Genomic DNA, 40,620 nt, shown 5'->3' on the forward strand with positions numbered 1-40,620 from the left:
GCGCGTCATGATCGCCATGGCGCTGTTAACACGGCCGGAATTACTTATCGCCGATGAGCCGACCACCGCCCTCGACGTCTCCGTACAGGCGCAGATTTTACACCTGCTGCGGGAACTCCAGCGCGAGCTCAATATGGGATTGCTGTTTATCACCCATAATCTCAGCATTGTAAAAAAACTGGCGGATTCGGTGGCGGTAATGCAATACGGCAATTGCGTAGAGTACCAACGCGCCGACACGCTGTTATCCGCGCCGACTCATCCGTACACGCAAAAACTACTCAACAGCGAACCCGCAGGCGATCCGGTCCCTCTCCCCGCCGGGCAGGCGCCATTGCTGGAAGTGGACAGGCTGCGTGTCGCCTTCCCGATCCGCAAAGGCATTCTGAAGCGCGTCGTGGATCATAATGTGGTGGTTAACAATATCAGTTTCACCCTGCATCCAGGCGAAACGCTGGGTCTGGTCGGCGAGTCAGGGTCGGGGAAAAGTACCACCGGTCTGGCGCTGTTACGGCTTATCCACTCCGAAGGCCGCATCGTATTTGACGGTCAATCGCTGGATACGTTAAACCGCCGCCAGCTTTTACCTGTTCGCCACCGTATCCAGGTCGTATTTCAGGACCCGAATTCATCGCTAAACCCGCGTTTAAACGTCTTGCAAATTATCGAAGAAGGCTTGCGCGTCCACCAGCCCACGCTTTCAGGCGCGCAGCGCGAACAGCAGGTGGAAGCGGTCATGATGGAAGTCGGCCTGGACCCGGAAACGCGGCATCGTTATCCCGCTGAGTTTTCCGGCGGCCAGCGTCAACGTATCGCCGTCGCCAGGGCGCTGATTTTAAAACCGTCGCTTATCATTCTGGATGAACCGACCTCATCGCTGGATAAAACCGTTCAGGCGCAGATTCTTGCTCTCCTGAAATCGCTACAGCAAAAGCATCGTCTGGCCTATATCTTCATTAGCCACGATCTGCAGGTAGTCCGCGCGCTGTGTCATCAGGTTATCGTGCTGCGGCAGGGGGAAGTCGTTGAACAGGGGCAATGCGAGCGCGTGTTTACCGCACCGCAACAGGCGTATACGCGTCAGCTACTCGCGTTAAGCTGACGCTTAAAAAGGATTATGGTTAGAAAAAGGTTCCGCTATCGCCACGCCGAAATTTTTCAACCGGCAGGTGGCGGCGAACTCATCCTGACGATTAACGAACAGGCATGGTTCCCCTTCGCACTCCAGCACGGAGCAAGGGACTTCAATATCGCTTAGCGCCTGGCTGAGCTTATGCATCACCGACCACGCGCTATCGCCTGCCGGACTCAACAGTTTAAGCGCCACCAGACTATTCTCGGTGCTCTGCCCGTTTTGCGGAATCGGTTCAACCTTTGACCCCGCGAAACCCGCCGACCAGCGATAGTTTTGCGGCAGGCGATGAACAATTGAGAGCTGTAATGTATTCACTTTCTTTCCCCGGAAGCACAATTACTTCACAATTTATTTACATCAATATTAACACATCATTGACAATCCGTCCTTAAACAGATTGCTAACGCCCGTATCTCCGTCAGTGGCTCTACAGCAAGCGGGTGTTAAAATATTTTTACCGGCGCGGAGATAACGGCGGGCTATATGTACCCGTTTCTGCGATCTAACTCAACCTTTTTAACTACAATGATGTGACTTTTTACATAAATGGATTTTACATAAAATAAACATAAAGAAGGGAAATGATGAATTGGTAATTGATATACATCAACTACGGAAGCCGTTTGGCTTTGCCATCGTGTAGCTGATAGCGTCCCTCAACGCTTCCTGCGCGTTCTTCGCCAGTCATTTGAGGGACACACCACGCCGGTCACCGTTTTTTGGGACGGCTGGCGTAGAGATAAAACAGAATGGAACAGGCGGCGCAAAGCGCAATCGACCAGATCATCGGCCACGCGCTGGTAAAGGTAGCCAGTGACAGCAACGCGCCGACGATGGCGCCAATACCAAAACGGAAGGTGCCCGCCAACGAAGATGCCGTTCCGGCCATATGCGGAAACTCATCCAAAATGACCGCCATCGCATTGGACGAAACCATCGACACACAGCCGACAAACGCCGCAACGCCGACCACCAGCGCCCAGAATCCAATGCCCATCAGCGCGCTGAAAACCATCCACGCCGCCATCGCAAACTGAATCCATAGCCCGGCCCGAAACATGTTTAACGCCCCTACTCGTCTGACAAAACGGCTGTTGATAATCGTCATCACAAACAGGAATACGATGTTCAATGCGAAGTAGTAGCCGAAATCCTGCGGCGGAACATGATTAATTTCGATATAGACAAATGGCCCTGCGCTCAAAAAAGAGAACATACCGGCAAAACTAAACCCGCTCGCCAGCATATAACTCAGTACGCGTTTGTGGCGAAACAATGCAGCAAAGTTACCTATTGTGGTACGAATATGAAAAGGCTGACGCCGCTCAACGGGAAGCGTCTCTTTAATCAGAGCAAAGATCATGACTGACGCCAGAATCGCCGCGATGGCCAGTATCCAGAAGATATAGTGCCAGCTTAACCATACCAACACCCAGCCGCCGACAATGGGCGCCATTAACGGCGCTATCGTAGTGACCAGCATGACAAACGACATCATGCGCGAAAACTCTTCCTTTGGATAAATGTCCCGCATCAGCGCATTGATGACGACGCTTGCCGCCGCTGCCGCCAAACCGTGAAAGAAACGCATCACGATCAGCTGATCGATAGTCTGCGCCAACGCACAGGCGACCGCCGCAGCGGCAAATACCAGCGTCCCGCCCAGGATAACCGGCTTACGCCCGAGGCTATCCGCCATCGGACCATAGATAAGCTGACCCAGCGCAAACCCCAAAATATAGGTGCTGAGCGTCATCTGCGCGCTACCGGCAGGCACGCCGAATTGTGCAGAAATCACCGGCAGCGCTGGAAGATACATATCGATCGACAGCGGCATTAACATGGCCAAAAGGCCAAGGATAAAGACAATGGCAAAGGAAGAGTGCTGCCGGGTAGTCACATCGAACTCCTGAATTTAACGAGATAGTTAGCCGACGCTGGCGATTTCTTCTTCAGTCAACGGGCGATACTCGCCGGGAGCCAGATTCTCATCCAGCGTAATGGCGCCAATCCGTTCGCGGTGCAGTTCCACAACGTGATTGCCTACCGCGGCAAACATCCGCTTCACCTGATGATAACGGCCTTCGCTGATGGTCAGACGGACCTGCACAGGCGTTACCACCTCCAGCGTAGCGGGTTTAGTAAGATCTTTTTCATTATGCAACTGCACGCCTTTCGCAAATTGCGCCGCCGTATCGTCTGCCACCGGAGTCTCCAGGGTCACCAGATAGGTTTTTTCACAATGATGGCGCGGCGACGTAATGCGGTGCGACCACTGACCGTCATCTGTCATTAACACCAGACCGGTAGTATCGATATCCAGACGTCCTGCGGCATGCAGCTTATACGCCACCGGCTCATCCAGGAAATACAGCACCGTTGGATGATCGGGATCGTCGGTTGAACAAACGTATCCCTGCGGCTTGTTAAGCATAAAATAGCGTGGCCCGTGTTGCTGCGCTAAGGGATTACCGTCATACGCAACCGCATGTTCCGGGAGCAGTTTGAAGGCCGCATTTTTAATGATGTCGCCATCGACGGTAACGCGGTTACCACGAATTTCACGCCCGGCAATAGCGCGGCTGACGCCAAGCTGCTGAGCGATAAATTTATCAAGTCGCATGTATGTGATTTAGCCTGTAAGAATACGGAAATCGGGCATTCTACCCGAAAAAAGGAAATTGCTATCCGCTCAGTATAGCGGGCTAACTATATCCCTCAAGGGAAATGATTCATGGCATACTATTCCCGGAACCGTTTAATGTAGTGAGACCATGATTTTTACACTCCGCCCCTACCAGCAAGAAGCCGTAGACGCCACGCTCAGCCACTTTCGCCGCCACCGTACCCCTGCCGTGATTGTTCTGCCGACCGGCGCAGGTAAAAGCCTGGTGATCGCCGAACTGGCTCGCGTCGCCCGCGGACGGGTACTGGTGTTGGCGCATGTGAAGGAGCTGGTCGCGCAGAACCACGCCAAATATTGCGCTCTGGGGCTGGAAGCGGATATTTTCGCCGCCGGCCTCAAACGTAAAGAAAGTCAAGGTAAGGTCGTGTTCGGCAGCGTACAGTCGGTGGCGCGTAATCTTGACGCCTTCCAGGAGGAGTTTTCGCTGTTGATTGTCGATGAATGCCACCGCATCGGCGACGCTGAAGATAGTCAGTATCAGCAAATCCTCACTCACCTGAGTAAAGTTAATCCTCACTTACGTCTGCTTGGGCTAACCGCCACGCCTTTCCGCCTCGGAAAAGGCTGGATTTATCAATTTCATTATCACGGTATGGTGCGCGGCAACGAGAACGCTCTGTTTCGCGACTGTATTTATGAACTGCCGCTGCGCTATATGATTAAACACGGCTATCTGACGCCGCCGGAGCGTCTTGATATGCCGGTCGTACAATATGATTTCAGCCGCCTGCAGGCCCAAAGCAATGGGCTGTTCAGCGAAGCCGACCTGAACCGCGAGCTGAAAAAGCAGCAACGGATTACGCCGCACATCATCAGCCAGATTATGGAATTTGCGCAGACGCGCAAAGGCGTGATGATTTTCGCCGCCACGGTCGAACATGCGAAAGAGATTGTCGGCCTGCTTGCGGCGGACGACGCGGCGTTGATTACCGGCGATACGCCAGGGCCCGAGCGCGACGCGCTGATTGATGATTTCAAGGCGCAGCGTTTTCGCTATCTGGTTAACGTCTCGGTGCTGACCACCGGCTTTGACGCCCCGCACGTTGATCTCATCGCGATTCTGCGCCCCACCGAGTCAGTTAGTCTTTACCAACAAATTGTCGGGCGTGGTCTGCGCCTTGCGCCGGGAAAGACCGATTGCCTGATTCTTGATTACGCTGGTAACCCGCACGACCTGTATGCTCCGGAGGTCGGCAGCCCGAAAGGAAAAAGCGATAACGTCCCTGTCCAGGTATTTTGCCCGGCCTGCGGCTTTGCCAACACCTTCTGGGGGAAAACCACTACCGACGGTACGCTGATTGAACACTTTGGCCGTCGCTGCCAGGGCTGGTTTGACGATGACGACGGCCATCGCGAGCAGTGCGATTTTCGCTTCCGCTTTAAAAACTGCCCACAGTGTAATGCCGAAAACGATATTGCCGCCCGACGCTGCCGGGAATGTGACGCCATTCTGGTCGATCCGGACGATATGTTAAAAGCGGCGCTCAGGCTCAAGGATGCGTTAGTCCTGCGCTGTAGCGGAATGACAATGCAGCATGGGCAGGATGAGAAAGGCGAATGGCTGAAAATCACTTACTATGACGAGGACGGCGCGGATGTCAGTGAGCGCTTCCGCTTACACACGCCCGCCCAGCGTACCGCTTTCGAACAGCTATTTATTCGCCCGCATACCCGCACGCCCGGCGTTCCTTTACGCTGGATCACGGCGGCGGATATTGTCGCACAGCAGGCGCTGTTGCGGCATCCCGATTTTGTGGTCGCGCGGATGAAAGGCCAGTACTGGCAGGTGCGTGAAAAAGTGTTCGACTATGAAGGCCGCTTCCGCCGGGCGCACGAATTACGTGGTTAATCGCACTTTTCATTGATGTAACGGCGATTTGAGTATAGAATCTCGCCCGCTTTTGCATACGCAAAGCAGATCACTTACCTGTTGCTGGGTCGCCTGTAGCAGGAATTATTAAAGAGAGATTTAAATGTTTACTATCAACGCAGAAGTACGTAAAGAGCAGGGTAAGGGTGCGAGCCGCCGCCTGCGCGCCGCTAACAAGTTCCCGGCAATCATCTACGGCGGTTCTGAAGCCCCGATTGCTATCGAACTGGACCACGACCAGGTGATGAACATGCAAGCTAAAGCTGAATTCTACAGCGAAGTTCTGACCCTCGTTGTTGACGGTAAAGAAGTAAAAGTTAAAGCTCAGGCTGTACAGCGTCACGCTTACAAACCAAAGCTGCAGCACATCGACTTCGTTCGCGCGTAATTGTCGACACGTTGCAAGAACCCCGCTCCGGCGGGGTTTTTTTATGGCGTTTTTGGTTTTTGTAGGCCGGATAGACGCCGCCATCCGGCATTGCCTGATGGCGCTACACTTAGGTTACTTTCCGCCCGACGTGCGCCGCTGCAACTGATCGCGCAAATTCGGCGGCGTCCCTTTGATAGTCAGCGTATCGGTTGCCGGGTCCCAGAAAATCCGCTCGCCCAGTAGCATCGCATCAAAGTTAATGGTTAACCCGCCGCCGCTGCCGGCATATTTCGTTAGCTGGCGCAGCGTACTCCGATCCGCCGGAAAACTCTCTTCCAGCTCATAGCCTTTTTCGGCGGTAAATTCGCTGAAACTTACCTCACTGACGCCGGAAAGCTCCTTCGACAGCGATTCCAGCTCAATCTCTTCCCCGGCTTGTAACTGTTCGTTACAGTAGCTGTAAACCTGTTGACGCACGTTCTGACGTTCTGCTTTATCCAACTGCGCTTCTGCGGTGAAATCATCTACCGCCTGCAACAGGCCTCGATTCTGCGCTTTGGCATTCAGCCCTTCACTGGCGCCGAGGAAATCCATAAAAAAGTCAGCGACCTTGCGCCCTACCCGACCTTTGAGAAACGTCAGATAGCGGGTCGATTGCGGATTAGTTTCCCACTCGGTAAGATCGATACGCGCCACGATATCCGCATGGTTGATATCAAGATAATGCGTCGGGTTAATATCCAGATTTTCATTTACCCGCATGCTGCTCAGGTTGTTCAGTACCGTAACCAGCAGATACTCCACCGCCAGGTAACGATAATGGCAGAACAGCACAATGCCGCCGTCCGCAAAGGGATACTTCGCCAGTTCGTCCCGCAGGCGTCCGGTCGCCGCCCGGCTAAAGGCAAGAAAATCTTCTTCCCCCTGACGTTGCAACCGCAGCGCTTGCGCCAGTTCACTCTCTTCGCTAAACAGGCCATACGCCTTATTCTTGGCGCTATAGACCCGATGCAGTTCAGCCACCATCTCGACAACGGTGGTTGTCGGCTCCAGCAATGAATCGCGCAAGACCAGCTCAAGATTTTGCTCATCACGCTTGATAAGCTGGTGCAGGGCAATCTGGTTGATATCCAGACTCATGATAAACTCTCCTTTAAGACCGGGCGGTATTCAACCACCGCCTGCCGGAAGACGCAAGCCGATCGCCCTGTCATTTCAGGCGTTATCCGTAACGCGAATGATTTAGGGGATAAAAATGCAGAAAAAAAACTGTTGCTACGGTAATATGTTGCCCTTTCATGAACAAACAGATTTTGATTTATGCCACAACTCTCCCGCTATAGTGATGAACATGTTGAACAATTACTGAGCGAACTGCTCAGCGTACTGGAAAAACATAAGGCGCCGACCGATCTTTCCCTGATGGTGCTGGGAAACATGGTCACCAACCTTATCAATACCAGCGTTGCGCCAGCTCAACGCCAGGCGATTGCGAACTCTTTTGCCCGCGCATTGCAGTCTTCGATTAGCGAAGACAAAGCGCACTAAAAAGCCGACTCCGGAGAAACAAGCGACAGGTATGGTAACTCATCGTCAGCGCTACCGTGAAAAAGTCTCCCAGATGGTTAGCTGGGGGCACTGGTTCGCTCTGTTCAATATACTGTTGGCTACGCTGCTCGGCAGCCGTTACCTGTTTGTCGCCGACTGGCCGACAACGCTTGCAGGTCGTATATACTCTTACCTGAGCATTGTCGGGCACTTTAGCTTTCTGGTGTTCGCCGCCTATTTACTTATTCTTTTTCCGCTCACGTTTATCGTGATGTCCCAGCGGCTGATGCGGTTTTTATCGGCTATTCTGGCGACGGCGGGTATGACGTTATTGCTTATCGACAGCGAGGTCTTTACCCGTTTTCACCTGCATCTTAATCCCATTGTCTGGGAGCTGGTCATCAATCCTGACCAGAACGAAATGGCGCGCGACTGGCAGCTTATGTTTATTAGCGTGCCGGTTATCTTATTGATTGAGATGTTATTTGCGACATGGAGTTGGCAAAAGCTGCGCAGCCTCACGCGCCGCCGCCATTTCGCAAGGCCGCTTGCGGCATTCTTTTTCGTCTCCTTTATCGCATCGCACCTTATCTACATCTGGGCAGACGCTAATTTTTATCGGCCGATTACCATGCAGCGGGCAAACCTGCCGCTCTCTTATCCGATGACGGCGCGACGTTTTCTTGAAAAACACGGTCTGCTGGATGCGCAGGAGTATCAGCGCCGTCTGGTAGAGCAAGGCAATCCGGAAGCGGTCTCCGTACAGTACCCGCTCAGCGATTTGCACTATCGCGACATGGGCACCGGTCAGAATGTGCTGCTCATTACTGTAGACGGCCTGAACTATTCTCGCTTTGAGAAACAGATGCCGGAGCTGGCTAAATTCGCTGAACAAAACATCGACTTCACCCGTCACATGAGTTCAGGGAATACCACTGACAACGGTATTTTCGGCCTATTTTATGGTGTATCGCCGGGCTACATGGATGGCGTGTTATCCACCAGAACGCCTGCGGCGCTCATTACCGCGTTGAATCAGCAAGGCTACCAACTGGGACTGTTTTCCTCGGATGGCTTCACCAGCCCGCTTTACCGGCAGGCATTACTGTCCGATTTTTCGATGCCGGCAGCGCAGACGCAGTCTGATGCGCAGACGGCCAGCCAGTGGATAGACTGGCTTGGGCGCTATGCACAGGAAGATAACCGCTGGTTCTCATGGGTATCATTTAACGGTACTAACATTGATGACAGCAATCAGAAGAATTTTGTTAAACGCTACGCCAGCGCCGCCAGCGACGTGGATGCGCAAATCAATCGGGTTCTGAACGCACTGCGTGAGGCCGGTAAACTCGACAATACCGTCGTGATCATTACCGCTGGTCGCGGCATACCGCTAACGCAGGAAGAAAACCGCTTCGCCTGGTCGCGAGGACATCTGCAAGTGCCGCTGGTGATCCACTGGCCGGGGACGCCTGCGCAGCATATTAATGTGCTTACCGACCATACCGATGTGATGACTACGTTGATGCAACGCCTGTTACACGTCAGTACGCCAGCGAACGAATATTCACAGGGCCAGGACATCTTTACCGTTCCACGTCGCCATAACTGGGTAACGGCGGCAGACGGTAGTACACTGGCAATTACGACGCCGCAAATGACCCTGGTGCTCAATAATAACGGTAATTATCAGACATATGACTTACACGGCGAAAAGATCAAAGATCAGAAGCCGCAACTCAGTCTGCTGCTGCAAGTGCTGACAGATGAGAAACGTTTTATCGCTAACTGATTAATTATAAATCAGTTAGCACCGCCTCCCCTTGCATTCGCGATGGAAAGCGGTAGTATTAGCACCCACAAGTCGGCACGTAGCGCAGCCTGGTAGCGCACCGTCATGGGGTGTCGGGGGTCGGAGGTTCAAATCCTCTCGTGCCGACCAAAATCCCTTAGAAAAACCAACCACTTAAGGTTGGTTTTTTTATGTCTGTTTTTTGTACGGGGAAGATTTCGGGAGCTATCGGGGAAAAACCCCCGAGGCCATTCATCTATTACAGGACATCAATTCAGCAGATTACATCACCTGACTCCCGTCAAACTCCCCTGATCTTGCATCGCTAATGACACACTGATCATGCCAAATACCGACGGAGCACGACGATACCCGTCTTCATCCGCTGGTAGCCGCTCTTTTTTTGACTCCAAATTGCCTGGTGAAGTCGCGGATAGCTTCTGTACTGCTTAATACGTAACCGGCTGATAAATTCCTATGCCACGCTGTAACCCGGGCTGTCGTAAATGTGAAAAATCAGGGAGCAGATTTAATTAAACCTGTTACTTAGCCTGAAGCAGGTCTTCTCCGATCATGATGGTTGCCGGCATCCACGTTACAAACTGCCCCGAAAAATATTCCTGACCTGCCCCCTATTGACGATACCCTGCGCCCACCAGACCCGGTGACATCCCCGGTTCATAGATCACCGGGGGCAGTAATCATGCCGGATCTGGCGGACTAATACCCCATTATAAGGGGTTAGAATAAGGCAATGCGGGTAACAGGGTTACCTACGGGTAAAGGACAGTGTCGCGGCAGTCATCGTTTCGTCGCAACGGGAAATATCGCTGTAAGCCGATTTCTGCTTTGTTAACAACAGCCATTCTCCGGCAGGCAGTTGATTTACGGTGATAATCCCTGTTGCATCACTTTTTAATATCATTTGCGAGGCATGCTCATGATGTTCAACTGTGTTTCTGTGAGAACGGTGATCGTGGTGATGCTGAGAAACATACTCCGCAGAGTTGATCTCCACTTCCGCATTCTCCAGGGGGACGTTTTTATACATTATCCTGAATTTTGCAGGATGCTCGCTGGCTTTCAGCGGATTCGTCACAGGAATGATCTCCAGCTCCTGGCCTGTCGGTTGGGCTATGACAGCCATATCAGCCGGACCTCCGGTGCCTGTGATGGTCCGGGCATATTTTGTGGCAAATTCACAGTAGGTCACATCCGGCCGCTGCTTTTTATCGGCAGCCCTCCAGCCTGCTGAGGTACGGGACCAGAACGTCGGTTTCATACTGGCGGTAATAATATAGCTTTCTGGTACCGGGATATTTTCAGCCCGATAGATATAGGCCTCCCGTGTGGGCTGCAGTGTGATGATCTGTTTTCCATCCGTCAGTCGGGGAAGGGAGAAGTAATGTTTTCTGCCAGGCAGCGTTCCCCTGTCTGGAAAATGGTGACCGTAACCAATCACTGCCACAACCTCCCTCTGTTCAGAATGAGACGTCACCCAGACATCGTGCGCCCGCACGCTGAAAGCCATAAGGGAGAGAAGAAACGTGGCTGAAACGGGTAGTGTTTTCATTTGATGTTATTCCTTTTACCATTGGTAACTCAGAAAGAAATTCAGTGAACGCCCGGGAGACGGTAGCCCCTGTACGCTATAAGCCTGCTGATTAAAAGCGTTATCCAGCACCAGAGACGCTGTCATCCCCGCTTTAGTGTCAGGAAGATGATAATCAAGCGAGAATGCATGCAGGGCATATCCGGGCTGTGTTTCTGCATCTGCTTTTACGTGACGGGCGGGAGCAACAAAGGTACTGCGCCATCCCGCCGCGAGTCCCTGACCGGGAAGGGGGAGTGCCAGAGTGCTGACAACCGTGTCCGGGTTCAGCGTTCCCAGCCACTCCCGGCTGGCATCATCCATCCCTTCCGTTCGGTTATATGACAAATCCCAGTTAAACCACCGGGTGGCGTAAGCCGCCTGAACGTCCCAGCCCCAGATTCTGGCGCGCGGAACGTTATAGGAGTAGGTTCGTTTTCCCGGCATATCGACTCGTGTGGCAATGTAATTTCTGGCATGCGTACTGAAATAGCTGCCTTTCAGCCGAAACTCATCATCTTCCGCAAACAATGAAACAAAACGCAGTCCGGCCCCTATTTCCTGAGAAGTATTGGTCTCCGGTTTCAGATCGGGATTTGGAACCCAGTAATTAGGCCGGCCGCGGGCATAAAAATGCAGGCCATCCCGGTACATTTCCTCCATTGTCGGTGCCCTGAATGCGGAAGAAACGGACCCATATATGGTGAGCCATTCAGTTGGACTGAGGGTCAGTGCCGTTCTGGGCGATAATTCCCCGGCCGTCAGTTCCCCGTACTGGGGATTGATACTCTGGTAATGATCGTAACGGATACCCGTCACCAGTGAGACAGGAAAATTCCGCAGAGTGATTTCATCCTGCAACAGGCCGGAATAAAAATTAATTTTGCCCTCCGGATAACGCGTTTCGGCTCCGGAAGGCGTGTGGCGCTGCTGGTAATACTCGACTCCCCAGGAGAAATGATGGGCTGTTGTCTGTGTCTGAATCTCACTACGGTTAAGGACCTTCATGCCGTAGGTTACGCTCTGGCGGTTCTGACTTTCCCGGCCATCAGGCCTGGCCTTAATCCGGACGTCTGAGGTATACAGACGGGTTTCCAGATCCAGCCAGCTCTGATCGGCAGGATGCAGGTTATAGCTCAACTGCGCATCGCGTTGTGTGATATGCCGTAAATACGCCGCCGGATTGCCGTTGCCCGCGCGACTCAGTGTGGGGTTACCGGGTTCTTCTGATGTATTATCATAGAGTCGGATACTGCCGCCTAAAGACTGAGCATGATCGAACTGATAGAGGCCCTTTGCGAGCAGAGCCCCAGGCTTCTCGTCATCAGGGGCGGTTCCGCCGTCACTTTGTCGAATATTTCCCCGCTGGCGTTTAATTACGGACAGGAGCCCGTCAAAGTTGTCGGTACGACCGAAGGCGGAAATACCGCCTCCCAGACTGCGATCGCCCGTTGCTCCGGAGGAAAAAATGCGCCAGCCCGCATGCCGGCCATTTTCCAGTAAATCTGCGGCACTGACGGTCTGGTAGCTGATGACCCCACCAAGGCCTCCGCTGCCATAGAGACTGGACATTGGTCCCCTGACGACTTCCGCTTTTTTGATTAATGCCGGCTCCAGGAAAGTGGCGCTGCTTTTATCCATCCCACTGTCCTGTCTGACACCGTCCACCATAACAAGCACACCGCTTTTGTCATAACCCCGCAGGTTAAATGTTTGTCCGTTGGTTCTGCCGACCCCCACGGGGGTGATACCGGCAATGCCCCGAAGAAAATCGCCGGCGGTAAAGGCTGTCCGGGTATAAGCCGCATGATTATCAATCACGTTGACGACAGAAGGTACCTCAAAAGCTGAGATTTCGGTCCCGGTTGCGGTAATGGTCATAGTGTCCTCTGCGGGAGAGGACGCATGGCTGAAGGCGGGCATACAAAGCACAAAAATGGGATAACAGTGAATGGTTGGTAATTTCATCATGGTGTAAGAATTGTAAAAAAAGAAATGTTATAACATAACATTTTACAAAAAAACACCATTTGGATATGAAGTTAACGGTTTCCCCCGTGCCACCTCCCCAGGCTGTTATCCGTAATATATTATCGTATATTACGTAATGACCTGTTTCTGACCCCCGGCTGAATCTGGGCAGCCGATGAGTATCATCCACCTTCGCTGTTTTCAGGTACAGGCTACAGTGGACCTGCGGAGGAAATGCATTCAGAACAGCATTAAATCCGGTAAATTTAATATATTTAATCTGAGTATCACCACCGGTATGTCATAGTTAAATTGTTTATCCTGCCCTGCAGTCGCATTTCCTGTATTTTTTGTATAGATCAGAATATTTCCCATAATGGTATAAGCGTACCGCAGTGTGATTTTGGTTGTCCTATATGTCGAGCCTGTCCTCACTGCCGATAGGTATAGATCGACAGCCACCGTCTATGGGAATTAACTGAACTGTCGGACGCAACTGTAACCACTTTATTATGAACTCAAATTATGGCTTTTATAAATTTTCTGTATCGCATCAATAGCCCTACATCATAAATAGTGGTCAACCGCTTGTTCGATTCTTTAATAAATTGATGGAATAATTAATCATCATTTAATTACCGTACTAACCTTTTGAAGAGAATTACCTCAAAAGACGGTTCTGTGCTATTCGTCACATAAACAGCAATAACGGTAATAATATGTTTGACCAGACATCTACTTAATCTCAGAATACTGTACATATATCCACTACTGGATATATGTACACATCAATTAATTAAGGAAGGAAAGAGTATGACTGTAGAAAAATCCGTGGTTTTTAAAGCTGAAGGTGAACATTTTACTGATCAGAAAGGCAACACTATTGTCGGTAGCGGCTCTGGGGGAACAACCAAATATTTTCGAATTCCAGCAATGTGTACAACCTCAAAAGGTACCATTGTTGTATTTGCTGATGCGCGCCATAACACTGCCAGCGATCAGTCCTTTATTGACACAGCAGTGGCCCGTAGCATAGATGGTGGGAAAACATGGAGTAAAAAAATTGCGATTTATAATGACCGTGTCAACAGTAAACTTTCCCGCGTCATGGATCCCACGTGCATCGTGGCGAATATTCAGGGAAGCGAAACAATCTTCGTCATGGTCGGCAAATGGAATAATAATGATAAAACATGGGGCGCATACAGAGATAAAGCTCCAGATACTGACTGGGATTTGGTTTTATATAAATCAACTGATGATGGCGTTACCTTTTCAAAGGTGGAAACGAACATCCATGATATAGTAACTAAAAATGGAACGATATCTGCAATGCTTGGCGGTGTTGGATCTGGTATTCAGCTAAATGACGGTAAACTGGTTTTCCCGGTACAAATGGTTCGTACTAAAAATATCACCACAGTTCTAAATACATCATTCATATACTCCACTGATGGCATAACATGGTCATTGCCATCAGGATACTGTGAGGGTTTTGGTTCAGAAAATAACATCATAGAATTTAATGCTTCTTTGGTTAATAACATCAGAAACTCTGGCCTCCGCCGTTCTTTTGAAACAAAAGATTTTGGAAAAACATGGGCTGAATTTCCTCCGATGGACAAGAAGGTTGACAACAGGAATCATGGAGTACAAGGTTCAACAATTACTATTCCATCAGGCAATAAACTTGTCGCGGCTCACTCATCCGCGCAGAACAAGAATAATGACTATACCAGAAGTGATATCTCTCTCTACGTTCACAATTTATACTCCGGGGAAGTAAAGTTAATTGATGATTTTTATCCGAGAGTCGGTAATGCCAGTGGGGCGGGTTACTCTTGTCTTTCATATCGTAAAAATACAGATAAAGAAACACTGTATGTTGTCTATGAAGCCAATGGAAGTATTGAGTTCCAGGACCTCAGCCGTCATTTACCCGTAATAAAATCATACAATTAAACATCAAAAAATAGCCATTGCTGCTATATATTATATATAGCAGCAGTTTCTGCTACATAGCTATATTTTTATCGCTGAGCTGGTTTTTCCGGCAAGTCAGCATTTGAGGCATCAACCCGATTTACCACCCTATATTTTTCCATTCGTCGAGCTGCGCTTTCTCATCATCTGTTGCAATTCCAGGATCAACGGCATCCGGTAATGGTGCGGCTTTCAGCCATTTAAAAACGGCGCCATGGGATGTCGGAGGTTCTAATTCTCTCGTGCCGACCAATCAATCATCTGAGCCAGTCTACAGTCATGCAGACTGGTACAGAACCCCCTTAAAAAGTTGTGCTCTTGCATCCACGGTTTAAATGTCTGTGCTGTGACCGATCGGTCAGCCGCCCCAAAATTAGTCAGCCGAAATCTTGCTTTTCTCTAATTAATTCAATTAATTATTGGGATAACTGTAATGCAAAAGCCACGAGCACTCACCACTATCGGGATAAAAAGTACCCGCTGAATCATTAAAGTAATGGATTATGCCCTTACCCGCTCTGCAAACGCAAAACGCTGCGTGAATGACTACTGGATCTATTGATTGGTCAGCTTTATGAACATGGTTGCAGTGAGCTCAAATCCCGCCTCAACCCCTTCGTTAATTATCTGCCGGGCACTCTGTCCTCAAATGCTTTACTGGTAATCCGCAGAATAAACCAGGAAGACATCCTTGCCCTCCAGCGGTGAAGAAGAGCTCCCACCTTAACGATAAACTGCTCGCCCCCCTCTACAAGTTGCTCAACAGCTAAGCAGAGGGTTCACCCGTATCAGCGAAAGCAGCTTCATTGAGCTTCAGCGTGTTGCAGCCTGGATGGAAGCTGATGCTGCAGCAATATGTGAAGCTATTAATAGCAGGCGTGACGGTGTAGTCGGAGTATGCGAATCGTCTCAAAATGCTGAAACGGCAGATGCACGCGTGGGCCCGATTCGAGCCAATGAGACGACGGGTGATGAGTTCTCTGGCGTGAAGGGCGCTATTCCTATTGAATATAATGCATTTATTTCTTCTGTATAAAAATAAATCAGCCAGAAAACGCCTCAATATTCATAATAATTATCTATTAAAACAATGCAATCGATAGTCACTCACTATTATTTATTAAAGCAACGTCAATACTTATCGCTTTTTGCACTAAAAACGGCAAAAAAAAATTTTTTCGATAAAAATTTCAAATTAGAATTTCCTGTAAATAAAGACTAGAATTATTACTAATTGTTGCCGAGTAAATAGATATGGGTATTTTCATTTCAAAAAAGTTAAAATATTTTATAATGGCTATGGAAAAGCGTTCTTTTGCCAGTGCTTCTGAAGCATTGTGTATCACACGCTCACCACTAAGCAAAGCAATCACTGAAATTGAAGAGCATCTAGACGGCAAATTATTTATCAGAAAACATAATGATTTAATACCCACACCTCTGGCAATAGAATATTATAAAAAATGCAAACCGATATACGAAGATTTATTAAAGCTGGAGCAAAACAAAACGGTAAAATCATATAAGATAATTTTCGATAGTTATTTTCCTTTGAGTTTTGTAAATTTCTTACGCGATTTTATTGAGGCACCAGGTATTGAATTCCGCGTTGAACACACAATTATTACACCTGAGAACCTATTCTCTCTTAAAAATGAAAACAAAATATTTATAACTTTCAATGACATAATTGACATTCCGGATGAAAATAAATCCTTATTGACAACCGGAGGCTTGCTCATGCTATCACCATTTATCCCATCAAATAATAACGTATTCGTATGCAAAGATATTTATATTAATTTCCTGAAAAATATATTTTCAAAAATTTTAGGAGATTTTTTACGTGACATTAACTTTGTTGAACACACTTACGATCTTTCCTCTTTGATCTACAAAGTAAAAAATGGTGACGGCCATGCATTGCTCACCAACAAATTAGCACAGTACTATAACCTCAATGGAATAAAAAAAACGCCAATAAAAGAATATAACAGTCGCTTAGTCATTTATCATGATGCGTCTGTTCTGGATAGCAGACCTTTGTTAAAATTGAAACAAATACTTAATGATTTTATTTAGTAAAAAACCGCCTTTTTAGAAGGCGGTTTTAGTACCAATACGCAAGTACTAACTCAAAAAGTCAAATCGAAATTTTTGCTAACTCTATTAGGGTTAATCTAAAAACCCTCCCCTATTTTCACTTCCTGATATCCATAGCATCGATCTTCACGTCTTTAGACGGGCATCTTCTCTATAAGATCGCGTTAGTTCACTTTTCTTATCTGATGACAAAACTGCACTTATTGAGTCATTTATTGAAAAAAAAACCACCCAAAATATTTATAATACTTATTGTAGTGTGATTAAGAAAAACATAATTCATTGTCTCTATCAAAAGTAGAGACATATCAACTATACAAGTAATGCCATTACATATACTGCGTAAAAGGCATTATCTGTAACAATAAAGGATAGTGAAATGAGTATGACAGCCACTTTATCTCTCAAAAAGTTAGAGGAGCATTTTGGAATACAGGATCAGTTATCCAACCGCGGATATTATTCTATATTTGATATCCTGAAGCTATCAAAAAGTGAATTTACTCGCCAGTATCAAGGCCTTTTTGGTGCTAAAGCCAGTAAAATCTACGATACCGCTTCCGGTTACGCAACGCAGATTATGCTGTTGTTTCGCAAAAATAACCTTGCTCAGGCGGTGCAGACGTCGGTGTATTCCACTCAGTTGCAGGATAACGATTCTGTAGTGCCCACAAAGGGCGGCCCGACGTGGCAAACCCTATTTACTGATGACTGGCGTGAATATTGTCAGAATAGCGCACCGGAAGCCAATGACTCTCCGGTTTCTTATCTCTCCTGGCTGTATAATCAGGCCACGAATTTTGAATCACAGATGGGGGTCGATAATATTATCCCGCTGGCTGTCCGCCGCCCTGACTTAGCAGAGCTTATGCTGGATAATGACGCGATTAATCAGGTTGTGCCCTCTTTGCAACTGGTTAATAAGGTACTTGAGCAGTCCGTCACTCCATACGTTAATAACATCGCCCCGAATACCAGCGTTAGCGAAACGCTAGCTGCCACCCGTTATTCAACGCTTCTACCTTATCATTACCCACATCAGCAGACGTTGCTTTCCCTGAAAGCCAGTGACGAATCTCTACAGAATACAATTAAAAAAACCGATACCGCCTGGCCTTATTTTGTGAAGCAGAACCTGCGTGCAGGGAAAGCGGAAACAGCATGGCAACTGGGCAGTGATCTGGCGCCTGAGCAGCAGAACATTCTTATTGAAAATTTTGCTGATTCTACAACCGAATTAACTAATTTCTACTATCAAAGTCTTGGGTTAAATTCCAGTAATTTTGAACCTTTCGTAAATAGTGATGTTTTATGCCAGCAACTCGGCATTACCAAAGAGGAGATGGAAAACTTAATCGCCTCAACCTGCAACGAGTCTAAAGTCTCTATTTCAGATAATTACCAACCTGCTTATCAGACATCCGGATCTGATTTATATGGCGCCAGTTACATTAATAACTATCTTAACGACCCTGTATTGTTGCAGGACAGAAGTATGGTAAAAGATGAAGGCACTAATCCGACGCCGATGTATATCAGCTCACAAGGAGTTAGTTTTGTAGCTGGCAAGTTTGGTTCAGCGTTAAAAATTGATGCGACAAAAAATGCTGAAGTCTATTTCAAATCAAATATTGCTACTGATGGTTCCCAACTTATTCCTTTTACATTATCGTTCTGGTGTAATATCCCAGCGAATATAAAGTCAAACAGTCTGGTGGTGACCAATAAAACAGATCATTATGTTTCAACTGCAAAAGGAATTACCGTTAAGGCATCTCCTGGCGAGAATGGTAATTGTAGTCTGGAATTAAGCGCGTCAGATGGCGAAAACGACCCGCTGGCCGTGTCACGTGTACTCCCTGCTGATACCTGGATTTTCGTGTGTATTGAATACTCACTCAACACGAATCTTTACTTGATAACTAATGTTAATGGTTCTGGTTCTACACACTACGACACCATACAAATAGACTCCCCAGAAAGCATCGCATTAGAAGAAGAGTATTGGGGATTTAATGGAAATTATGGCAACAAATACTATAAAGATCATAGTAGTTGCCGTTCAGTCCTTTTATATGACGATATTGCCGTTTGGAATAAGAGTCTAAGCGATAGCGAGATAAATACTTATCTTTCAAAAGGTACCACAGCGCTAGCGTTAAATGATCCAATTCAGTATTATTCCTGTGATGCTGCTGACGTTTCTATCACAAAAGAAACATCGCCAAAAATAGAAGTTTCCCAATCGCAAAATGAATATTATCCAGAACTACTATCCGATAGATATGGTGAATATTATAAACTCTGCGCAACGAAAAGTAACTACATCCGCCTGAATGATACTATTTGTAATCAGTTCGATGGTAATCAGGATTTTTCATTCGGTTTTTGGTTCAAATACTCCGAACTTCCAACAAACAGAACCCCGGTAGCCATGAATATATATCCAGAAAATGGTGAACATGGTTTTTCCATTGAACTTTATTCAAGCGGCGGTCTTCACGTCATTGCACAAAATGATCACAACTACAAAAACCTTGATACCGCTGCATTAACTACAGACACATGGTATTACGTTGCTCTCGTATGGTGCACATCGACTATGGTTGCCACCCTATATTTGGTGGAGGAGGGTTCAAGTGATATCAACGTTTATGAAACCAATGCGGTTAACGCGGGTTCATTTACTAAAAACGGTGAATTCTGCTGGACACTTAACGAAAGTGGAAATGTTAACCGAACATGGTACACCACAAACAATGATTCTTCAGTAGCACTCTGTTTTTCTGAGCCTGCATTCTGGTCTGGCCTCATCAACCAAAATGATGTCGCGCTTATTGCCTCATTACAGAGTTCATTGGATGACAAAGATTCGGGACTCAGTTTATATCCAGCGTGTTATTTCGACTTCAATACTTGCCCGACACTCATGCATCTGAGCGATGTACGTATGCAGCGCATCAATCGCATGGTCCGTTTACAACGCTGGCTTGGCCTCTCCTTTGAAGAGGTAGATTTATTAATCAACGCCTGTATTCGCGGTCAGGGTAGCCAGAATAGCGATAACTCCCTTAACGCACAAACGCTGCGCATGTTGGGCGTTTACCGCCACTGGCAGCAAGCGTATCAGGTCACCGCTTTCCAGTTTGCCGCTATCCTGTATCAAATTACGCCTTATGCGATCTCTCCTGCTGTTCCTTTTCTGGACCAGGTATTTAATACTGCTTCCGCTTTTGATGAACCGTTCAAAATTACCGATCGGGCGTTTAACTATACCGCGCTGACTGGTGAGGATGGTCAGATTGTCAAGCAGATTTGCACGGGTCTTAGCATCACCCGCACTCAGTTTCTGGTACTGGCGAAACAGGTCAGCGATGCACAAAACTGCGGCGCGAATACCCTAATCTGCTCGTTAGATGTTATCACTGCGCTCTACCGTCTGGTGATGACGCCTCGCTGGCTGGGTCTTAGCTTTGAGGATGGCGTAGCATTATTAATGCTGGTAGAAGAAGGCAAAGCGCTGGCACGTCTTGCAAATATTCCGGTGTATACGGCAGTAGAGAATAGCGCCAGCGATCTGCTGGATACCCTGATGGCGTTGTCTGACGCCGCGCAGTGGCTTGCTGATAATAACCTGACGGCGACCTGGGCGCTTGCCATGTTACATGACGGTGGAAAGATTCTTCCGGCTACAACGGCTGAACTGAATTTTGTGACCGATATTAATCAGCAACTCTCAGCCTCCCTCGTGACTGAGACCAGTTTTGATGGTATTGCATCCCCTCAGCTCAGCCCACTTACTTTTTCAAGTTATTCAGTTGTAACCGACAGCCCGACGGGTAACGGTTTCCAACTGGATTCAACACAAAATCAGTATGCGCAAATAAATGGAGATATTAACCAGGCCGTTGACGGGCTGGAAAATTACACGATTGGCGTCTGGATAAATATCCCTCAAAAACTCAGAGATATAACACCTTTATTAGTAAATGCCACTATAAAAGACACAGACCACCTGACAACGGATATTGGTATTTATCTGTTAGCCAAATCGTCTAATAATATCACACCAGGCATACATGACCTTAATCAGGACGGAAACAGTGGAGATATTTCATTTACGCCAGGCACATGGTTTTATCTCGCTGCGGTTATGAATACTGAAAATAAAAAATTCACCGTTTATATTGTTGACCGCGACACTCAGCAGTTAAGGAGTAAACAACTCAATATATCGTCAGTAACAAGTGTGACGTCAGGAAATAGATGGGCACTGAACCAGGATGGCGCCCTGCAATATTATAACATCTATCCAAACCGTGCCGGCACAATTCAGTATGACAATCTCACCGTGTGGAATGAATCACTCACAGAGGACGATATTAAAGAAATTAGTGCTTCTTCTGAGGTTGCAGGGGGTAAAAACGATTATATCGCGACAACAACCCTGGCAGGTAATTTTACCTGGACAAAATGTTTTGACGATTTGCTTGATGCTAATGGCCTTATTTACCCGGTAACGCCAGCATCAGGTGAAAGCGTCAACTCGCAGATTGAAAAACAGGTCCGGGCGGATATTCAACGCTGGCACTTGCCGCAAACTCCGCTGACACATGAACAGATTGCAGAGTCTGCTGCAACGATTATCGCGTCAGCGAAGCAAAGCCAGGATGGTATTGCCGATAGTGCGCTGGCAAAAGCGTTTAATATTGATCACTCATATCCGCCATACCTGCTCGCCTGGGCCGCATCCTCTGAATACGATCTGCTCAGCCAGAGCCTGGCGTTAAATGGTATCACGACGCCAGATACAGTCCCGGATGAGTATCAACAATATCTGTATCAGATTGCCCGCCGCGCAGGGTTATGTAATACCTTTAACCTGACGCCAGCCATGCTTTCGACGTTGCTGGCCCACCCAGCCTGGTTCGGCGTAGCCGATACTACAATTGATTTTAACTTGTTGTATCTGTTCAGCCGCTATAGCGACTGGATGAAACTGGCCGATAAAGAGGACGCCATGCTGGCTTACCTGCGCAGGGTAAACGGCACGCCATCGCCTACCCCAGAACAGGCCGCCTCTTGTCTGGCGTTGCTAACCGACTGGGAAAGCGATGAAGTCTTACAGGCCGCCGCGCACGCCGACCCAGCCACAGGGATCGCCACAACACTAGCGCACATTGACGTTGTGATGCGCCTGAAAACGTTGTGTACCCATACCGGTACATCCGTTGAAACCATGCTGAATACCGGCGACCTGACCACCACCTCCACTTATCAGGAGTGGCAATCTGTCGGAGAGTCATTAGTCGCCGCGCAAAGTAATCACTAATTATCCAACCCTTTTTGCGGAGCCATCCGCAAAAAGATTTATTAATACCGTCACGGGCGGCGGGACTTTCGTCGCCCTAAAAAAGGAATTATTATGTCAACAACCATTAGCAGTGAATTAAATCAGGGCTACCGTAGTGCCTTACTCGCGTATTATATTGGGCAATATGCACCTAATAGCGGTGACACCACTTTAAGCAATATGATTAAAACATCAGACGATGTTTATGAATATTTGCTAATTGACCCACTGGTCACCAATGATGTGGAGACCTCTCGTGTAGCACAAGCGATGTCCAGTATTCAGCAATATATCAATAGTATTGCGTTGAATATGGAACCGGGCTACAACACGCAAAACCTGGACACTAATCAACTTAAACGCTGGAATAAAGGCGCCGATCAGTATGCAATCTGGGGTGGTTATGTTGAACTCGACAGCTACCCGGAAAATTATATTGACCCCACACTGCGCCAGGATCAGACCTCCTGCTTTAACGATCTGATTACTGAACTGAATCAGAAAACGGTCAGCAATGATACCGCTCAACAGGCGGTAATGGGGTATTTAAATCAGTTCGAACAGGTCGCCAACCTGACGATTGTCAGCGGTTATACCGATAATAGCGATCAGACCAAAGGAACCTATTATCTGCTGGGTAAAACCGCTTCTTCACCAGTGCAATACTACTGGCGTTCGTTTGATATGTCTCTCAACGTTGATAACGTTGTAGCATCAAACGCCTGGTCTGAATGGTATCCAGTCAATACCTCCATAAATGATAATCTGATCCAGGGAACGCCGCGCCTGGCTTATTTTAATAATCGTTTATATCTGTTCTGGTTTGAGCGTGCAGAAGGTAATGGCCCGAACGAGAGCGACACTATTACGGATTATTCATCGCAGTGTGATTTTAGCCGCAACTGGTCATCGCCTTATCTCATGTCAACTATTGATAATGATACGGCCAATCATACGAGCAGTGATGACAAATACTGTGACAAATTATTTACCACAAAATATCTTTGTACCGCTTGCGGATACAATGCAAATGACAACAGCCTGCTGGTTTCATTGTATTGCGGCGATGGAGTGACAGCCTATACTGATTCAGGATACAATGATTTCTCATTGACTGTTGATTATTGGTTTAATTTGAAAAAAATTAAAACCGCTATCGAGGGAGATGCTTCTAGCGCACCTGCAAAGTTTCTTTTTAATTATATTGAAAATGATACCATCAAGAATAATCAAAATAAAATTCAATCCTTATTCTTGCTGGATAAGCATTATGTATCTGATGTCAATAGCAACTCTTCACAGTACCACAACGATTTGCAAAAGTTCGGTAATCCCCCGGTACTAACAGAATCCTGTATCCAGTTAACTACAAATGAAACAAATGCTCTTAGCATGACCTGTCTCATTCCTAAAAGTTTTAACACGGCATCTCTGGGGCAAATGTACCGTCAGTCGTTTACCGGTTATTTCGATGGTGCGGATACAAATACAGGGACGCTTAACCTTGATTGCACTATGAATGGCGATACTGTTGTTACTAACATTAACTTTACTAATACGACTGTAACTGCCACTTTTGCCGCGCTTCAATTGGATATCTGGGTAAGTTATTTCTCACAGAACTACACATTAGAAAATGGTGAGGCCAACTGTTCACATGAATGCTTATATTATAAAAATGTCAAATTATCTAACAATGCAAAATCTGATGCCGTATTTATTAACTCAGTTGGCACATGGGTTATTGACCTTGAAGATTGCGTCTTCAAAAATAATAATCCTGTGACACCAAGCTGGAATTTCGAAGTTTATGAAAATAATACGGCCAATTGTTGGCAAGCTTCTGGCTTACAACCATTACTAACAGATACAGCAAACTCTTTTGCAATCGATAATAATCCGTGGGCCGTAGCATTTTCTGACTTTACCGCTGATGAACTGGCAAAAGATACTATTTCCCGCTATATTTCATTTGGTTATGTCAATAATAATGGTGGCGCAACGGCTCGTGCGGAATATGTTATCACGCTCAAAAAAGACACCAGTATTCCAGAAACACCCACAATTACTTCACGACAAGATAATGAGCTGGGTACGGTTGTTTATCTGTCTTTTGCTGGTAAATTTTCCGATGGGATCAGCATTTCTCCTGTCCGCCTGAACACCTTGTTTGCCAAAGAGTTAATCAATAAAGCCAACGTTAGCATTGACGATCTGCTTGCCTGGGACACCCAGCTAACCCTGGAACCCGCAATGGTCAGCGGCGCTAGCCCAACGCCAATGGATTTTTATGGCGCGAATGGCCTCTATTTCTGGGAACTGTTCTTCTATATGCCGTGGCTGGTCGCCAGCCGCCTGAGCCAGGAAGGCAACTACGCCGACGCGCAAAAGTGGTTTAACTATATTTTCGACCCTTCCGCCTGCGGCCGCGTAAGTTCAAATGCCGATTACCCGGAACCGGATTACTGGAGCGTGCGCTCGCTGGTTGAAACTAACTCACAGGAGAGTCTTGCGGCGTTAGTCCTGAACCCAGATGACCCGGATATTATCGCCAAAGCCGATCCTGCGCATTATCAGAAAGCGATCGCCATGGCGTATCTGGCAAATTTGATTGCCGCTGGCGACGCTGATTACCGTCTTTTAACCAACGATGGACTTGCCCAGGCCAAACTGCGCTATATGCAGGTCAAAACGCTGCTTGGTCCTCGCCCGGATATCTCGACGCTACAGCAATGGCAGCCCGATACGCTGAAAAATATCGCCAGCCAGCGCAATACCGACCTCACTGCGCTGGAAGATAGCGCAGGCATTACGCTACATGCTTTCTCCGGCAGCAGCACGGTCGCGCAGGATGTCACCATTAACGACGCGTTTTCGCTGCCGTTAAACGCACAGTTGCTGAACTATTGGGACGTTATCGACTCACGGCTTTACAACCTGCGTCACAACCTCTCTATTACCGGCCAGCCGATTAACATTCCGCTGTACGCCACGCCGGTGAACCCGGCATTGCAGGTACAGATGAATGCCACCGGAGGTTCGTTGTCAGGTCAGGCTTCTACGCTCAGTATGACCATCCCGCCTTACCGTTTCGCCTCCATGCTGCAACACGCCCGCGGCGCGGTCGGCACATTAAGCCAGATGGGACAAACCCTGCTCAGCTACTACGAGCGTAAGGAATCCACCGGATTACAGGAGTTGCAACAGCAACAGGCGCTGGATCTCTCCTCCTTTACCATCAGTCTGCAAAAACAGGCTATTGACGCGCTGAAAGCCGATCAAAAAGCGCTGAAGGCCAGCAAAGATATCGCCCAACAGCGCTACGACTACTATTACGACCTGTACACCACCGGTATCTCCGCCAGCGAGCAGGAAGTAATGAATATGCAATCTTCCGCCAGCGCATTATTCTCTTCCGCAGAGCCCTTCCTGACGACCGGCGCGGCGTTAAATATGGCGCCGAACATCTTCGGCGTGGCCACCGGCGGGGCCGTCTGGGGTGCCGCGCTCACCGCCAGCGGCATGGTATTGCAGTTCAGCGCTAACAGCGTTCAGGCCACGGCGCAGCGTATCCAGGTATCCGAAGAGTATCGTCGCCGCAGCGAAGAATGGAAACAGCAATACCAGCAGGCGGATGCTGAGATGACCAGCATTGACAGGCAACTGGATGCGCTTGCGGTACGTCAGCAGGCGGCCCAGACCTCGCTGCAGCAGGCGCAGACCGAACAGGCAAATCTGCAGTCCACGATGCAGTACATCTCCAGCCGATTCACGCAATCGTCGCTATATAGCTGGCTTATCGGCCAACTGGCGGCGCTTTACTACCAGGCATACGACGCGGTGTTGTCGCTGTGCCTGAGCGCCGAAGCGTGCTGGCAGTATGAGATGGGTGATTTAACCAGCCGTTTCATTCAAACCAACGCCTGGAACGACAGTTACCACGGCCTGCTGGCGGGCGAAACGCTGGAGCTAAACCTGCAGCAGATGGAGTCTGCCTGGCTGTCACGTAACCAACGCCGGCTGGAACTCACCAAAACCGTGTCGCTGAAAACCCTGCTTGGCGATTCTGACTTCGCCAATCTGATCGCGGCCGGAACGGTAAACTTTAGCCTTGATGAGAAGCTGTTTGACAACGATTATCCCGGCCACTACCTGCGCCAGATTAAGTTTGTCACGCTCTCCCTGCCGACGTTGCTTGGCCCATGGCAGGATGTTCGCGCCACGCTCACGCAAACCAGCAGCAGCACGCTTCTGAAAGCGGATATTGATGGTGTGAATTATCTCAACGACGCCACCTCCGGCAATGCTGCGAACGTGGTCACAAACCTACGCGCCAGTCAGCAGATTGCCGTCTCTTCCGGCATGAACGACAGCGGACTGTTCGAACTCAGTTTTGGCGACGAACGCTACCTGCCATTTGAAGGTACCGGCGCAGTATCCAGTTGGCAGTTGAGTTTCCCTCGACCGAAAAGCAGTGAGCAGAAGGCCATTCTCGATAACCTGAGCGACGTCATTGTGCAGGTGCATTACACCGCCGTCTCTGGTGACAGTGACTTCGCGAGCACCGTTGAAAAAACTCTGTAATTTCCCTTGAAAAGTCACCGGCCAGACCTGGCCGGTGACTGGAGCAAAAAAATGTTAAACGAAAATGCATCTTCATCCACGGCCTCACTTATGGTAACCCCCCCTTCCTTACCAAAAGGAGGCGGCACCTTAAGCGGTATGGGAGAGGCGCTCGGTCAGGCAGGTCCTGACGGCATGGCGTCAATGACATTACCTCTTCCCGTAAGCGCGGGTCGCGGTTTTACACCTTCATTGTCACTGACTTACAGCAGCTCTGCGGGAAATAGTATTTTTGGTATTGGCTGGGCGTGCGCTACGCTGCGCATTAGTCGACGAACCAGTCATGGCGTACCGCAGTATAACGACAACGACGAATTTCTTGGCCCTGATGGCGAAGTGCTGGTCAAAACCATTAGTACAAGTAAGACCCCTAACCCCACCACCTGCCAACAATATGGCAGTACGAAACTATCTCAAACCTGGACGGTTACCCGTTATCAGCCACGTACAGAAGGCGCGTTTCATCGTCTGGAGCGCTGGCAAGGTAAGGCCCCAGAGGATGATTTTTGGTTACTGCATGAAAGCGCGGGTAATGTGCATATGCTGGGTAAAACCGCATCAGCTCGTATCAGCGACCCGCATAATACCGCACATATTGCTGAGTGGCTGGTAGAAGAGTCGGTCAATCCCGTAGGGGATCATATTTATTATTGCTGGCAAGCGGAAAATGACAGCAATATCAACCAGGTAGACAAAAATAATCAGCGAGATTGCTCCACACAACGCTATCTCGCCAACGTACAATATGGCTGTCAAACGCCCGCTGCTGATTTGTATCTCTGGAAAAGTGATAAACCTGACGCAAAATGGCTGTTCACGCTTATCTTCGACTATGGCGAACGGTCACTCGATCCCGGCTCGGCCCCTGCTTTCTCAACGACGACAAGTTGGCCTGCTCGTCAGGACGCGTTTTCCCGCTACGAGTATGGGTTTGAGATTCGTACACATCGTCTATGTCATCAGGTATTAATGTTTCATCATTTCCCTGATGAACTAAAACAAGATAATGCCCTGGTTTCACGCTTATTACTGGAATATAACGAAACGCCGGTGCTCAGCCAACTGACATCGGCACAAACGCTTGCCTATGACGCTGACAGCTCGGTACTCTCATGCCCGCCATTAGAGCTTTGTTATTCACAACCTGATATATCTGATACCCAGTGGCAAGAGATGTCATCGCTTGCCGGCCTGGATTCCCCGCCTTATCAGTTGGTGGACCTCTATGGTGAAGGCGTACCGGGCATACTGTGGCTTAATGGCAAAGACTGGCGTTATCGCGCGCCTTGCCGGGGCAAAACGGGTACAGACGAGGTTGTCTATGCCGACTGGGTTAACCTGCCGCAAATCCCGGCCTTGCAAAACACAGCCGCCCGCCTGATAGATATCGACGGCAACGGCCAGCTCGACTGGGTAGTCGCAACACCAGGCATGGCAGGTTTCTTTACTCAACAATCAGATAAAAGCTGGAGCCGTTTTACCCCGTTCAGCGCCCTACCTGAAGAGTTTTTTCATCCACAAGCTCAGTTTACAGAGTTAATGGGGTCCGGACTTATCGATCTGGCGATGATCGGGCCAAAAAGTGTGCGTCTGTATGCTAATGAGGGCAGCGCGTTCAGCGCAGGACTGAATATTAATCAGGATGAAAATATTGAACTGCCAGGCCCTGGGCGGGATGCCCGCGAATTGGTGCTTTTTACCGATATTCTGGGGTCAGGGCAATCACACTTATGCCGCATCCGTTATAACAGCGTTACCTGCTGGCCTAATCTCGGCGGCGGTCGTTTCGGCTCGCCTGTCCAGTTGTCCCTGCCATCGCCGTTAGACAGTGAAGAACAGTTTAATCCTGAAAATTTGTTGTTGGCTGATACCGATGGTTCCGGCGCGCCTGATTTAATCTATGTGCAGCATAACCAGGTGACGGTTTGGTTGAATCAGGGCGGTAATGGTTTCGTTTGCGGGTCCAGTATTGCTTTTCCTGACGGCGTCGTTTATGACCGTCTTTGCCAGCTTACTGTGGCGGATATTCAGGGTAATGGCATGGCTGAACTGGTTCTTACTGTTCCCTGGCCAACCCCTGCGCACTGGCATTTTGCTTTTTGTGCACAAAAACCCTGGCTCCTGGCGGGCACGAATAACAATATTGGCGCCAACACCACGCTCTTTTATCGCAGTTCAGCGCAAGAATGGCTGGATGAAAAACAGCAAAACCCACAGGCGACGCCGGTATTACCTTTCGCTATGCATCTGCTGGTTAAAACAACCACAGAGGATGAAGTTACCGGCAACCAGCTTAGCCAGAGCATCCGTTATCGTAAGGGGGTTTATGATGGCAAAGAGCGTGAATTCCGTGGTTTTGGTTATGTCGAAACTGAAGATACCAATGATGATGCGCTCCCGGTTGGCGACGATACCCCTGTCGCCGCAACGCTCCTGACAAAGTCCTGGTTTCATTGTGGCCGTGAAGAGGATGAAAACACACTATTTGGCACGCCCTGGCGCGGTGATACAGAAGAGATCGCGCTTAATGCCACGCTTCTGACAACCTGGCAGTCAGGAGAGGATCAGGTGTTGAACAACGCCGATGAAGCCACGCGCTGGTGGATGTTCCGTGCATTAAATGGAACAGAGCTGCGCAGCGAAACCTATGGACTGGATAACAGTAGCGTCGCCACTTCTCCTTATACCACCACACAACAGCGAATGCAGGTTCGTCTGGTTCAGGATGGCGCGATGCCCGTTGTATTGCCCGTCGCACTGGAGCAAATAACGCATCATTATGAACGTCTGGTTGGCGACCCACAGGTTTCACAACAGGTGACGCTTCAGGCTGACGACTATGGTTGCGTTACCCGGCAAGTTAGCGTTGCGTACCCCCGTCGCGCTTATCATGCCCTTCAACCCTACCCGGCCAACTTGCCTGATGATGCCTGGGAAAATACCTATGATGACCAACAGCAAAAACTGCGGCTGGTAGAGAGCCTGGCATCTTTTATTCACCTGGAAAATTCACAAACCTGGCGATTGGGGCTTCCCTCTCAACAACGGGTAAATCAACTGCAATTCGATTCTGTTCCCGCTGGCGGTATCAGTTACGAAACGCTTCGGGCAGATAACGGCCTGTTAAGTGCCGGACAAACTCGCTATCTGGCCCAACAAAACGAAATTATCTACACGTCGACGCCCCCTGATTTGCCGGCGCTGGTGCACTATCAACGCACGGCGGTATTGGATGAAACAGCGCTTAAAGCCTATGACGGGATAACTATCCCTGCTGAATACAGTTTCGATAAGCTAGGTTATGTTAAGACACCGGCACTCTTTTCCTTTACAACCGAAGCCGACCTTTGGGCAGTTGAGCACAGCTTTACGCTCTATAACGATGCCAGCCAGTTCTCAACGGTTGCAAGCCAGCAATCTACCGGACTCGTCGGGGCTATAACCTGTCAGTATGACTCGTATTATCTGGTGCCAATTAGCCAACAAGATGTGCTGGGTAACACCGTCAAAATGGAATACGACTATCGTTTCCTGAGCCCATGGCGCATCACTGATATCAATAATAATTATCAGGAGTGTCAACTGGATGCGCTCGGCCGTCTGCTGGCAACCAGTGTATATGGAACAGAAAACGGTGGTCAGGCGGTAGGGTTTGCAAAAATCGCAGACTATCCTGTCTCGTCTTCGCTTACCGTTGAGCAAGCCATTGCGATGGCGACAACGGCGGGGTATCTCCAGCAACTGGCCGCCATCAACGTCACTGATATGTTCAGTTGGATGGGGTGCGTTTCCGCTGACCAGGCAAACAGTGTCACTGCTGATGGCTGGTCGACTCTGCTGCAGAACCGCTTTATTACCTTTACCGGGCATATTCGTTCATCAGGTCATCTTTGGGCGCGTAAAAATCCACAACATCCTCTGGCAAATTTACTGGCTGAGGCAACCCGTAATCCCATCCACAGTGTGACCCTGACCGCAGATAACTATCCTGCAACGCTTGATCCAGATGACTCAACGACCCCCTTGCAACAAACCCGTATTTCGCTGAGCTACAGCGATGGTTTTGGCCGGGCATTGCAGCAATGTGTCCTTTTTCCGGATGGGAAAGCCTGGCACAGAGAAAGCGATGGAGAAATCAGTACAACAGAGATCGATGCCAGCCCTCGCTGGGCCGTTTCCGGACGCACTGAGTATGACAATAAAGGCCAGCCGGTTCGCAACTATCAACCCTTTTTCCTTGATGACTGGCACTACGTTGTCGATACCGCTATGCGTACGAATGGCTATAGCGACACGCATTATTACGATGCAACGGGCCGCAATATTCGCACGGTTACGGCTAAAGGCTATCTGCGCCGCAATACCTACTATGCCTGGTTTACGGTCGCAGAAGATGAAAACGACACGGTGGGCCTGGAGAATATTCCCGTATGACTTTAGCAATCGCCACGCCGGTGATTGCCGTCTGCGATAACCTCGGTATCACCATTCGTACTCTTAACTGGAACCGCGAGGATAAAGACAGTCCGCGCCGGCTTCTGGTTAACCACACCCGGCTGGATACGGCCAGCCGGGCCACCGTACAGCGCGATCCTCGCCGTTTCGCCGCCTGGCAACAGGACGATACGGCGTTGCCGAACCTGTACTGTATGGCATCGTTGACAGGTCAGACGCTGAAACGCGCCAGTACTGACAGCGGCTGGCAGGTAACGCGCTTTGATGCCGCCAGCCGCCCTGTGTGGTCCATTGATGGTCGGGACGCCGTACACGCTCAGGTTTACGATACGCTGGGCCGCCCGCAGAGCGGTAGCGAACAGCTAAAAGGCGAGGCATTGCGGGTAAGCTGGCGTCACGCCTACACGGATACCTGTTCTGCAGATGCTAACGCGCAGAAAAACAACCTGCGCGGATTATGCGTACAGCGCTGGGATGATAGCGGTCTGCAAACTGTCGAATCGATGGCGCTGAGCGGAGCAATTCTCTGCCAGACGCAGCAGTTCCTCTTATCTGCGCAAGCGCAGCCTGACTGGCCGGAGGATGATGCCGACAGACAGGCGCTACTGGAGGATAAGATTTATGTTTCGACAATATCTGCCGATGCGCGCGGTATTAGCCTGAACCAGACCGATGCAATGGGGAATCAGCAGAGCTGGCGTTATGACGTCAGTTCCCATGTAAAAAGCCAGTATGCGACACTTTCAGAGGGTAAAAAACAGACACTGCTTGAGGACATTATGTGGAATGCCGCAAGCCAGGTTCTGGAGGAAACCACGGGTAACGGCGTGACCACAACCTACCGCTATGAGCCCGAAACACAGCGTCTCTCGGCGATGAGCGCACTACGCGCCGACAGCGCTCTGCTTCAGGATCTGGTCTACGGCTACGACAATACTGGTAATTTAATTTCAATTACTGATAACACCATTGCGACCCGCTACTTTCAGAATCAGCAAACCGACGGATTAAGGGAGTTCACTTATGACGCACTCTACCAATTGCTGGAGGCAACCGGGCGCGAGAATGCCGGTAATACCGCCGTCCCGTATGCTGCTCTCCCCGCTTCTATCCCAATAGACAGCAATCAAACCATCGGTTATACCCGCTCCTTTCGCTATGATGACAGCGGTAATCTGCTCTCCCTCTCTCACCAGGGCGCCGCAAGCTTTACCCGTACAATGGTGATAAGTGATATGTCCAACCGCAGCAGGTTGCAAAACGACACCGGAACGCTGACGCCGGATGACGTTGATGCTGCGTTCGACCCTGATGGCAACCTCCTCAATCTGCAGGTGTCTGCCACTGCCTCTGACCCACTCATCTGGGACGCCAGTAACCATCTACAAACGGTCAACCTACTTGATCGTAACGGCGACATCCAGCAGAGCGATCGGGAGATTTACCAGTACAGCGCCGGGATACGCATGCGCAAACAGACACGCCGCCTGACAAAAGCCGAAGATAATCGGTGGACTGTTGATGAGGTGCGTTACCTGCCCGGTCTGGAACTGCGACGTCACTGGCAGGAGACGGTCAGCGGCGACACCATTACGCCGCAGGCGGTTACTGAAGAACTGCATGTGATAACCACCCAGGCGGGGCGCGCCGGTATCCGACTGCTGCACTGGAAAACAGGTAAACCTGACAGCATTGATAATGACCAGGCACGCTGGCAGTTGAGCGACAATATTTATGCGCTGGAGCTGGATGCGCAGGGGCAAACTATCAGCCGCGAAGAGTACTACCCCTTCGGCGGTACTGCGGTGTGGGCGACACGCAGTGAGGTGGAGACCGATTATAACGTGATTCGTTATTCTGGCAAAGAGCGTGACGGTACCGGATTGTATTACTACGGCTACCGCTATTACGCTCCCTGGCTGTGCCGTTGGACGGCAGCCGATCCGGGCCAGGAAATTGACGGGCTGAATCTGTACCGCATGGTGAGAAATAATCCGATCACGTTGACGGACGTTGACGGATTAATGCCTAAATTAGCGTTGACGAAGGAGGAAATCGCAGAATTTGAGCATTTATATGAAAGCGCGCTGAAAAGTGGAAAATATGAAAAAAATTCCCCTGCTATGAAACGCTTCGTTCTCACCAACCATTCACGCGCCAGTACATATTCCTTAAAAAGCGAAACCATTATAAATGTTCTTTTTCACATCATGTATGAACAGTCAAAATATGTCCTTCCGCCTGCATCCTCACAGAAAGCCATGAGTGCAAGTAAAGAAGCAAAAGCTAAAGCAGCTCAGGCGGCTGCCGACAATGGGAAAAAAGCAATACTCTATGTTTGGGCTGCACAATCCCCCTTGATACAAAACGCCTCTCCCACAGAGAAATTGAACGCAGACAAAATTGTTAGACATATAAGAAAACTAAACAGAGATCCAAATGCAACCAGAGATCGGTATGACATTTTCGAGCAAAACGCACATAAAGGTGTGGCGAACGGCATATATGAACTTGATGGTAAGACTGGCGCAGAACTTGCCGACCTTCTTGATGACTATATTAAGAATCACGCCACATTAATAAAGAAAAAACTCTATCGGGGAACAACGGCATTGCCATCCGTTAGGCCTGGTCAATTCACCGCGACATCGGAAAATCGGGATATTGCTGGATTGTTCGGGCCACATATCGAAACCTTTAGTGGCGGATATGCAGTACGGGTACCCAATATTTATTGCAACAGAGATGAAAAAGAATATTTATTCAGTCGGATCGCCCCGCCCAAACTGGCTCACTCTACCAATCCTCGCCAGAGAGCATTAGATCCTGGCGCTGGGTGTAGTAAAGCCGCCTGAGTCTTCATGTCTTGTCTCATTCCCATTACGGGAATGAGACTTTTTAAATAATGTTCGGCATTAACCACAATGCGTTACATTCTGTATTTCCCACTGAAGTGATTATCAATTCAATATTTTTAACTTTTACTCGCCTGATATTCATCATTCTCCATCTATACCATACAGCGTGCTGTTATTGCACCAGTTACCTCCTTATTTAGCATCATTTCCAATGTTTATCTGGCTACGCTGACAGGATGCGTAACTAACAAGCGTAATACTACTGAGGAGTGAAAATAATGTGCACTGTAACAGTTGCTGCAGGCACTCCGGTTATCAGCGTTAATGATAATCGGGGATTTACTGTACGTATACTAAACTGGAACCGTGAAAAAGCGTCCGTTCCACGGCGTCTTTTGGTTGACCACAGCTACCATGCTGATGAGAGCCCGGTGGAAGAAAAACGTGATCCCAGGCTATTTTCAGCATGGCTAAATGACCGGAGTGTGGTGGCAAATTTGCGCAATATGTCATCTCTTGCCGGGCAGGTAATCAAAAGGGAGAGTACCGACAGCGGATGGTTGGTCACGCTTTTTGATGCCGCGGCTCGCCTGGTGTGGTTCACTGATGGTCGGGGCACCACGCAAGAGCAAACCTACGATGAACTGGGCCGACCGGTACAGACAAAGGAGCAGCAAAAAGGCGGGGAAAAACGCGTCAGCCGAATAACTGAATATGGCGATAAAGGTCTGGAGGGCGATAATCTGAAAGGGCTACCTGTACGGCAGTATGATGACAGCGGCCTGCAAATCATCGATTCTGTCGCGTTGAGCGGAGCAACCTTACAAATATCGCAGCAATTCCTGGCGTCAGGTGACATCGCGCCAAACTGGCCCGCAGACGACACTAGCAGAAAACGTCTTCTGGATTCGGAAATCTATGTGACTTCACTACAAGCAGATGCTTCCGCAAATACGCTAAACAGAACCGACGCCATGGGGCACCAACAAAGCTGGCGCTATGATGTCAGCGGAAAAGTAACAAGTCAGGCCATAAAACTGGCTGGTGAAACTAAACAGACGTTACTTGAACATATCAGTTGGAGTGCTGCGAGTCAGGTTTTAGAAGAGAAAACAAGCAACGGCGTAACCACGGCATACGGCTATGAGCCTGAAACACAATGGCTATCGACACTGGCAGCACAGCGCGCTGATAACACAGTACTTCAGTCACTGGTATATGGTTACGACAATACAGGAAATGTCACCTCGATTACGGATAACCTGGTAGCAACACGCTACTACCAAAATCAGGTCACGGACGGGCAGAAAGAATTCAGCTATGACGCCCTCTACCAGTTGCTGGAAGCCACGGGGCGGGAAAACGCCGGGAACAAAATAATACCCTACAGCAGTTTACCTGCCGCACTGACGCCTATCCCCACGGACAACAGTCAGTATGTAAACTACACCCGCACCTGGATCTGGGATGACAGCGGCAACTTGCAGTCACTGGCTCACACAGGGGCCGGAAACTATACGCGAACGATGGTAACAGAGACGACATCAAACCGTAGTGTACAAATGAACGACGGTGGAGCGCAGGATTCAGATGAGGTAAGCCAGTGGTTCGATAACAATGGCAACCTGAAGCAGTTACAGATTTCGGCCTCTTCATCCAGTAATAACATGCTCTGGGACGGCAGCAATAACCTGCAGACGGTAGTGCTACTGTGCCGCGACGCCACGGATATGACGCAGAATGATCGGGAAATTTACCAGTATAGCGGCAGCAGGCGCGTGCGTAAGCAGACCCGCACCCTGACGAATGCCAGCCAGCAGCTTTGGAGCGTAGATGAAGTACGCTACCTGCCGGGTCTTGAGCTACGGCAAAGCTGGCAGGAGTCAGTAGAGGATAACAACGTTATTTCAGTAAACACATCGCAAGAACTTCATGCCGTAACCGGTCAAATAGGCCGTGCCGGCATACGGATATTGCACTGGGAATCAGGTAAACCGGATGGCATTGATAACAATCAGCTACGCTGGAGCCTTTGCGACAATATCGGCTCAGCATCGCTGGAACTGGATGCTGATGGCCAGCAAATTAGCCGGGAAGAGTACTATCCTTTCGGCGGTACCGCGGTGTGGGCGGCACGCAGCGAACTGGAAGCCAGCTATAAAGTGATTCGCTACTCCGGTAAAGAACGTGACGGCACCGGATTGTATTACTACGGCTACCGCTATTACGCCCCCTGGCTATGTCGCTGGACAGCCGCCGACCCGGGGCGGGAGATCGACGGCCTGAATTTATACCGGATGGTGAGAAATAATCCACTGACACTTGCGGATGCCGAAGGCCTCGCTCCGACAGCATCAGGTAGCGCTGAGACGCCCAAACTTTCTGCTAAGCAATTTAAGGAAGTCAACGGAGTCTATAAAAAAATGGCAACGGGTAAACTCTGGCAGAGGAAACCCAATGGTCCGGCAGTAAGTATACCTGGCTCAACTTATGAGGTACGTGCCATCAGCGCCAGGAACATCGAAAATCTGAAAAAAAGGTTGGGGAAAGCAAGCCAGGAACAACTGGATTTTTTTCAAAGGTTTAAGCAGCTTGAATTCCAGATGGTGCATCACACCAATGCCTGGATAACCAATCCTGAAACATTAGAAACGACTTTTTTAAGCCGCGATGAGTTAATAAAAAGAAAGATGGTGTTTGATAAAACCCATACCACCAAAGCTGATGTTGTTCAACTTGCTAATACCGGGTTCGCTTTCTTTGCCCTTTCGGTTAAAGGGATTAAACTGCAAAAGAACAGTAGTCGCTTTGGCAGCAACGCGCATGTGACATCGATAGACAAGGCGAAACAGAAAAGTCCCTATATGGCTGAAGCGCATATGATTCTTAACGATACATTAAAATTCCAGGAGAGAAAAGTATCAGATAGATTAGTTACCCTACTGGGTGGGGATGATATAGCGCGTAAAGATGCGATAGCGTTTAGTAAGCAGGTTGTCGCAGAAAATGCCGTAGATACGCTTTTTCATATTGATGATCTTCATATGGGCCTTTCGTTATCTATTCTCTGGAGTATTAAAACAGCGCCCATTTCGGAAAGATCCAGGAAAATTTTATTGGGTGTTAAGGGCGAAGCACAGTTTGAACAATTAATTACTACCTTATTCAGGCCCCAGATACTGGTTCCTGTGGAATTGACGGTTTAATATTACAGTATACCTACTGTATTAATTGTCTATATAAAAACATACGGCCAATTTTGAACATTTCAGGTTGGCCGCTCATGACATCATACAAAAAATAAGGAACACGTTCACTATCACCCAATAAATAGTGGATAAATCGCTAAACGAGATCGGCTGTAAAATGGAGTGATTCAGAATGCAACGCTTTCGCCTGATTATGCTGGGCCGTCTTTATCGTCGTGATCACCGCCGCGCTGATTACCTGAATTTGCGCGTTTCCCTAAGTATCAGAAGAGGATTGAGCTACAGATAATTTGCCCACGCATTATCTGCCGTCCAGTCAATTACCGCCTCCCGCGATGCTTTACCATATTGATCGACGACATATGTCGTTAAGGTAATCGGAGCATTACCGCTTGCGATAGCGCTCGTGGCTGACGCATCCAGCCTGGTGAGAAGCGATGCCGTCCAGTGTATAGTTATTGACGCCGCTGCGCTGCCAGGCTGGCAGCGCTATCACAAATTGCTCGGGGCTACTGGTCGTGATTTTAACGCCGTGGTTGAAGAAGGTACCACCGTGCCATTCAATATGATCCAGGCCATATTTGGTTTTCACTTTTGCCATTATTGCCTGTTTTGTCTGCTTGCCCTTTGCCAGTGCAAGAGGTAATGAAAGTGAAATCAGATCCTGTTTACGGCGCTCAGGGGCAATATTAGTTATATATGATTACTCTTGTCCGCTTGTAAATCAACTATCCGTTTTCCTAAAAAAACGAGTACACGAATAGAAAGCGTAGAGGCAACAACAGCCCCAACGGACGAAGGGATTATTAACATCACAGAGAAGTGTTTATCAATTAAATGCGTTAATGCTAACGCAACCAAATCAGCGCATATAATACCTATAATTACTGATACAACAAAAAGGATAATGCGGACAGATAGTATATACTCCGACGCCGACACTACAAATACTGTACTTCCAGCAATTGCCCCAAGAATAATCCATACTGTATCTTGCCCAAGTAACTGGAACATTCATTCCTCCTTACCTTCTTAAGTTAATATCCTTATGAGCTTACATAAATTATAAAAACCGTATTATCCTGAAAGGATCTATTGGTTAATAACAAAATTATATACCGGTGCCCATTGTCCTGTTTCGATTACTGTAGCATGTCTTTCAGCCCGTTCCGGTGTCTGTTTTGCCCAAATACTCCTTCTCATTTCATCTGCTGCGTTATTCCAATCCTGCCCAGTTATCGCCACGAGCATATTATTAAAACCAGCAAGACCATTCACCCCCATCTGATATGCCATTGATATCAGGATATCTGCACGTACTGAATTGCTGTATAACAAAGCCCGATTGATCTTCTCATTCCGTTGCATACTCCTGTAAACCCTATCAATATTTTCCTGAAGCCAGGCCTCGATGACATTATCTGTTAAACAAAATGTATAGTTTTTCAGACTAGCGCCTTGTGGACCAAGCTTAAATCCAACGCCAACAGTAGGATAACCGAGACTATCAATATAAGGTTTATGACTAACTCCCTCTTCCATTTTTAGCAATGAGAAAATTTCGCTATTTTTATACATTTATCTAACCTTACATTATTTTAGATAACCTTTTTATAGTTTACTGTGTCGCTATTATTTTATAGCGATAGACATTAAACCGATTGAATCGATTATACCAGGATATAAAATTACACAATCCACTGTTTATAGTCGTGATTGTTTTTTAATTCAATCTCGCGATAACAAGTTTAATAAAATATTAAATTTGTTTTTATAAAAATATTTCCCAAGCTATTACATTGTGTAACATCATTTAAAAATACTTATCAAGTATAAATTATTCGGTGCCATTACCTTTTACTACTCTCCGTGAATGCAATAATGATAGCTTGTTAAATATAGTGTTTTTATCATTTTTTACGCAAATCTGCTCAAATCTAAAAACAATGATTAGGTAGTGAATTCCGCCTGTACCTACTGCAATCAATTGCATGAAAATAACTAATCATTTGAAATTAATAATATTTAAAAATAATGCCGTATGATTTAACTTAACAGAAGTCCTTTTGCCGGATGGCGGCGCAAGCGCCTGCTCCTCGGACAAGCAGGTATTCATGTCATTTATCCCTTTACAGGTTTTACTACTAACCCATGCACTAATTAGGGTAAAATTTACGCTCTTGGCAATGTGGTGAATCTGGACGATTTCCGCGCTGAAAACAATAATCATTCTAATAAAACTCAGGAGATACAGCATGCCTGAAGTAACACCTTTTCAGGTGCTTATTGTGGACGACCATCCACTTATGCGGCGAGGTATTCGTCAATTACTGGAACTGGACCCGGCTTTTCATGTCGTTGCCGAAGCGGGCGATGGGGCAAGCGCGATCGATCTGGCGAATCGCATTGAGCCCGATCTGATCCTACTGGATCTGAATATGAAAGGTCTGAGCGGGTTAGATACCCTGAACGCGCTACGCCGGGATGGCGTGACGGCGCAAATTATTATTCTTACCGTCTCGGATTCCGCCAGCGATATCTACGCGCTGATCGACGCCGGCGCCGACGGCTATCTACTCAAAGATAGCGATCCGGAGGTACTGCTGGAGGCCATTCGCAAAGGCGCTAACGGCGGTAAAGTCTTTAGCGATCGGGTTAGCGAATATCTGCGTGAGCGCGAACGGTTTGGCGTGCAGGAAGATCCCTTTAGTATTCTGACCGAACGAGAGTTAGATGTCCTGCATGAGCTGGCGCAGGGGCTTTCTAACAAACAGATTGCGTCAGTGCTGAATATTTCTGAGCAGACGGTTAAGGTGCACATTCGTAATCTGCTTCGCAAGCTTAACGTGCGCTCGCGCGTCGCGGCGACCATTCTGTTTTTACAAACGCGCGGAATGCAGTAACAAAGTATGCCCGATGGCCTGGCACCACCGGGCCGTCAGGGCATTATTTCTCCTGCGCCAGCGCCTGGCGGATACTGCGCTCAATCACCGCCCGCCGGGCGTCGCCGGCCGGCAGTAACTTCAGCATCATCTCCCAGGCCGCCACCGCCTCGCCAGAACGCCCCTGCTCA

The 40,620-nt window shown here is 48.5% G+C and carries 22 protein-coding genes, 1 tRNA gene and 5 pseudogenes (1 of these 28 only partly in view); 16 read left to right on the forward strand and 12 right to left on the reverse strand.

What is annotated here, in order from left to right; genetic code table 11:
- Positions 1 to 1,102 carry the 3' portion of a microcin C ABC transporter ATP-binding protein YejF gene (gene yejF, locus F4V72_RS19410; protein WP_053510507.1) on the forward strand. 488 nt of this gene lie to the left of the window's left edge, so the window shows 1,102 of its 1,590 coding nt (coding positions 489-1,590); its start codon lies beyond the left edge, outside the window; its stop codon occupies positions 1,100 to 1,102.
- Positions 1,103 to 1,105: 3 nt separating this feature from the next.
- Here yejF and F4V72_RS19415 read toward each other — a convergent pair whose 3' ends face one another.
- The 3 genes from F4V72_RS19415 to rsuA all read right to left on the reverse strand — a co-directional run bounded on the left by F4V72_RS19415 (position 1,106) and on the right by rsuA (position 3,758).
- Positions 1,106 to 1,450, reverse strand: a complete 345-nt coding sequence (locus F4V72_RS19415; protein WP_023248354.1) for a YejG family protein — start codon at positions 1,448 to 1,450, stop codon at positions 1,106 to 1,108.
- Between the two features lie 394 nt (positions 1,451 to 1,844).
- Entirely contained in the window at positions 1,845 to 3,035 is a 1,191-nt protein-coding gene (locus F4V72_RS19420; RefSeq protein WP_023248355.1) for a Bcr/CflA family multidrug efflux MFS transporter, read from the reverse strand.
- A gap of 27 nt (positions 3,036 to 3,062) precedes the next feature.
- Positions 3,063 to 3,758 carry a 16S rRNA pseudouridine(516) synthase RsuA gene (rsuA, locus tag F4V72_RS19425; RefSeq protein ID WP_053510511.1) on the reverse strand — a complete coding sequence of 232 codons (696 nt, stop codon included), beginning with the start codon at positions 3,756 to 3,758 and terminating at the stop codon, positions 3,063 to 3,065.
- Positions 3,759 to 3,909: 151 nt separating this feature from the next.
- Here rsuA and F4V72_RS19430 point away from each other — a divergent pair, with 151 nt between their 5' ends.
- Together F4V72_RS19430 and rplY are read left to right on the forward strand one after the other, a co-directional pair.
- Positions 3,910 to 5,670, forward strand: a complete 1,761-nt coding sequence (locus F4V72_RS19430) for a DEAD/DEAH box helicase (protein WP_079813490.1) — start codon at positions 3,910 to 3,912, stop codon at positions 5,668 to 5,670.
- A 124-nt stretch (positions 5,671 to 5,794) separates the two neighbouring features.
- Positions 5,795 to 6,079 carry a 50S ribosomal protein L25 gene (gene rplY / locus F4V72_RS19435; RefSeq protein ID WP_000494191.1) on the forward strand — a complete coding sequence of 95 codons (285 nt, stop codon included), beginning with the start codon at positions 5,795 to 5,797 and terminating at the stop codon, positions 6,077 to 6,079.
- Positions 6,080 to 6,193: 114 nt separating this feature from the next.
- Here rplY and yejK read toward each other — a convergent pair whose 3' ends face one another.
- Entirely contained in the window at positions 6,194 to 7,201 is a 1,008-nt protein-coding gene (gene yejK, locus F4V72_RS19440) for a nucleoid-associated protein YejK (protein ID WP_000050812.1), read from the reverse strand.
- A gap of 180 nt (positions 7,202 to 7,381) precedes the next feature.
- On the opposite strand from yejK, the gene F4V72_RS19445 reads away from it, so the two are divergent.
- The 4 genes and pseudogenes from F4V72_RS19445 to F4V72_RS24505 all read left to right on the forward strand — a co-directional run.
- A complete protein-coding gene (locus F4V72_RS19445; protein WP_001135903.1) occupies positions 7,382 to 7,609 on the forward strand; it encodes a YejL family protein in 228 nt (75 codons plus the stop codon).
- 31 nt (positions 7,610 to 7,640) lie between these two features.
- On the forward strand, positions 7,641 to 9,401 hold the full coding sequence (yejM, locus tag F4V72_RS19450; protein WP_111764102.1) for an LPS biosynthesis-modulating metalloenzyme YejM: 1,761 nt from the start codon (positions 7,641 to 7,643) through the stop codon (positions 9,399 to 9,401).
- 73 nt (positions 9,402 to 9,474) lie between these two features.
- A tRNA-Pro gene (locus tag F4V72_RS19455) sits at positions 9,475 to 9,551 on the forward strand.
- Positions 9,552 to 9,861: 310 nt separating this feature from the next.
- Positions 9,862 to 9,951, forward strand: a pseudogene (locus tag F4V72_RS24505) (SOS response-associated peptidase); the annotation flags it as partial.
- 219 nt (positions 9,952 to 10,170) lie between these two features.
- Here F4V72_RS24505 and F4V72_RS19465 read toward each other — a convergent pair.
- From F4V72_RS19465 to F4V72_RS24510, 3 genes and pseudogenes are all read right to left on the reverse strand, one after another.
- Positions 10,171 to 10,974, reverse strand: coding sequence for a DUF4198 domain-containing protein (locus F4V72_RS19465; protein ID WP_023248359.1), 804 nt, complete (start codon positions 10,972 to 10,974; stop codon positions 10,171 to 10,173).
- A gap of 15 nt (positions 10,975 to 10,989) precedes the next feature.
- Entirely contained in the window at positions 10,990 to 12,873 is a 1,884-nt protein-coding gene (locus F4V72_RS19470) for a TonB-dependent hemoglobin/transferrin/lactoferrin family receptor (RefSeq protein WP_232081689.1), read from the reverse strand.
- Positions 12,874 to 13,375: 502 nt separating this feature from the next.
- Positions 13,376 to 13,483: pseudogene (locus F4V72_RS24510) on the reverse strand (DNA polymerase V subunit UmuD); the annotation flags it as partial.
- A 203-nt stretch (positions 13,484 to 13,686) separates the two neighbouring features.
- On the opposite strand from F4V72_RS24510, the gene F4V72_RS19480 reads away from it, so the two are divergent.
- A complete protein-coding gene (locus tag F4V72_RS19480; protein WP_136058178.1) occupies positions 13,687 to 14,925 on the forward strand; it encodes a sialidase family protein in 1,239 nt (412 codons plus the stop codon).
- 68 nt (positions 14,926 to 14,993) lie between these two features.
- On the opposite strand, the pseudogene F4V72_RS19485 reads toward F4V72_RS19480, so the two are convergent.
- Positions 14,994 to 15,139 (reverse strand): annotated as a pseudogene (locus F4V72_RS19485) (tail fiber assembly protein); the annotation flags it as partial.
- Positions 15,140 to 15,697: 558 nt separating this feature from the next.
- Here F4V72_RS19485 and F4V72_RS24515 point away from each other — a divergent pair.
- The 7 genes and pseudogenes from F4V72_RS24515 to F4V72_RS19515 all read left to right on the forward strand — a co-directional run.
- A pseudogene (locus tag F4V72_RS24515) lies at positions 15,698 to 15,935 on the forward strand (ISL3 family transposase); the annotation flags it as partial.
- A 265-nt stretch (positions 15,936 to 16,200) separates the two neighbouring features.
- Positions 16,201 to 17,028, forward strand: a complete 828-nt coding sequence (locus F4V72_RS19490; protein WP_023248362.1) for a LysR family transcriptional regulator — start codon at positions 16,201 to 16,203, stop codon at positions 17,026 to 17,028.
- A 400-nt stretch (positions 17,029 to 17,428) separates the two neighbouring features.
- Complete coding sequence (locus F4V72_RS19495) at positions 17,429 to 22,381, forward strand: Tc toxin subunit A (RefSeq protein ID WP_136058176.1); 4,953 nt, start codon at positions 17,429 to 17,431, stop codon at positions 22,379 to 22,381.
- 93 nt (positions 22,382 to 22,474) lie between these two features.
- Positions 22,475 to 26,986 carry a neuraminidase-like domain-containing protein gene (locus F4V72_RS19500; protein WP_136058175.1) on the forward strand — a complete coding sequence of 1,504 codons (4,512 nt, stop codon included), beginning with the start codon at positions 22,475 to 22,477 and terminating at the stop codon, positions 26,984 to 26,986.
- Positions 26,987 to 27,037: 51 nt separating this feature from the next.
- A complete protein-coding gene (locus F4V72_RS24645) occupies positions 27,038 to 31,459 on the forward strand; it encodes a SpvB/TcaC N-terminal domain-containing protein (RefSeq protein ID WP_275557385.1) in 4,422 nt (1,473 codons plus the stop codon).
- On the forward strand, positions 31,456 to 34,335 hold the full coding sequence (locus F4V72_RS19510) for an RHS repeat-associated core domain-containing protein (RefSeq protein ID WP_136058174.1): 2,880 nt from the start codon (positions 31,456 to 31,458) through the stop codon (positions 34,333 to 34,335). Before F4V72_RS24645 ends, F4V72_RS19510 begins: the two co-directional genes overlap by 4 nt.
- Before the next feature lie 281 nt (positions 34,336 to 34,616).
- Entirely contained in the window at positions 34,617 to 37,544 is a 2,928-nt protein-coding gene (locus F4V72_RS19515) for an RHS repeat domain-containing protein (protein WP_223556035.1), read from the forward strand.
- Positions 37,545 to 37,932: 388 nt separating this feature from the next.
- Here the strand turns inward: F4V72_RS19515 and F4V72_RS19520 are convergent, their stop codons facing one another.
- The 3 genes from F4V72_RS19520 to F4V72_RS19530 form a co-directional block, all read right to left on the reverse strand.
- Positions 37,933 to 38,148 (reverse strand): hypothetical protein, encoded by a 216-nt coding sequence (locus F4V72_RS19520; protein WP_053528829.1) that lies wholly within the window; start codon positions 38,146 to 38,148, stop codon positions 37,933 to 37,935.
- A 92-nt stretch (positions 38,149 to 38,240) separates the two neighbouring features.
- Positions 38,241 to 38,561, reverse strand: a complete 321-nt coding sequence (locus F4V72_RS19525) for a putative holin (RefSeq protein WP_023248369.1) — start codon at positions 38,559 to 38,561, stop codon at positions 38,241 to 38,243.
- A gap of 78 nt (positions 38,562 to 38,639) precedes the next feature.
- Positions 38,640 to 39,125 carry a glycoside hydrolase family protein gene (locus tag F4V72_RS19530; protein ID WP_023248370.1) on the reverse strand — a complete coding sequence of 162 codons (486 nt, stop codon included), beginning with the start codon at positions 39,123 to 39,125 and terminating at the stop codon, positions 38,640 to 38,642.
- A gap of 677 nt (positions 39,126 to 39,802) precedes the next feature.
- Here F4V72_RS19530 and narP point away from each other — a divergent pair.
- Positions 39,803 to 40,450 (forward strand): nitrate/nitrite response regulator protein NarP, encoded by a 648-nt coding sequence (gene narP / locus F4V72_RS19535; RefSeq protein ID WP_023248372.1) that lies wholly within the window; start codon positions 39,803 to 39,805, stop codon positions 40,448 to 40,450.
- A 43-nt stretch (positions 40,451 to 40,493) separates the two neighbouring features.
- On the opposite strand, the pseudogene F4V72_RS19540 reads toward narP, so the two are convergent.
- Positions 40,494 to 40,620, reverse strand: a pseudogene (locus F4V72_RS19540) (cytochrome c biogenesis protein CcmH); the annotation flags it as partial.

The organism is Salmonella enterica subsp. diarizonae (genome assembly GCF_008692785.1).
Lineage (GTDB): Bacteria > Pseudomonadota > Gammaproteobacteria > Enterobacterales > Enterobacteriaceae > Salmonella > Salmonella diarizonae.

Bases quoted from the DNA above. Each gene is read 5' to 3' on its own strand.
- rsuA (WP_053510511.1), bottom strand. From the start codon at position 3,758: ATGCGACTTGATAAATTTATCGCTCAGCAGCTTGGCGTCAGCCGCGCT.
- F4V72_RS19430 (WP_079813490.1), top strand. From the start codon at position 3,910: ATGATTTTTACACTCCGCCCCTACCAGCAAGAAGCCGTAGACGCCACG.
- rplY (WP_000494191.1), top strand. From the start codon at position 5,795: ATGTTTACTATCAACGCAGAAGTACGTAAAGAGCAGGGTAAGGGTGCG.
- yejK (WP_000050812.1), bottom strand. From the start codon at position 7,201: ATGAGTCTGGATATCAACCAGATTGCCCTGCACCAGCTTATCAAGCGT.
- F4V72_RS19445 (WP_001135903.1), top strand. From the start codon at position 7,382: ATGCCACAACTCTCCCGCTATAGTGATGAACATGTTGAACAATTACTG.
- yejM (WP_111764102.1), top strand. From the start codon at position 7,641: ATGGTAACTCATCGTCAGCGCTACCGTGAAAAAGTCTCCCAGATGGTT.
- F4V72_RS19465 (WP_023248359.1), bottom strand. From the start codon at position 10,974: ATGAAAACACTACCCGTTTCAGCCACGTTTCTTCTCTCCCTTATGGCT.
- F4V72_RS19470 (WP_232081689.1), bottom strand. From the start codon at position 12,873: ATGACCATTACCGCAACCGGGACCGAAATCTCAGCTTTTGAGGTACCT.
- F4V72_RS19490 (WP_023248362.1), top strand. From the start codon at position 16,201: ATGGGTATTTTCATTTCAAAAAAGTTAAAATATTTTATAATGGCTATG.
- F4V72_RS19495 (WP_136058176.1), top strand. From the start codon at position 17,429: ATGAGTATGACAGCCACTTTATCTCTCAAAAAGTTAGAGGAGCATTTT.
- F4V72_RS19500 (WP_136058175.1), top strand. From the start codon at position 22,475: ATGTCAACAACCATTAGCAGTGAATTAAATCAGGGCTACCGTAGTGCC.
- F4V72_RS24645 (WP_275557385.1), top strand. From the start codon at position 27,038: ATGTTAAACGAAAATGCATCTTCATCCACGGCCTCACTTATGGTAACC.
- F4V72_RS19510 (WP_136058174.1), top strand. From the start codon at position 31,456: ATGACTTTAGCAATCGCCACGCCGGTGATTGCCGTCTGCGATAACCTC.
- F4V72_RS19515 (WP_223556035.1), top strand. From the start codon at position 34,617: ATGTGCACTGTAACAGTTGCTGCAGGCACTCCGGTTATCAGCGTTAAT.
- F4V72_RS19520 (WP_053528829.1), bottom strand. From the start codon at position 38,148: ATGGCAAAAGTGAAAACCAAATATGGCCTGGATCATATTGAATGGCAC.
- F4V72_RS19525 (WP_023248369.1), bottom strand. From the start codon at position 38,561: ATGTTCCAGTTACTTGGGCAAGATACAGTATGGATTATTCTTGGGGCA.
- F4V72_RS19530 (WP_023248370.1), bottom strand. From the start codon at position 39,125: ATGTATAAAAATAGCGAAATTTTCTCATTGCTAAAAATGGAAGAGGGA.
- narP (WP_023248372.1), top strand. From the start codon at position 39,803: ATGCCTGAAGTAACACCTTTTCAGGTGCTTATTGTGGACGACCATCCA.